We start from the raw sequence: 55,704 nt of genomic DNA on the forward strand, positions 1-55,704 counted from the left end.
CACCGCGGCCGCCTCCGTCCTGGACCGCCGCCGCACCTACGCCCTGCTGCACCTTGCAGGAACCCCGCTACAGGTCCTGGACAGCGCCCGGAACCGGGAGACCCTCATCCCGGTCACGGTGCTGGCCGGCGGGGCCGTCGCGGCCGGGCTGCTGTGCGGGGGCTCGATGATGCTGGCCGGCGGCGACTCGTCGTTCGACGCCCGCGGCCTGACCGTTCTCGCGGTGTGCTGCGCCGCCGGAGTGGGCGGGATCCTGGCGGCGGGCGCGCTGAGCCGCCCCCTGCTGCGCTCGGTCACCCGGCAGGCAGGAGCACGCGACGAGTAGACGCCGTGGGAGCGGGCCCTCACCTCGCTTGACATCGACGACCCTACGGCGTCTTGATTCACGTCATCCCGGCATCACCGTCGGGCGACGGGACCTCGCCACGGCCGCGACGGCCGATCGGCAGCGGGTCGCCATCGCGCGGGCGCTCCCGCTGCGGCCAGAGCTGCTGATGGACGAGCCGGTGTCGGCCCACGGCGTGTCCATCCAGGGCGCTGCTGAGTGCCTCGCCCGGTCGTGCCACGGCGGACCTCGACGACGACGCTCTCCCCGAAGCCGTCGCGGGCGAGACCCCCCGCCCCTCCGGACGGTTGGCTGCTCCTACCGCACCCGCTGCCCCAAGCGCGTGACATCTTCGCCACCGAGAGACCCGAGATGGAACCAGCACGCACCCGAGCGCCTGCCACTTCTCCGGTTGTCAGAATCTTGTTCTCCATCATTGCGACGTTGGTTCTCATTTGGAGAGAGCGCCCCTATGCTGAACCCCGCCGTCGGCGACCCCACACACCCGCGGCAAGCGGCCGCCATTGCTTCATGGAAGCGAGGTTCTCCCTTATGCACCCGAGTACGAGACTTCCCACCCGGCGAGGATTGCTGGCCGGAGCGGCCGCTTCGCTGCTGGCCGTGACGTCTGTCCAGTCCGTCGCGGCTCAGGCGGCCGAACCCCCCGCCTCGCTCTCGCCGGCTGCGGTTTCGGTCGACTTCGGCTCGCGCGAGGGCCAACTGCCGCGCCCGGAACGGCTGAACAACTTCGGCAACGTGACGGCGTGGCCCGACCAGCGCGCCGGCGACGCGAAGTTCCTGAACAGGCAGGGCCTGCACGGCGACGTCTACCGCATCTGGCTCAGCAGCCCGAACGCGGCGGACGGCCTGGACGTGTTCAACCTGTGCGACCTGAAGACCCGGCGGTGCGACCTGTCCACACTGGACGCCTACCTCACCGAGGCGAGCACAGTGTCCGACTCGGTGCTGATCAACCTCAATCCGACGGACTTCGTCGAGGGCAAGCGGCCTCTGAAAGACCTCGAGCCGATGCTCGAACTGATCGTGCGGAGCGTCAAGGCGAAGTACCCGCGCGTCAAGTACGTGGAAGCCTTCAACGAGCCGGACTGGCAGTTCTACGGCAACCAGCGCAGGCAGGGAATCCCGCCGGACAGGACGACACTGCAGCCGGGTGACCTGTACCGCTTCTACGAGCCGTACTACGACGCGATCAACAAGGTCAACAAGGGCCTCAGGCGCGCGGACCGTATCGAGCTCGGCGGACCGGCGCTGTCGTGGCTGGACCCGAAGTGGATGAAGCCCTTCCTCGACGACTACACCGCCGACGAGAACCCGCACAAGCGTCTGGACTTCCTCGCCTACCACGCGTACCTCACCTGGGGTGACGACACGTACAAGTCACCGACGATGTACAAGGGCGACCTGAGGGTGGTGGCGTCACAGCGGGAGACCCTGCTGGGCTGGCTGAAGGAGCGTCGCATCCACCAGCGAATCCCGAGCTACGTCACCGAGACGGGCATCTACCCCGGTCCGGCCTACGACGATACCGACCCCAAGAAGGACTACGTCCGGCAGGCCGCCGGCATGGCCACCTACGCCTACTACTTCGCGAACCAGCCGGACACCTACATGTTCAACTGGTGCGTCCGGCACCGGGTCGAGGAGCGCAAGGACCAGCTCGTGACCCGCACCTCGAACGGTCCGATCAACGACACCTTCACTCCCTACGGCAACTCCATGCTGATGCAGTCCCGGATGAAGGACACCAGGGTGTCCGCCGGCGCGTCGGGCGCGCTCGAAGGGGACAACGGCGTCTACGCGATGGCGTCGAAGGACCGTACCGGCGCGTCTTTGATGGTCTGGAACTGGCAGCACGTGGGCGACCGCAGCTACCGGGCCACCATCGACATGTCCCGGATGCCGTCCGAGCTCAGGAACCGTCCCGTCCGCCAGCTCATGTACCGGATCGACCAGAACACCAGCAACTACTTCTTCGACCCGGCCAAGGCCGGCCTCCAGCTGGTCGACAAGAAGATCGTCAGGCCGGGCAGGACGCACACCGCGACCGTCGATCTCGCGCCAAACGCCATCTACCTGATCGTGCTGGAACGGGCCTGAGCCCGGTGGTGGCGCCCTGTGCCACCACCGGAGCGTGGCGCCCCGTTGCCTACGGTCACGGGGCGGCACCGCATCCGCAGCTCTCGCGGATCAAGTGCCACTGCCGGTCCGGATGTCCAGGGACCGGCGTCCTCCGGCACGCGCCCAGCGCTTCCCGGAGGGAGCCGCGGCTGACCCGCAACCGGCTCGCCGGCGTCCGTTCCGCCGGCAGCGCGCTGCCCGGTGGGAAGAGCCCGGACCGGATGTCGGCCAAGGATCTGCGCCACGGCCGAGGCGTACAGCATGGGCGGTCCGACGGCCTGGAACGCCCCTCCTGGTCGAACCCGAGCGTCGGCCTCCGGTTCCTCGGGGCTCGACCGACGGTCCCGGCACGGGGCACGCGGCTGGACCGATCGTGCGCATGAGCTACCGAGCATGCCGGGGGAGCGGCTACCCGGTCGGCTGCGGCGCGGCGTCACAGGGTCCCGGCGAAGGCCCGCAGTTCCCGCCGGACGTCGGGTCCCGTCGGTGTGTAGACGACCTCCTGGAAGCCGAGCTCACCAAGCCGCGTCAGCTTGCGGCCGATGCGGGCGGCATCGCCGACCATGGTCGCGGTGTCGATGTGTTCCAGCAGCAGCCGGTCACGGTCCGTCAGGTCGGTGACGTGCCCCTCGAAGGTGAGCAGGCGGTGTTCCCCGGCCTCGGCGACCTCCTCCAGCGCCTCCCGCCAGGCGCGCCCTCCGGGCTTGGCGTCGACCGCCTCGGCACCGCCGCGCGCGTAGGCGTCGTGCCAGTCGACGACCCGCCAGGGCCCGATGGCCTCCCGCACGCGTGCGCTGCCGGCGTCCTCGCCGTCGTCGAGGACCGTGCCGGACACGATGGTCGCCGTGGGGAGGCCGGGATGTGGCCTACCGATGATCCCGTCGGCCAGCCCTGTGGCCAGGGCGCTGCCCCGGGGGCCGAAGACGCTGAGCCACACCGGCACGTCCAGCGGGCGGGCCGCCGTCAACCCGGGGGCGTGCAGCATGCGCGCCGGCTCGCCGTCCAGCAAAACGGTGTCACCCGCCAGGAGCCCGCGCACGGCGCGGACGTACTCGGCGAAGGCGTCGAGCCGCATCGGCGGCTGCCCCAGGGCCAGTCGGGCCGTGAAGCCGGTGCCGAAACAGGCCCGGAAGCGGCCGGGCGCCAGCCGGGCGAGGGTGGCGATCCCGGACGCCATGGACATCACTGAGCGCTCGTCCGGCACGAGCACCGAGGTGGCCAGGCCGATGCGGGTCGTCCGGCGGGCCGCCAGGGCCAGGTGGACGAAGGGGTCCTCCCACAAGGGCGCGGAATCGTAGATCCACACCCGGGCGTAGCCGAGTTCCTCGGCGAGAACGGCCAGATCGGCGAAGTCGGGGCCGGGAGGGAGGCCGCACGACAACTCGGGGACACTCACCGGGCGCCCGCAGAGCCCGAAGCGAGGGCCGCAGGGACCCAACTCGTGTGCGCGGCATCCGAGTTGAATGGAGTTGTGTTATAACGCATATACCGCATAAGGCGAATGGCGCTCATAAAACGTATACCACCCATTCATTTTCATATGTATTGGAGATGTCCATGCCCAAGGGGTACGTGATCCTGACCGAGGCCATCCGCGACCAGGCCGGGATGAACGCCTACAGCCGGGCGGCCGCCCGGTCGATGGCCGAGGCGGGCGCCCGCGTGCTTGCCGTCGAAGGAGAGCCCGAGGTGCTGGAGGGTCAGTGGCACGGCGACCGGACGGTCGTCCTCGAGTTCGAGTCGGTCGAGGCGGCGCGGGAGTGGTACGAGTCGGCCGAGTACGCGAAGGCCAAGCCGCTGCGGCACGCGGCGGCGGAGACCAATGCCGTACTGGTCGCCGGGTTCGAGATGCCGCCACGGCCGGCCTGAGCCGCGTCAGTGGCAGGTGATGGCACGCTCGGGGCAGCTCATCGCCGCCGAGCGTGCCGCCTGCTCGAACTCCTGCGGCACGTCGGGCTGTTCGGTCACGGCGTAGCCGTCGTCGCTCAGGTCGAACACCTCGGGACTGACGGTGCAGCAGACGCCGTGACCGCGACAGCGGTCCTCATCGATGGTGATCTTCATCGCGTGTTCTCCTCGGCGGGTGTGAACTCCAGGTTGAGGTGGGTCAGGCCGCGCAGGATGTAGGTCGGCAGGTACTGGTAGCGGCGCGCGTGGGCCGGTCCGTGCACGCGCTCGGAGATCCGGATGACGCCGGTGCGGGCCAGGAGGCGCTCGATGCCGACCCGTGCCTCGGTGCGGGCGAGCGGTGCGCCGGGGCAGGTGTGGATGCCGCGGCCGAAGGCGATGTGGTGGCGGGCGTTCGGGCGGGCGGGGTCGAAGGTCGCCGGGTCCTCGAAGCGGCGCGGGTCGCGGTTCGCGGCGCCGTTGACCACCATCAGCGTGGTGCCCGCGGGGATCTCCACCCCGCCTACCGCGGCCGGGACGCGGGAGAGCCGGAAGTCACCCTTGACGGGGCTCTCCATCCGGAGCGTCTCCTCGACGAAGTTGGGGATGCGGTCCGGCTGCGTGCGCAACAGCGTCTGGATGTCGGGGCGTTCGGCGATCACCTTGAACGCGGAGCTGAGCAGGCGGACCGTGGTCTCCTGCCCGGCCGAGAACAGGTTGGCGGCCACCCGGACGGCGTCGGCGACCTCCGGCAGGGAGCCGTCGGGGAACGTGGCGGTGGCCAGGCCGGTCAGAACGTCCTCGCGCGGCTCCCGGCGCCGATCCTCGATGTAGTCCGAGAACCGCCCGTACAGGAACTCCAGTGGCGAGTGGGCGAGGGCGTCCTCGCCGGTGCTGCCGATGCCGCCCCCGTCCCGCGGCCGGCGTTGGAGGTTGTCGAGGAACTCCTCCCGGTCCTCCTCGGGCACGCCCAGCAGGTCCGCGATGACGAGCAGCGTGAACGGACCGGCGAACTCGCTGATGAACTCGCCCTCCGGCCGGGCCAGGAAGGTGTCGAGCATGCGGTCGGCGATCTCCCGTACGGCCGCTTCGTTCTCCTTGAGCCGCTTCGGGGTGATCAGCCGCATCAGCAGCCCGCGGTGCGCGGTGTGTACGGGCGGATCGAGAGTCGGCAGCTGATCGCTCATCGGCAGCTCGTCGCGGTGCCGCTCGATGAGCTCGCTGACGTCGTCACCCTCCAGCGGGACCGGGAAACCGGGGAAGGGACCCGTCACCGACAGGCAGGACGAGAAGGTCTGCGGGTCCTGGGCGATCTGGACCGCCTCGTCGTACCCGGTCACCATCATCACGCCGTGGTGGGGTTCCCGGGTGACCGGGCAGCGTGCGCGCAGGGCGTCGAAGTAGGGGTACGGGTCCGCCACGGTGCTGTCGTCCCGAAAGAAGTCGATCGCGTCGATGTCCTCGGGCGGCTCGTCGTGGGCCACTGGCCGGTCTCCTTCGTGAGCGAGGAACGTGATTATTCTTCTCGTGTGCGAGAATCTAGTTCTCACTACTGTGTATGGCTAGTGCCCACCTGAGTCGGCGTGACCGTTCGCGATCTCGTCGGCCAGACCCCAGCGCCGGGCCTCCGCCGCGCTGAGCGCGGCACCGGTCAAGGCCAGGTAGGCGGTCCGTTCGCGGCCGATGCGCGTCGGCAGGCTCGCTGTGCCGCCCGCCCCGGGGATCAGACCCATGCCGATCTCGGGCAGCCGGATCACCGTGTCCGGCGCAGCTGTCACCCGGCCGGCGAAGGCAGCCAGTTCGATGCCCGCGCCGACACAGGCGCCGTGCAGATGCGCGGTCACCTCGGCCCCGCACCGCTGGAGCAGGGCGGCGGGGCTGCGGTGCAGGCGCACCTGGTGGGCCCGCGCCGGGTCGGTCGAGGAGCCGAACTCGGCGAGGTCGCCGCCGCTGCAGAAGGAGGGGCCGCTGCCGCGCAGGTCGACGCGGGTGACCGTCGGGTCGGACACGGCGACCTCCAGGGCCTCGCACAGGGCGTCCCGCGTGGCGGTGTCGAAGGCGTTGTGGATCCGGGGGCGGTTCAGTGTGATGGTCAGCCGGTCGCCGTCGCGGTCGAGGAGGACCGGCTCGGTGGACGGACGGGCGGCATGCGGGCGCTTCCCGGCGAGCCAGGACCGGAAGGCGGCCCCTGCCTGGAGGGTGGAGTAGGCGAGGGACTCCATGACCAGCCGGTCGGGCGGCGGCAGGCTGGGGCCCATGCGGAGCACCTGCACGAGGGTCAGGCAGGCGTCGGGGCGGGCGGTGACGATGTCCCGGAGCCGCCGCGCGGTTGCGTACGGATCGGCGCACCCGACCCAGGGCCGGGGCGGATCGGGCGATGCGGTGAGCAGCAGGTCGAACTCCCCGGCCGTTTCCGCGGGTTCTGCCGCCACGGCGACGCGCACACAGGAGGTTTCCCGTGAGGGGTGGGAGGCCGGGCCGTCGAGGTCGACCAGGAGGAAGGGTGGCTCCATGACGCCCGCAGTGTAACCTTGCTTCACCCCTGACGAGAAGGGTGTTTGCGTGATGAAGAATGTCGCTCTCGCCCGCTGGATGGCAACCGTGGAGGGCAGACTCGGGTCCCTGACCGCCGTCGCCGACGACTTCGCCACCCTGACGGGCGTACCCGTCGACCTCGCCGGTGCGCTCTTCGAGCGGGCCGAGCTCGCCGGATTCCGCCTCCCGGCCAGGGTTTCGGCAGGCGGCTCCTGCCAGCTCCTCGCCACCGCCGACGGCTGGGCCGCGGTCAATCTGGCCCGCCCCGACGACCATGCCGCCCTCCCGGCCCTCCTCGCGCTCCTCGGCGCACCCCGCGCCGGGTTGCGGACCGCCGCGCGCCGGACCGGCGCGACCGAACTGGTGCGATCAGCCCAGATGCTGGGCATGGCCGCCGCGGCACTCGGATCCGAGCGCGGCGACCGCGCGCCGGTGCGCGCCGAACGGCACGGGCAGTCCCGCCCGCGCGACCTCACCGGTCTGAAGGTCGTCGACCTGTCCGCGCTGTGGGCGGGCCCTCTGTGTGCACGGCTGCTGGGTCTGGCCGGCGCCCGGGTCGTGAAGGTGGAGAGCACCACCCGGCCGGACGGGGCCCGCTTCGGCCACCCGGACTTCTACCGACGCCTGCATGAGGGACACGCGAGCCTGGTGCTGGACTTCGCCTCCGGCGCACTCGCCGGGGCGCTCGCGGACGCCGACGTGGTCGTGGAGGCGTCCCGGCCGCGGGCGTTGCGGCGGCTCGGGGCGCACGCGGAGGAGTTCCTCACCGCCCGACCCGGCCGAGTGTGGGTGAGCATCACCGGGTACGGCCGCGACGACGACCGGATCGCCTTCGGCGACGACGCGGCCATCGCCGGCGGACTGGCGGGCAGCGACCGGCACGGCGATCCGGTGTTCCTCGGCGACGCGCTCGCCGATCCCGTCACCGGCCTGTACGCCGCCCACGCCGTCGCCCGCTCGCTGGCCCGGGGTGGCGGGGAACTGCTGTGCGTGTCCATGGCGGCCTGCGCCGCGGCACAGGCCGAGACACCGGCGGCGACATGCTGATCAGAGACGTGGAGGTCGAGGGGCGGGGGCGGGTGGACGTCCGTGTCGAGAGCGGCCGGGTCGCCGGGATCGGGCGCCGACTGGCCGGGGACGCGCAGGTCGAGGGACGTGGCGCGGCGCTGCTGCCCGGGCTCCACGACCACCACGTCCATCTCACGGCGCTGGCCGCGGAGGCGGCCTCGGTGCGGGTGGGGCCTGCCGAGGTGCACGGACGCGACGAACTCGCCGAGTGCTTGCGGGCCGGGGCGCCGGGGGAGTGGGTTCGGGCCGTCGGCTACCACGAGAGCGTCGCGGGAGAGCTGGACCGGTGGACACTGGACGCCCTCGTCCCCGACCGGCCGGTCCGGGTGCAGCACCGCGGCGGCGCCATGTGGTTCCTGAACAGCGCGGCGCTGCGGGCGGCCGGGCTGAAGAGCGCCGACGGGTGCCTGTGGCGTGAGGACGGACGTCTGCGTGCCCTCCTCCCGCCCGTGCCGCTCGACCTGGCCGGCGTCGGGCGCCGCGCCGCCGCCCTCGGCGTCACCGGGTTCACCAACGCCGACCCGCACCCCGCCGACGGTCTCGCACAGACGCTGTCCGTCCTGCCCCAACGGCTCGTCGTCATGGGCGTCGACCCGCCGGTGAAGCTGATGCTCGACGACCCGACCCTGCCCACCCCCGCAGATCTGGCCGCCACGGTGGCCGCGATACGGCCCCGGCCGGTCGCCGTGCACTGCGTCACCCGCGTGCAGTTGCTCGTCACACTCCTCGCCCTGGAGGAGGCGGGCCCGGCCGAGGGCGACCGGATCGAGCACGGGTCCGTGATCCCGGTGGAGGTCCTCCCACGCCTTCGCCGGCTCGGCGTGACCGTGGTGACGCAGCCGCACTTCCCGGTCGAGCGGGCCCGGGCCTACGCCGCCGAGGTGCACCCCGACGACCGGCCGCACCTCTACCGCTGCCGGAGCCTCGCCGAAGCGGGGGTCCCGGTCGCCGCCGGAACCGACGCGCCGTACGGCACCCACGACCCCTGGGCCGTCATGCGGGCCGCCGTCGCACGCGACGCGGCAGAGCGCCTCACCCCGCGCGCGGCACTGGGACTGTTCCTGGGCGGCCCGCACCGGCCGGAACGCCCCCGACGGGTGACGGTCGGCTCGCCGGCCGACCTGTGCCTGCTCCACGTGCCCCTGCGGGAGGCGCTCGACGCGCTGACCGCCGACGCGGTACGGGCCGCCTACGTTCAGGGCCGGTCGATCACGGAGCCCGCGCCGGACAACGAAGGAGCGCGGTGAACGAGACACCCGACGAGGACTTCCGCAAGCCGTACGCGGACGTGGACGAATGGCGTGACACCCCGGTGCGCCACCGCTATGTCCACGGTGGCTTCGCCGACCACGGCACCCGGTTCTCGATCTACTTCCCGCCCGATGACGGTCGTCGTCGGCACGGACGGCTCCACCCCTGGCCGCAACCGCTGACGGCACTGCTGTGGAGGGCCTTTACAGCAGTGCCCGCGGGGCGGCGCCCTCGCCCCGCCGCTTCAGACGCTGTACCCGCCGTCGACCCCCAGCGCCTGCCCCGTGACGAACCGGGCCCGGTCCGAGGCGAGGAACGCGACCGCCTCCGCGATGTCCTGGGCCTGTCCGAACCGGCGCAGGGGGATGTTGCGGCGGGTGACGGCGAGGGCGTCCTCGTCGAGTTCGCCCGTGTCGATCAGCCGGCCCGCGATGCCGTCCGTGAGCATGCCCGGGGCGACGCAGTTGACTCGGACGCCGTAGCGGCCCTCCTCGGCGGCCAGGGCACGGGCGACGGCCTCGACCGCCCCTTTGGCGCCCGAGGAGAGCCCGTCGCGGACGGGGTAGCGGCGCGTGGCGACGGTGGTGACGGCGACGATGCTGCCGCTGCTCTCCCGCAGCAGCGGCAGCGCGGGATGGACGAGGTTGAAGAACGCCACCGCGTCGGCCTCCAGCTGGGCGCGGTACCGGCTGGGCGTGACCTTGCTCAGGTGGGTCATGGGCACGTGCGGCCCGGCCGCGTACACCAGCGTGTGCACACCGCCGCATCCGCGCACCACCCGGGCCGTCTCCGCCTCGTCGGTCAGGTCCAAACGGACGGCGGTGACCTGGCGGCCGTGGTCCTTGATCTCCCGGACGAGATTCTCCGCGGCTTCCTGGGAGGAGCGGTAGGTGAACACGACGTCGCTGCCGCGTTCGGCCAGCGTCCTCACGATCGCGGCGCCGATGCCACCGGTACCACCGGCCACGAAGGCCGTGCCCGGCCTGGCGGAGAAGTCCTCCATGGACATGTGTCACAACCCCAGGGACTTGGCGATGATGACCTTCATGACCTCGCTCGTCCCGGCGTAGATACGGGTGATGCGGGCGTCCGCGTACAGCCGGGCTATCGGGTACTCCAGCATGTAGCCGTAACCGCCGAAGAGTTGAAGACACCGGTCGACTGCGCGAGCCTGCATCTCGGTGCAGAACAGTTTGACCCTCGCGGCGTCCGCGCCGGACAGCCGCCCGTCGACCAGCTCCAGCACGGCCCGGTCGAGCACGGCCTGCGCGGCCTCGATCTCCGCGTCGACGGCGGCGAGTTCGAACTTGGTGTTCTGGAACGACGCGACCGGCGTCCCGAACACGTTGCGTTCCCTGACGTACGCGATCGTCGTGTCGAGCGCGGCCCGCGCCTGCGCGACCGAACCGACGGAGACGGTCATCCGCTCCTGGGGGAGGTTGTGCCCGAGGTAGGCGAAGGCCCTGCCCTCCTCGCCCAGCCGGTTGGCGACGGGCACCCGGACCTCGTCGAAGGCGAGCTCCACGGTGTCCTGGACCTTGATGCCCATCTTGTCCAGCACCCTGCCGCGCGTGAAGCCCGGCATGCCGTCCTCCACGACCAGCAGCGTGAGCCCCGCCCGGCGGTCGTCCGGGTCGGTCGTCGTGCGCGCCACCACGATCACCAGGTCGGCGAGCAGCCCTCCGGTGATGAAGGTCTTGGCCCCGCTCACCACGTAGTGGTCGCCGTCGCGCACGGCGGTCGTACGGATTCCCGCGAGGTCGGAGCCGGTGCCGGGCTCGGTCATCGCGATCGCGGTCAGCAGCCGGCCGGAGGCCAGCCCGGGGAACCAGCGCCGGCGTTGTTCCTCGTTCGCGTAGGTGAGGAAGTACGGCAGCACGACGTCGAGTTGGGTGCGGACCGTGCCCAGCGTGACCAGGGCGCGGGCGGCCTCCTCCTGGAGGACGACGTTGTAGCGGTAGTCGGGCTGCCCGCCTCCGCCGTACTCCTCCGGGACGGCCACGCCCAGCAGCCCGAGCGAGCCGAGCCGTTCGAAGAACGACCGGGGCAGCCGCCCGGCCTTCTCCCACTCGGCGTAGTGCGGAACCACCTCCCTGGCCACGACGTCCCGGACCAGCTCCCGGAACGCCTCGTGGTCGGCGGTGAAGACATCGCGGCGCACGTCAACGCCCCCCGTCAGCCAACGAGTTCGACGAGTGTGGCGTTCGCGGTCCCGCCGCCCTCGCACATGGTCTGGAGTCCGTAGCGGATGCCGCGGTCACGCATGTGGTGAATCATGCGGGTCATCAGGACGGCTCCCGAGGCACCGAGCGGATGGCCGAGCGCGATGCCGCCGCCGAGCGGGTTGACCAGCTCCGGGTCGGCACCCGTCTCGGCGAGCCAGGCGAGCGGAACGGGCGCGAAGGCCTCGTTCACCTCGAAGACCCCGACCTCCGACAGCGCCACCCCGGCCTTCCCCAGCACCTTCTCGGTGGCCGGGATCGGCCCGGTCAGCATCAGCACCGGGTCCGAGCCGACCACCGCGCCCGCCCGGTGGCGCACGAGCGGCGTCAGTCCCAACTCCCGTGCTCTGTCCGGGGTGGTGACCAACAGCGCCGCCGCACCGTCGGAGATCTGGGAGGAGTTGCCGGCGTGGATCACGCCGTCGTCCTCCAGGAAGGACGGCTTGAGCTTCGCAAGCGTCTCCACACTGGTGCCCCGGCGAACGCCCTCGTCGGCGGTCACCTCCACCACCGGCACGATCTGCTCCTCGAAGACCCCGCTGTCCTGCGCGGCGGCGGCCCGCTCGTGCGACAGCGCCGCGTACGCGTCGAGCCGGGCCCGGGTGAAGCCCCACTTCTGTGCGATCTTCTCCGCCGAGATGCCCTGGTTGAAGGAGAAGTCCTGGTACCGGCCGAGGACTTGAGGGCCGTACGGCATTCCGCTCGCCCTGGCCGAGCCCAGCGGGACCCGGCTCATGACCTCCACCCCGCCCGCCACGACCACGTCCTGCTGCCCGGACAGCACCGCCTGCACGGCGAACTCCAGCGCCTGCTGGCTCGATCCGCAGGCCCGGTTGACCGTCGTCCCGGGGATGCTCTCGGGCCAGCCCGCGGCCAGCACCGCGTAGCGGCCGATGTTGCTCGACTGGTCGCCGATCTGGGAGACGCACCCCCAGATCACGTCGTCGACGGCCTTCGGATCGACCCCGGCCCGCTCGACGAGCGCGTTCAGCACCGCAGCGGACAGGTCGGCCGGGTGGATGCCGGCCAGCCCGCCGTTGCGCTTTCCCACCGCGGTGCGGACCGCTGCCGCGATCACCGCTTCTCGTATCACGTGTCGTCCTCCGGTCGGCTCGGCACGGCCCAGCGGCCCGTGAAGAGTGGTTCGCGTCGCGCGGCGAACGCGGCGTACGCCTCGCGGACGTCCGCGCCCGCGAAGTTCACCGCCTGTGCCTTCGCCTCGTTCGCCAGGGCGTCCCGCAAGGTGCGGTCGGTGCCCTCGTTCAGCAGGGCCTTGGTCTGGGCGTGGGCCACCGGCGGACCGGCCACCAGCCGGGCGGTCAGGTCGTCGACGAAGGTGTCCACCTCGTCGGTGTCCGTCACCCAGGTCACCAGGCCCAGCGCCTTCGCCTCCTCGGCGTCGATCGTCTCCGCGAGCAGCGCGAGCCGCTTGGCCTGCTGCAACCCGACGAGTCTCGGCAGCAGCCAGGAGCCGCCGCAGTCCGGGGACAGCCCGCGTCGGGCGAAGATCTGCGAGAAGCGCGCCTGGGGCGTGGCGACCACCAGATCGCAGCCGAGCGCCAGGTTCCAGCCCGCTCCCACCGCCGCCCCCGTCACCTTGGCGACCGTGGGCACGGGCAGTTCGTGCAGCAGCAGCGTCACCTCGGTCAGGGGCCGCATCCGGTACAGCGGGTGGGTGCTGCTGACCCGCTCGGGAATGTCCGCTCCGGAGCAGAACGCGCCGCCCGCACCGGTCAGGACCAGCGCCCGGACGGACCGGTCGCCGCCCGCCGCCGCGAGGGCTTCACGCAGGGCCTCCCACAGCTCTGCGTCGATGGCGTTCCTGCGGTGCGGCCGGTTCAGGGTCAGTGTCCGCACGCCGCCGGCGTCGCTCGTCAGCAGCACGCTCACCGGACCGCCCCCCGCGCCCGCAGGGCGGCGATCTCCGGCTGTGTGTAGCCGAGTTCGGCCAGCAGGGCGTCCGTGTGTTCACCGAGCCCGGGGACCGCGCCCATCGGCGGGTCGAACCCGGCGATCACGGGCGGCGGCAGCAGCGCGGGCACCGGCCCCGACGGTGTGCCGACCTTCCGCCAGCGGTCGCGGGCGGCCAGATGGGGATGGTCGAGAACATCGGTGACCGTGTTGTAGCGGGAGTTGCCGATCCCGGCCGCGTCGGCCCGCTCCTGGACGTGACCCAGGTCGTATCGCGCGCACCAGTCGCCGATCGCGGCGTCGAGAACCTCGCGGTGCTCCACCCGTCCGGCGTTCGTGCGGAACCGCTCGTCGTCCGCCAGGTCCGGCCGGCCGAGCAACTCCCTCGCCAGCCGCCGCCATTCGCGGTCGTTCGTGGTGCCGAGCACGACCGTCTGCCCGTCGGCCGTGCGGTAGGCGCCGTAGGGGGACACGGCGGGCGAACTCATGCCGAGCGGCTGCTGCTCGACCCCCGAGTGGCGGGTGTAGGTCAGCGGGTAGCCCATCAGTTCGGCCATGGTGTCGAACAGGCTCACCGCCACCTGCCCCGGCCGCCGGGCGTACAGCAGCGCCAGCACCGACAGCGCCGCGTACAGCCCACTGCACACGTCCGCGACCGGAGGGCCCGGCTTGGCGGGAGCACCCTCCCGGCCGGTCACCGAGCAGGCCCCCGACTCCGCCTGGACCAGCAGGTCGTAGGCGCGTTTGTGGGAGAGGGGCCCGCCGGGGCCGTACCCGTCGATCTCCACGGCGATCAGCTCCGGGTGGCGTACCTCCAGGTCGGCGGGGGAGAGGCCCAGCTTGGCCGTGGTGCCGGGGGTCAGGTTGGAGACCAGGACGTCGGCGCGCTCCAGCAGCCGGTGCAGGACCGCCTGTCCGGCTTCCGACTTCAGGTCCAGGGCCACCGACTCCTTGCCCCGGTTGGCCCACACGAAGTGCGCCGCGAGTCCGCCCACCACGTCGTCGTAGTGGCGGGCGAAGTCGCCGCCCGCCGGATTCTCCACCTTGATGACCCGGGCACCGAAGTCGCCGAGCGTGCGCGTGCACATGGGGGCCGACACGGCCTGCTCCAGCGCCACCACCGTGATCCCCACCAGGGGGCCGCTATCCGTCACCGGGTCAGCTCCCCAGCCGTGCGCGCAGCTCGTGCTTGAGCACCTTCTGGCTGGCATTGCGCGGCAGGTGGCCCACGAAGCGCACCTGGCGGGGGACCTTGAAGTTGGCCATGTGGTCCCGGGCCCAGGCGATCACGTCCTCCGCCGTGACGTCCGCGCCCGGCCTCGGCACGACGAAGGCGCAGCCGACCTCGCCGAGCCGCTCGTCCGCAACCCCGATCACCGCCGCCTGCGCTATCGGCTCGTAGCCGAGGAGCAGCTTCTCGATCTCGGCCGGGTAGGCGTTGAAGCCGCCGACGATGAACATCTCCTTCTTCCGGTCGACGATCGCCAGGTTGCCGTCCGGGTCCAGGCGGCCGATGTCGCCGGTGTGCAGCCAGCCGTCGCGGTCGATCGTCTCGGCGGTGGCCGCAGGGTCGTCCCAGTAGCCGCGCGTGACGTTGTAGCCGCGAACCAGGACCTCCCCCTCCTCGCCCTCCGGCACCTCCTGCCCGGTGTCATCGGCGATCCGGACCTCGACGTCCGGGATCGGACGCCCGGTGGTGCGGGCCACCGTCTCCTCGCTGTCCCCGACCCTGGTCGTGGTGACCAGCGCCGTCGACTCCGTGAGGCCGTAGGCGCTCAGTACGATGTCGAAGGAGAGGTCCCTCTTCATCGCCCGGATCAGCGACTCGGGGATGGTCGTGCCGCCCGTCATCGACACCCGCAGGGACGACAGGTCGTACGAGGACCGCTGCGGATGGTTCAGCAGGTCGTGGAAGATGGTCGGCGGGCCGAGGACGATGCTCACCCGCTCTCCTTGAACGATTTCGAGGGCGCGCCCCGCGTCGAAGACGGCCATGGGGATCACGGTCACCCCGTGCATCAGCGAGGCGAGCCAGCCCGCCTTGTAGCCGAAGCAGTGGAAGAACGGCGGGATGACCAGGAAGCTGTCGGAGGCGTCGAAGGTGTACTCAGTGGACATCCAGCCGTACGCCCGCAGTGTCTGCCCGTGGGTGAGGATCACGCCCTTGGGGTGGCCGGTTGTGCCGGAGGTGAACATCACGTCGGAGACGTGATCCGGAGTGAGCCGGTCGATGGACTCGCGGGCGGCCGCCTCGGGACACTCCTCGCCGTGCGCGAGGAACTGACTCCAGTACAGGCCCTCCGCTCCGCCCGGCATCGACACCGTGGTGCGCAGCGCGGGCAGTTCGGGGTCGGTTCGTCTCAGCTCGGCGATGTAGTCGGTGCCGAGGAACGACGCGGCGGCGAACAGCGCCTTCGCGCCGGACTTCCGCAGGATGTAGGAGATCTCGGTCGACTTGAAACGGGTGTTGAGCGGTACGACGACACCTCCCGCGCCCTGGATGCCGAGAGCCGTCACGATCCACTCGACCGAGTTCGGTGCGCACAGGCCGACCCGGTCACCCGGCCCGATACCGAGTGCCAGCGCCGATCGCACCGCGTGGATCATCCGGGCCTCCAGTTCCCGGAAGGTGAGGCGCAGTTCGCCGTCGACGAGGGCCGGGGCGTCGCCGAACCGCTGGGCGGCGACTCTCACCACGTTCGGGATACTGAGGAATTCCAGGTCGTGTCGCATGACGAGGGCTCCGATCAGGCACGAGGGCCGACGGGCAGGCCCAGCAGCCGCTTGGCGATGATGATCCGCTGGATCTGGGACGTGCCGCCGTACACGGACGCGGCCCTCGAGTAGAAGTAGTCGCCCAGGACCTCGCCGCCCTCCCCGTGCAGTTCCTCGGGGAAGACCTTCAACGCCGTCTCGTACAGGCGCTGTTCGGCGCGGGTCATGAGCAGCTTGTCCACGGAGGACTCCGGTCCCGCGCTCTGCCCGGCGAGGCGCTCGGCGGTGCGGCGCCGCGCGTGGGCGACAAGGACCTGGTAGTCGACGGCACAGCGCCCGATGTCCGACAGCAACCCGTCCGGGAGCGTGCCGCGTCGCTCGTGCGCGGCGCGGCGCAGCCGTTCGATCAGCAGCCCGTACTTCGACAGGTGACCGGTGTCCAGCGCGTTGCGCTCGTACGCCACCGTAGTCATCGCCAGAGGCCAGCCGTCGCCCTCGGCGCCGATCCGTTCGGACTCCTCCAGGCGCACGTCGTCGAGGAACAGTTCGCAGAACTCGTCGTCGCCGTTCGCCGCACGCAGCGGCCGTACGGTCACGCCGGGGCGGTCCAGAGGCAGCACGAAGGCCGAGATGGAGGCGTGGGCCGGAGCGGCGCGATCCGTGCGGGCCAGGAGCAGGCAGAGGCCGGAGTACTGGGCGTAACTCGTCCAGAGCTTCTGGCCGTTGACGATGTAGTGGCCCTCCGGGCGGCGCTCGGCGTAGGTGCTCATGCCGGCCAGGTCCGAGCCGGCGCCGGGCTCGCTGAAGCCCTGGCACCACACGTCGTCACCGGAGAGCATGCGCGGCAGCAGCCGGCGACGCTGCTCCTCGGAGCCGAACCGCAGCAGGGCGTGGGCGAGATAGCCGATGCGGGGGACACCGGGCGCACCCCGCACCCCCAGTTCGTCGCTGACCGTGACCTGGTGCAGCGCGGTCAGACCCCGGCCGCCGTACCGCTCCGGGACGTCGAGGCCGACCCAGCCGCCGGAGTGCAGTTGGCGGTGCCAGCGGTGCAGGAACACGGGGAGCGGCTCGTCGGCGGGCCGTTCGGGCAGCGGGTGGCCGGCCAGCCAGGCGCGGAAGTCGTGGCGCAGGCGTTCCAGGTCCTCAGGGTCGCCGAAGTCCAGGGGAGTGTCCGTCATCGCGTCGCCTCCGGTGCGGCCAGGACGGTCAGCAGGTCGGCCGTGGTCGCGAGCACGGCCGCTCCGACGAGGACCCGGCGCAGGTACAGGTGGGCCACGTGCTCCCAGGTCTGGGCGATCCCGCCGAACACCTGCATCCCGGCGTACACGGCATCCACGGCCGAGGAGTTGACCTCCGCCTTGGCCACGCGGGCCGCGGTCAGCGCACGGCCCGACGTTTCGCTGTCCAGGCACCACGCGGCGTAGCGGGTGGCGCTGGTGCAGGCCTCCACGAGGACGGTGGCGTCGGCGAGCTGGTGCTGCACGGCCTGGAAGGAGCCGATCGGCTGTCCGTACTGGTGGCGTTCGCGGGCGTAGTCCACGCTCTGCTCGACGAACGAACGGGCCGCCCCCACGAGTTCGCTCGCCACCACGACCAGGGCGTACGCCTGCCAGCACTGGTGCGCGCCCGGGGTGAGCCGTCCGACGGGCCGGCCCTCGGCCGAGGCCCGCCGCACACCGCGCAGCAGGTCCGCGGTCGGTGCCGGGGCCCCCAACTCGTGCTCGGTCACGCGGCCTTCGGCATGCACGAGGAGCGCCGTGTCCGCGCCGTCGCAGTCCCAGGCGACGAGGCCGACCGCATCGCGGTCCGGGAAGCGCAGGTCGCCGGCGAGGGCGACGGTGGGGCGGTCGCCGTGGACGGGCTCGGCCCGCTCGCCGAGGTCGAGGAGACGCAGCAGCTCGGGGGCGAGCAGCGCCGTGCCGAGCAGGGACGTGGTCAGGGGCTGCCGGCCGTGCTCCTCGGCGAGCAGGGCGCACTCCTGCACGGTGGCGGCCGGCGGGGAGGTGCGGCGGAGGCCGGACAGGCCGAGCTCGTCCAAGGCCCGCTGTCCGTCCGTGCGAGTCTGCGCCTTGACGTCGTCGGCCGAGCCGCTGCGGAAGCGGGTCGCGAACGCCCGCAGCATGTCGCGAACCAGCGTGAACTCGTCGCGTTCCACGCTCAGCCCTCCTCGGCGGCGCTGGGACGGCGGCTCGCCCGGGCGGCGAGGTCGCTCACGATGCGGATGTGGTCGGGGCTGGTCATGGTGGAGCGCTCGGCCAGCAGCGCCGCCTCCATGCCACCTCGCGAGACCTGCTCGACCACCGCCGCGAGCGCCGCCTTGGTGGCGCGCAGCGCCTCCGGGGGCTGCGCGGCGAGCCGGTGGGCTAGTGCCAGGGCCTCGCCCATGAGATCGGGGCCCGGGACGGTCCGGTTGGCCAGGCCGAGTTCGACGGCGGTGCCGGCCGGGATGCGGTCCCCGGTGAACAGGTACTCCTTCACGCGCAGCAGGCTCGTCAGCAGCGGCCAGAGGGTCACTCCGCCGTCGCCCGCCACCAGGCCCACCGAGATGTGCGGGTCCGCGAGGTAGGCGTCCTCGGCCATGAGCACGAGGTCGCACCCCAGCGCGAGAGAGCAACCCAGGCCCACCGCGGGGCCGTTGACGGCCGCGACGACGGGCAGCGGGAAGCGGATCATGTCCGTCTGGATGGTCCGGTCGAGCCGGATGGACCGCTCGCGCAGCTCCGGGTCGTCGTGATGGCGCAGCAGATGGTCGAAGTCGCCGCCCGCGCTGAAGGCCCGGCCCGCCCCGGTGAGGACGACCGCTCGCGCTCCGGCGTCCTCCGCGAGCTCGCGCCAGATCTGGGACAGCCGGAAGTGGAGCTCCGCCGAGACGCCGTTGAGGCGGTCGGGGCGGTTCAGCGTGACGATGCGGACGTCTCCGTCGGCGGCCACGGTCAGGACGGGGCTCACGTCGGTCATACCGCTGATGCTATTAAAGGTCAGGCCGAAGATGTCAATAGCGTTGCGCTAAATGGAGAATCCCATTCTCACCTTGTGATGTGGCGGATCAGTCTTCGGGCTCGGTCAGTTCGACGCGTTCCCGGCCATCCACCTCGGCGGCGGCCCGTGCGAACCCGCACACATGGCGGCTCATCCGCCGCCGGGCCGCCGCCGCGTCACCCGACCGGATGGCCTCGGTGATCTTCGTGTGTGCCTGGGCGGTGACCTCGCGGATACGGGTGTCCATGAACCGTTCCAGGTTCGTGGCGGCGTAGATCGACTCCGAGAGCGCGCTGAGGAACCCGATGAGCAGTTCGTTGCCGCTCGCCCGCGCCACCGCGTTGTGCCAACGGACGTTGGCCCGCAGGAAACGGCGGATGTCGTCACCGGCGTCGACCAGCTCGGCATGGGCGGCGTCCAGGTCGGCCAGATCCTGCTCGGTGCGCCGGCCGGCCGCGAGCGCGGCGCACGCGGGCTCGATCGCCTCACGGGTCTCGTGCAGGGCCTCCAGCCGGATCTGCTGGCCGCGGATGACCAACTGCACGGTGTTCGCCAGGGATTCGCGGCCCGGCCGGTGCACGAAGGCCCCTCCTCCGCGTCCCGGCCGGATCTCCACCAGCCGCTCGACCTCCAGGATGCGCAACGCCTCCCGCACGGTCGCCCGGCTCAGTCCCGTCTGCTCCACCAGTTGTCGTTCCGGCGGCAGGGGTGTGCCCACCGGGAACTCCCCGGACAGGATGCGCTCACGCACCTCGGACGCCAGCACGTCCGAGGCCTTGGGGACGGTGAGTGTGTCGAAGCGCGGGGTGGGGGGCGTGGAGTGAGCGCTGGGCACGGGTTCAGGCCTCTCGTCGTACATCCGTTTCGGCCGGACCATTCAACACCGCACCCGGCGGTCCGTCAGATGACCAGTCCGCCGTCCACCGGCAGCACCTGCCCGGTGATGAAGGAGGCCGCGTCGGAGGCGAGGAAGACGAACGCGCCCGCGACCTCCTCCGGCTCCGCCCAGCGGCCCAGCGGGATCCGGGCGAGCATCCGCTCCGCGAACTTCGGGTCGGTGCGGATGGTCTCGGTCATCGGCGTCGCCGCCAGTGGTGCGAGCGCGTTCACCAGGATGTTCTTCCGGGCCAGCTCACGAGCCAGTGATTTGGTGAGTCCGATGATGCCCGCCTTGGCCGCCGAGTAGTTCACCTGGCCCAGGGTGCCGGTCAGGCCGGCCGACGACGTCACGTTGATGATCCGGCCGGTCCCGTTCGTCGGCAGGAACGGCAGCGCGGCCTGGGCGCAGTGGAACGCTCCCAGCACATGGATGTCGAGGAGCCGTCGGAACGACTCCTCGTCGAGCTTGTCGAACATCGCGGGCGCGGTGACGCCCGCGTTGTTGACGAGGATGTGCAGTGTTCCGCCGGTAGGCGCGGCGGCCCGGGACGCCGCGGCGTCGGCTGCCGCCCGGTCCCCCACATCCAGGGCGGCGCCCTCGGCACGCAGTCCCTGGGCGGTCAGTTTCCCTGCCACGGCCGTGGCCGCCGCCTCGTCGACGTCGGTGACGAGCACCGCGGCCCCGGCCCGGGCGAGCGCCCCGGCCACCGCCGCGCCGATGCCGCCGGCCGCCCCGGTCACCAGCGCCGAACGCCCGGTGAGATCGAACAGTCCCGTTCCCTCGGTCATGACCGGCTCCTCAGTAGCTTCTCGGCAGGCCCAGGGTGTGGGACCCCAGGTAGTTCAGGACCATCTCCTGGCTGACCGGCGCGATCCGCATCAGCCGTGCCTCACGGAAGAAGCGGGCCACGGGATACTCCTCGGAGTAGCCCATCCCGCCGTGTGTCTGAAGGGCCCGGTCGGCGGCCGTGAACCCGGCGTCCGCGCACAGGTACTTGGCGGTGTTGGCCTCCCGCCCGCACGGCCGGCCCTGGTCGTACAGCCAGGTCGCCTTGCGCAGCACGAGTTCCGCCGCGTCGAGGTGGGCGAGGGCGTCGGCCAGCGGGAACTGGATGCCCTGGTTCATGCCGATGGGCCGCCCGAACACCTCCCGCTCGCGTCCGTAGCGCACAGCCCGGTCCAGGGCCACCCGGCCGATGCCGAGGGCCTCGGCGGCGATCAGCATCCGCTCCGGGTTGAGGCCGTCGAGGAGGTAGCGGAACCCCTGGCCCTCCTCGCCGACCCGGTCCTCGACCGGAACCCGCAGGTCGTCGATGAACACCTCGTTCGAGGAGACGGCGTTGCGGCCCATCTTCGGGATCGGGCGGATGTCCACCCGGTCGCGGTCCAGATCGGTCAGGAACAGCGTCATGCCGTCGGTCGGCTTCTCGACCTCGTCACGCCTGGCCGTGCGCGTCAGCAGAAGGATCTTCTCCGACTCCAGGGCCTTGGAGATCCACACCTTGCGTCCGCTGACGACGTAGTGGTCGCCGACCCGGCGGGCGTACGTGGTGATGCTCGTCGTGTCGAGCCCGGCGCCCGGTTCCGTCACCCCGAAGCACACGTGCAGGTCGCCGCTTGCGATGCGCGGCAGGGTGCGGCGCTTCAGCTCGTCGGAGCCGTGCACGACCACCGGATGCATGCCGAAGATCGACATGTGGATCGCGCTGGCGGCGTTCATGCCCCCGCCGGAGCGCGCGACCTCCTCCAGCAGCAGTGTCGCCTCGGTGATGCCGAGCCCGTGGCCGCCGTACTCCTCCGGGATCGTGATGCCGAGCCAGCCGCCATCGGCGACGGCTGCGTAGAACTCCTCGGGGAACGCGTGGTCCCGGTCCTTCTCCATCCAGTACCGGTCGTCGAAGTCACGCAGGAGACCGGCCACGGCCTTGCGGATCGTCTCCTGGTCCTCGGTCAGCTCGAAGTCCACAGCGGGGGACCTCTCTGTCGGGAGGCTGGTGAGAGTTGCGAACCATATCAAAGGTCAGACCGATAGCGGCAAGGTTCTGCGGTCCCTCGCCAATGTGCGGCCGGACTGACCGCCCCCGGGAGGGGGTCAGGTTCTGGTCCACACGTGCGGACATCGTTCGAATGTCCAATGACTGCTTCAAAGAGCCGCCACGAGGGTCCAGCCGGGGCCGACCAGGCTCACATTCGCCACCGTCGCGGCCGACTTCGGCCCGACCTTGCCCGCGACCGTGGTGCCCGCCGCCGCGGCGGCCGACGCACCGGGCGCATGCTCGCCGTCGGCGTGCCCGAACCTGGCGAAGCTGGACAGCGCGGCGGACGTCGAGGTGGCCGGGCCGAAGGTCTACCGCTCGATGTCACGCCGGGTCTGGCGGTGCTGTCCGACGGGGCGACGCCGGCGGGGCCGGGCGAAGAGACGCCGGCGCTGCTGGGGAGGGCCGCGGGTGGGATGCAGTGGTGCCGGTCGAGTCCCCGGGCGCCTGAACCTCGGGCACGGCCTGACTGCCGGGCGGCCCTGCGGCACGGGAACTGCCTGAGAGAAGGGGCCGAGGGCCGGGCGACTCCCGCCCTCGGTCGTCACCCCGAGCGGCGGACCGTCAGCCGCGCCTGGGCGGACTGGCTGCCGCGCCCGTCTTCCTGGCCGCGGTCGTGGCCGAGGCGGACTTCTTGGCGGACGCCTTCTTCTTCGTGCCGGTCCTCGCCGCGGTCTTCTTCACCGTCGGTGCAGTCGCCGGAGTGCCGCCGGACACCGGGCCGCCACTGATGCCGCCCAGACAGAACGCCCACACCTCCTCCACCGTGATCGGCGCGGGATGGGCGCCGACCCGGGCGGAGGGGGCCTGGGCCGTGAACATCGCCGTCTGCATGATCAGGGAGGCGGTGCGCCGCGGCTTCGGAGCCACGGCCTGGCCGGTCTCGACGGCCTCTTCCACCATCTCGGTGAAGAAGTCGAGCAGCGGCAGGTGGGCGCTGGCCACCTGTTCCGGGTGGCTGACCAGCAGCTGGACGGCGAAGTCGGTGAAGAGCGGGGACTGCCGGCCCTCGCGGGGCGTGGAGGCGTCGTAGAGGAAATCGACCGCGAGCTTCAGACGCTCCAACGGATCCTGCCCCGCAGCGACCTGCTCCCGGATGGCGGCAGCGGACTTCGACAGCGCGTCCTCGAACAGGGCTAGCAGCAGCTCGTGCTTGCCGTCGAAGTGCTGGTAGAAGCTGCGCAGCGACTGGCGGGAGCGCTCCACGACCTCCTGCACGGTGAAGTCGGTGGTGCCCTTGTCGGCGATGAGCTCCTGGGCGGCGTCCAAGAAGCGCTGCACGCGCTGCTCGGCGCGCAGCTTCGCCGCCCGGGTGGAGCGCTCGACGGCGCGCTGCCGCCACGCGGGCTCGGGGGTCTCGACGGATTCTGCGGGGACGGCACTCATGGAAGAACGGTACTCCACGCAGGCGGAAAGATGAGCCCTACGCCCTACCGAATCGCGCTCTGCCAAAGGCAAGAGTCTTACTCCCTCCTAGTGAGAATGATATTCTCGATTCTGATCCGGGCCCGCGCCCGGTGTGCAGCCACCGGTACGGCGGAGGGGGCCGGGCGTGGAGTTCGAACTCGACGAGGAGCAGCAGCTGCTGCGGCGCACGGTGCGCGAGACAGTCGCCAAGGTGCGGAGCAGGCCCGCCGGCCGGCAGTGGGACACGTACCTACGACTGGGCTGGCTGGAGGCGCCCCCGCTCGAGCTCGCCCTGATCCTCGAAGAACTGGGATACGCCGCCGACCCCACTCCGTTTCTGGCCACCGCCACCTGGTTCGCACCGCTGACCGGCCGGCTCCCCGAGGGCAGCGGCACAGCCGTGTTCGACGGCGTCGGGCGCTACGTCCTGGACGCCGACCGGGCCGATGAGGTCGCGCTTCTCACACGCCGGGGCGTCATCGTCGTCCGGGGAGCGGAGCTGGCCGCCGAACGGGTCCCCGTGCTCGATCCGCAGCTGCACGCCGCACACGTCGGTGCCGAGGACCTCGCAGCCGCTGTGCCCGATCTCGCCCTGGTGGGACTCGCCGCCACCTGCGTGGGTGCCTGTCGGCGCGTCCTCGATCTCGTCCTGGACCATGTGAAGCAGCGGGTGCAGTTCGGCCGGCCGCTCGGCTCCTTCCAGGCCGTCAAGCACAAGGCGGCCGACATGCACGTGGCGATCGAACGCGCCCGCGCCCTCACCCACTTCAGCGCCCTGACCATCGCCGAGGACGACCCGCGACGCGCCGACGCCGCGCACATGGCCAAGGCCGCGGCCGGCGAGTGCCAGCGCCTGGTTTTCCGGCACGGGCTGCAACTGTCCGGCGCCATGGGCTTCACCTGGGAGAACGAACTGCAGTACCACCTCAAACGTGCCCAGGCCTGCGACTTGCTCCTCGGTACCGCGTCCGTTCACAGGAAGGCGCTGCTCGCGTGATGAAGCTGGCCGACGACCCCGAGGTGGAGGAGTTCCGCGCTCAGTTCGCCGCCTTCCTCGACGCCCACCTGCCCAAGGAGGCCGAGGCCCGCGAACGCGCCGGCTCCAGCGCCCACGTCCCCGCATGGGCCCGCCGCTGGCAGCGCACCCTATTCGACGCGGGCTGGCTGCTCCCAGGCCAGCCGCCCGAGTACGGCGGCCGCAACGCCGGCCTGCCCCAGCAACTCGCCCACCTGGAGGAGCTGGCCCGCCGCCGGATCTACCACAGCTTCAACCCCCAGGGTCTCGGCATCATCGCCGCCTCACTGCTCACCTTCGGCACCGAGGAGCAGAAGCGCCGCTGGGCCGTGCCGATCCTGCGCGCCGAGATCACCGCCGCGCTCGGCATGAGCGAACCCGAGGCCGGATCCGACCTCGCCGCCCTGCGCACCCGTGCCGTGGCGGACCGGGACGCGTTCGTGGTCAACGGCCAGAAGATCTGGACCTCCGGCGCCCACGACGCCGACGTCCTGCTCACCTTCGTCCGCACCGACCCGGACGCGCCCAAGCACCAGGGCATCAGCGCCCTGCTGATCCCGACCGGCGCCGAGGGCGTCGTCCGCCGCCCGTTCGGATCGATCGCCGCCGAGGACGACCTCGACTTCAACGAGGTGTTCCTCACCGACGTCCGGGTGCCCCGCGGGAACCTCATCGGGAACGTGGGTGAGGGCTGGCGGGTGGCGAACGGCTCCCTCGGCCACGAGCGCACCCTATTGTGGCTGTCGTACGCCGAACGCCTGGAGGACCTCCTGCGCGACGCGGCCGACGCGGGCGCCGGCCAGGAGTGGTACGCCACCCTCCGCATGGACCTGACGGCGCTGCGGCTCCTCGGGTACCGCCAGCTCGGCCCGGACCGCGACCCGGCGGAGATCTCGGTGCTCAAGCTGCTCGGCTCCGAGGCCGTCCAGTCCGCCTCCCTGCACGCGCTGGAGGCCCACGGCGCCGAGGGACTCGAGCATCCCAGACGCACGGGCCCGTACCACCACATGCACCACGAGCACTTCATCTCCAGTTGGTTCGAGCGGTACGCGCGCAGCTTCGCCGGCACCATCGCCGGCGGCACCAGCGAGATCCAGCGCAACATCATCGCCGAGCGCATCCTCGGCCTGCCGCGATAGAAGCCCGCCGCGACAGAACCCCGCCGCGACAGAAGAGGGACAGAGGACACCCGCCATGGACCAGATCCTGTACGAGGCCGAGAACGGCATCGCCACGATCACCCTCAACCGCCCCGAGGCAGCCAACGCCCAGACCATGGCGCTCCTCGACGACCTCGACGCGGCCTACACCCGGGCCGCGCGGGACGCGCATGTACGGGTCGTCGTGCTCAGGGCGAACGGCCGGCACTTCTCGGCCGGGCACGACCTGAAGGACCGCTGGCCCGGCCCCGGCGAGATCACCCTGGAGTGGATCTACGACACCGAGACCCGCCACTATCTGGAGTACTCGCTGAAGTGGCGCAACATCCCCAAGCCGACCATCGCGGCCGTCCAGGGCAAGTGCATCGCCGCCGGGCTGATGCTCTGCTGGCCGTGCGACCTGATCGTGGCCGCCGAGAACGCCGAATTCTCCGACCCGGTCGTGCACATGGGCATCGGCGGCGTCGAGTACCACGGCCACACCTGGGAGCTGGGCCCGCGCAAGGCCAAGGAGATCCTGTTCACCGGCCGGCCGCTGACCGCCCGCGAGGCCGAGCAGGTCGGCATGGTGAACAAGGTGGTGCCGCTCGACGAACTGGACAGCGGCACCTACGAGTTGGCCGACCGGATCGCCGCGATGCCCCCGTTCGGCCTGCGCCAGGCCAAGCGTGCCGTCAACCAGACCCTCGACGTCCAGGGCTTCCACACCGCTCTCCAGGCCGTCTTCGACATCCACCAGACCGGGCACGGCAACGCGCTCAGCGTGGACGGCTTCCCGATCCTGACCCGCCTCGACGAGATGAAGCAGCATCTGAAGCAGGGCTGAGCCCCGGGGCGGCCCCGGCTCAGCCGAGCACCGCGGTGAACGGGGGAAGATCCGCCGTGGTCCGTAGTCCCGGGGCCGCCGCGCAGACGGCGGGAACGGCGTTGACGGCCCGGTGGGCGGTGTAGCCGGGGGAGACCGCGGCCAGCCGCTCCAGCGGCACCGGGAACCTCATGGCCACGTCGAGGGGCGTGTCGCCGTCGACCGTCAGATGCCACCCGGTGGGACGCAGGTCCCAGGCCGGGGCGAGGTCGTCGGTGCAGTACCAGGTCGCGTTGAACTCCAGGAGCGTGCGGCCGTCGCGCCGGCCGGACACCGTCATCCGCTGCGCCGCCACGGTCCCGGCGCGCAGGACACCGGCGGCGACGCGGGTCGTGCGGGCCGCCGTGGCGAACCTCCCATGAGCCTCCACCGCGTCCAGGGGCAGTCCCAGGGCGTCGGCCACCAGGCGCAGCGAGGGTCCGAAACTGCCCTCGACGTGTACCAGGCGGCGTTCGTCGAACACAGTGGCAGGAGCCCGGCCGAAACCCATGATGTCGAACAGCAGTTCCGGCGAGTCCCGCCGGGACAGATCGGCGTACTCGTGGACGGTCAGGTTCTCCAGCCGCCGCTGCACCGAGGCCAGCACGAGCGGTACGGCCTCGGTGATGAAGCCGGGGCTGCTGCCGGTGTCGTGGAGCGAGGTGCCACCCTGCTCGCAGGCCGCCTCGACCCTGCACCGGACGGCGGGGTCCAGGCCGGCCGAGTGGTGGAACCCGCCGGTCGTGGCCACGACGTTCGCGCCGGACGCGAGCAGAGCGCACAGCTCGTCCAGGTCGGCCGTGCGCGGCATGTACAGCACGCAGTCGGCCCCTAGGGCGAGGACGTCGTCGAGACGGTCGGTGGTAGTGACGCCCGTGGGGCCACTCCCGCACAGCTCGCCGGCGTCACGGCCGGCCTTGCCGGGGGAGTGGACGTGAACTCCCGCCAGCACCATGTGCGGATGGTCGACAACGGCGCGCAGCGATCGCGTGCCTATGGTCCCCGTGGCCCACTGGACGACGCGAAGCGGCCGGCCGGGGTGTACGGAATGCGGCATGTCCATCCCCCCGCTACGCGGCCGGTCCGCGGTCGCTCATGCCCCCGTCGTCCATCCCCGGATCGGGTTCCACCTCGAAGGTGTTGTAGGCCAGGGCCTGCATCCGGTACGCGCCGACCGTGAACACGAAGTCCATCAGCTGCCGTTCGTCCATGTGCTTCGCCAGCTCCTCGTACACGTCGTCGGACAGGTAGGAGGTCGTCTCGAGTTCGTCCACCGCCCGGTTCAGCAAAGTGCCGGCGCCCTGGCGGACCTCATCCAGCTCCTCCTCGGTGACGCCGGCCTCGCGTGCGATCAGCACGTGGTGGGCCCACTCGTAGCGGCACCGGTGACGCCAGGCGACCCTGAGGATCGTCAGCTCGCGCGTCCTGGCGGGCAGTGTGCTGCGGTACAGCAGGTGGGTGCTGAAGGTCAGGAACGCCTTGGCCAGCTGCGGGTGGTTCAGCAGCAGGCCGAGGGCGTTGGACGGCGGGACGGTGCGCCCGCCCGTCAGTGGACGCAGCACCTCGCCGTCCCACTCCTCATACGGGACGGGGCGCAGTCTCGTCATGTGTTGCGGCCCCCGTTCACACCGATGATCTGCCCGGTGATGTAACCGGCCTCCTCGCTGACCAGGAAGGAGCAGGTCGCGGCGATGTCCTCGGGGCGGCCGACCCGGCGGACCGGCGTGCGCGCGATGTGGTCCTCGATGGTGCCGCCGAGCCGCTGCTCCCGCTCGGCGGTGCGCAGCATGGGGGTATCGATGAAGCCGGGCGGGATCGCGTTCACCGTGATGCCCTTCGGCCCGAGTTCGAGGGCCAGGGACTTGGTGAGTCCGTTCACGGCGGACTTGGCCGCCACGTAGTGCGCCATGAACGGCTGGCCGGAGTGGGTGCTGGAGGAGGAGATGTTGACGATCCGGCCCCAGCCGGCGTGCACCATGTCCGGCAGGGCCGACTGCACGCAGTGGAAGACGCCGTTGAGGTTGATGTCGACCACGCGCTGCCAGTCGGCGAAGGGCAGGTCCGCGAAACGGGTGAAGCCGTCTTTGCCGGCCGCGTTGACGAGGACGCCCACGGGGCCGAAGCGCTCGCGTACCGCGTCCATCGCCTTGTCGACCTGGGCGCGGTCGGCGACGTCCACGATCAGGCCGAAGCCCTCCTCGGCAGGGGAGAGGTCGAGGACGGACACGTTCAGGCCGTCCTCGATGAGCCGCTGTGCGATCGCCCGGCCGATGCCGGAGGCCCCGCCGGTCACGACGGCCGTCGGTGCCTGCGCGGCGCTCATGCGAACGCCTCGTCGCCGACGACGGTCGTGCGGTGCAGCAGCCGCTCGGAGTTCTCGTCATAGGGCAGGGCCCGGTGCAGGATGCCGGTGTTGTCCCAGACCACCAGGTCACCGACGGCCCAGTCGTGGGTGTGGCGGAAGCGCTCCTGCGTGGTCCAGTCGAGCAGTTCCTCCAGCAGGGCGCGGCTGTCGCCGGGGTCCATGCCGACGACGTGGTCGGCGGTGGCGCCGGTGACCAGGGAGCGGCGGCCGTCGCGGCGCCGCCACACCAGGGACACCTCGTGCGTGGGCTGGGTGCGCCAGGCGGTCAGCTCCTGCTCGCCGGGGTCGGGGTCCACCAGCCGCTGGGCGGCCTCGAAGCTGTGCACCACCCGCAGCGACGCGTAGCGCTCCCGGTCCTTCTCCGGCAGGGCCTCGTACGCCGCGTAGGTACTGGCGAAGTCGGTGCCGCCGCCGGTCATGGCGACCTCGCGGGCGGTGAGCGTGGTCGCCATGACCGGCACGTCGTCGGTGGTGCCGTCGAGGTGCCAGAAGAACGCGCCCTTGAGGTACTTGGCGGTCCTGCTCTTCTCCGGATTGATGGAGATCGGGAAGATCTCCTGGCCGTTCAGTGCCACCACCTCGCCCAGACGGCGGCTGAACGCCAGCTGCCGCTCGTCGTCGAGGTGCAGCCCGCGCACCAGCAGGACGCCCCGCCACTTGAGGGCCTCCGCGCAGCGGTGGACGAAGGAGTCGTCGAGCGGGTCGGTGACCCCGGTGAACTCGACCCCGAGCGTCGGGCTCAAGGCTTTCGATTCGATCATGGGAACATCCCTTCCGAATACGAGAATCCTATTCTCGCATAGGTAGGGGCGGAAACCCCTGTGCGTGCGGGGGTGTTGGGCGGTTTGCCGACCGGTGTGAGCATTAGATTCTCGTGTCTGAATCCTTGCTTCGCACAAAGGGAGAATGTAGTTTCCGAGCTACCGAACGAGGAGGCTGGGATGCGGTTCAAGGACAAGGTGATCATCGTCACCGGGGCCGGCCAGGGCATCGGCGAGGGGTACGCCCGGGCGCTGGCGGCCGAGGGTGCGCGCGTGGTGGTCGCGGAGCTGAACGAGGAGCAGGGGCAGCGGGTCGCCAAGGAGATCGGCGACGCCCTGTTCGTGCGGACCGACGTGGCCGACCCCGCTTCCGCCGAAGCACTCGGCGACACCGTGATGCGCGAGTTCGGGCGGATCGACCACCTGGTCAACAACGCGGCGATCTTCCACGGCATGCGCCGCGAGGGCATCGTCACCGTCGACTACGACTACCTCGACCGGTTCCTGAAGGTCAACCTGCTCGGCGCGCTGCACGTCACCCGCGCCGCCCTGCCACACCTCAAGGAGGGCGCGGCCGTCGTCAACCAGTCCTCCACCGCGGCCTGGCAGGCCACCGGCTTCTACGGGCTCGCCAAGGCCGGCATCAACCACCTCACCGCCTCCCTCGCAGCCGAACTCGGCCCGCGCGGCATCCGCGTCAACGCGATCGCGCCGGGCCCGACGGACACCGAGGCGGCCCGCAGCATCATCCCCGAGGAGTACCGCACGGCCATGGTGCAGTCCTTCGCCCTCAAACGCATGGGCACGCCCACCGACCAGGCGGGCGCCCTGAAGTTCCTGCTCTCCGACGAGGCCGCCTGGGTCACCGGACAGGTCATCGCCGTCGACGGCGGATCGGTGGTGCGGCTGTGAGCGGTCTCGTCGTCAAGTCCCAGCTGATCGACGGCAAGCTCGTCGCCGCGGACAGCACCTTCCCCTCGTACAACCCCGCCAACGGCGACCTGCTCGGCCACGCTCCGGACGCCACGAAGGCCGACGCCGGGGCCGCGATCGCCGCCGCCCGCCGCGCCTTCGACACCACCGACTGGGCCACGGACACCGAACTGCGACTGCGCTGCCTGCGCCAGCTGCACACCGCACTCGACGACCACCGCGAGGAGCTGCGCGAGCTCACCATCGCCGAGGTCGGAGCACCCCGCCAGCTCACCCACGGCCCCCAACTCGACGAACCCATCGGCCTTGTGACGTACTACGCCGACCTCCTGGAGACCTACGAGTTCACCGAGGACCTCGGGGAGAAGGAAAGCCGCGGCCGGCGCCACCACCGCTGGGTGGAGAAGGAGGCGGCGGGGGTCGTCGCCGCCATCCTGCCCTACAACTTCCCCAACCAGCTCGCTCTGGCCAAGCTGGCCCCCGCGCTCGCGGCGGGCTGCACGGTCGTCCTCAAAGGCGCCCCGCAGACCCCCCTGACCACCCTCGCGCTCGGCGAACTCATCGCGGAGCACACCGACATCCCGCCCGGTGTCGTCAACATCCTCAGCTCCTCGCGCGCCGAGACCGGTGAAGTGCTCACCACCCACCCCGACGTGGATCTCGTCACCTTCACCGGCGCCACCACCACCGGGCGGGCCATCATGGCCGCCGCGGCCGACACCGTGAAACGGGTCTTCCTCGAACTCGGCGGCAAGTCCGCCATGATCGTCCTGGACGACGCGGACTACACCAAGGCCGCCATGTTCGCCGCCTTCACCATCTGCTCCCACTCCGGCCAGGGCTGCGCTCTCACCTCCCGCCTCCTCGTCCCGCGGGCCGACCACGACCGGATCGTGCAGCTCGTCGCGGCCGGCATGGAGCGCGTAATCGTCGGCGACCCGAGGGCTCCGGAGACCGCCATGGGCCCGCTCATCAGCGAGGAACAACGCGACAAGGTCGATGCCATGGTGCGGCGCGCCGTCGAGGCCGGGGCGAGACTGGTCCGCGGCGGCAAGCGCGTAGACCCCGGCTGGTTCTACGAACCCACCCTCCTCGCCGGCGTCGACCCCGACAGCGAGATCGCTCAGGACGAGGTCTTCGGACCCGTCCTCGCGGTCATCCCCTACGACGACGAGGACGACGCCGTCCGCATCGCCAACCACTCGAAGTACGGCCTGTCCGGCGCCGTGCACAGCGCCGACGACGAGCGCGCCATCCGCCTCGCCCGCCGCATCCGCACCGGCACCTTCTCGATCAACGGCGGCAACTACTTCTCCGCCGACGTGCCGTTCGGCGGATTCAAACAGTCCGGCATCGGCCGGGAGAGCGGACGCGCCGGGTTCGAGGAGTTTCTGGAGGAGAAGGCCTTCGGCCGCGTCGTGCCCCCCGAGGAGGTGGCATGAAGCCGCTCGAAGGCATCCGCGTCCTCGAAGTCGCCATGTACGGCTTCGTGCCCTCGGCCGGGGCCGTGCTCGCCGACTGGGGCGCCGACGTCGTCAAGATCGAGCACGCCGTCACCGGCGACCCGCAGCGCGGGCTGCGCCAGACCGGCTCGTTCCGGGTGGAGGGCGACCCCAACCCCAACGTCGCCCACGCCAACCGCGGCAAGCGCTCCCTGGGCCTGGACATGTCCCGACCCGAGGGCCGCGAGGTGCTCTACGAACTGGTCAAGGACTCCGACGTCTTCCTCACCAGCCTCATGCCCGGCGCCCGCGCCCGCCTCGGCATCGACGTCGACGACATCCGCGCCGTCAACCCGCGCATCGTCTACGCCCGCGGCACCGCCCTCGGCCCGCGCGGCCCCGAGGCGGACAAGGGCGGCTACGACATGACTGCCTTCTGGGCGCGCGCGGGCACCGCCGCCAGCATCACCCCGCCCGGCAGCGACGGCCTGATCAGCCCGCCCGGACCCGCCTACGGCGACACCGTTTCCGGCACCAACCTCGCCGGTGGCGTCGCCGCCGCCCTGCTGCGCCGGGAGCGTACCGGCGAGGCCCCCGTCGTGGACGTCTCCCTCCTTGGCAGCGGCCTGTGGGCGCTCGGCCACACCATCGCCGTCTCCGTCCACCTGGACCGCCCCTGGGAGGGGGTGACGCCCAGTGCCCACGGCTCACCCACCAACCCGCTCTCCGGGCTCTACCGCACCGCCGACCACCGGTTCATCGCCTTCGTCATGCTCCAGCCGGCCAAGTTCTGGCCCGACGTGTGCCGCTGCATCGGCCGGCCGGAACTCGCCGACGACCCCCGCTTCGCCACCGCCGAGGCCATCGCCGAGCACACGAAGGAGGCGGTGAAGATCCTCCGCGAGGTGATCGCGAGCCGCACCCTGACCGAGTGGTCCAAGGACCTCGCCGCGCTCGACGGACCCTGGGCACCCGTCCAGGACACCCTCCAGGCCGCCGCCGACCAGCAGGTCCGCGCCAACGGCTACATCGGGCAGGCCGGCGAGCTCGAACTGGTCACCAGTCCCGTCCAGTTCGACGTCGAGGACACCCGCCTCCAAGCCGCCCCGGAGTTCGCCGCCCAGACCGAGGAGATCCTCGCCGAGCTCGGCTACGACTGGGACCGCATCCTCGCCCTCAAGGCGAGCGGCGCGATCACCTGACCGTCGGGCCGGGGCGCCCGGCCCACGCCACCCCCGCACTCCCTCACCTCCCTCGGACGACGGCGTCCGAGCTCCCCGAGGAGGCACCATGCGCAGGATGCTGATCGGCGCGGCCACCGTGGTCGCGCTGCTGCTGGCCGGCTGCTCCACCCGGTCGGGTGACGGCCCCGACACCGACTCCGCACCGCGGTCGAGCCCCGCCGCCGAGAGGAGCTCCGACTTCGGCACGCTGAAGGACCTTTGCGGCCCCGGCACCGCCAAGACCTCCTCCGTCCAGGGCGTCACTGACGACGAGATCCAGGTCGGCGTCATGTCCGACATCGGCTTCACCAAACGGTCCGAGTTCGTGGACGCCGCGAAGGTGTTCACGTCCTGGTGCAACGACGCGGGTGGCATCAACGGCCGCGACCTCGTCCCCGTCACCCGCGACGCGAAGCTGATGGAGGTCCGCCAGCGGGTGCTGGAGGCCTGCAAGGCAGACTTCGCGCTCGTGGGCGGCGGCTCGGCACTGGACAGCCTCGGTGTCAAGGACCGGCTGAAGTGCCTGCTGCCCAACTTCCCCGCCCAGTCCAGCCAGATCGGCGCCATCGGCTCCGACCTCCAGGTCCTCGCCTCCGGGCCCACCGCCGGGTACTTCCAGTACGCCGGCTACTACTCCTGGCTGCTGAAGGACACGTACCCGGACTCGGCTGGGAAGGTCGGTGTGATCGCGGGCGACTCTCCGGTCACCAAGGTCATGGCCGCCCAGTTCAAGGAAGCCGTCGCCGGTCTCGGCGGCACGGTCTCCTACAGCGACCTGTACCCGGCGGCCGGAGTCTCCGACTGGACGCCCTACGCCCAGTCGATCAAGAAGGACGGCGTCAAGGGGCTCGTCTTCCTGGGCGACTTCGCGAGCCTGGCCAAACTGGAGCAGGCCCTCACCGGCATCGGGTACACCCTCGACTGGATCGACGCCAACAGCAACGCCTACGGCCCCGCCTTCCCGCAACTGGCCGGCGCCGCCCTGGGCAAGCAGCACAACTACGCCGAACTCCTCGGCACCGCCCCGCTGGAGAGCGCCGGGGACAACCCGGCCGTCCAGCAGGTGATCGACCTGTTCGAGAAGTACGCCCCCGGCAAGCAGGTCACCTACCCGGCCCTGCGCGCCTTCTCCGCCTGGCTGCTGTTCGCCACCGCCGCCCGCGACTGCGCCGAGCTCACCCGCAAGTGCCTGTACGAGAACGCGATGAAGAACACCGCCTTCACCGCCGGTGGCCTGCAGGCCCCCTTCGACCTCACCTCGAAGGAGCCGCCCAAGTGCTACGTCATCGTCGAGGCGACCGCCAAGGGCTGGCAGGCGGCCGACTTCCAACCCGACCACGGCGCCTACCGCTGTGACGCCCCCACCTACAAGTACAAGGGCGACTACGGCAAACCGGCCACCCTCGCCGACGTCGGCAAGTCCCTGGCCGACCTGACCTGACATGAACCGGAGGTGAGCGACGTGAAGGTACGCGTCGACCCCGAGCGCTGCCAGGGGCACACCCTGTGCGCCATGCGCGCCCCCAAGGTCTTCGAACTCAGTGAGATCGACGGACACTCCTCGCCGGTCGCCGAGGACGTCCCCGGAGACCAGGAGGACGCCGTGGTCGAGGCCGTCCGCTCCTGCCCCGAACGCGCGATCGGCGTGTTCTGAGCCGTACCCGGCGGACCGAGAGGAAGCACAGCCCATGACCGCACCGGACACCACCGGCGACGAGGCCCGCAAACAGCCCCGCGTCCACTTCGACCGGCACGCACCGGAGTACCGCGACCAGTTCGAGGAGCAGACCCGGGCGTTCCACTCGGGCTGCCCGCTCGCCTGGACCGACACCTACGACGGCCACTGGGTGGCCGCCGGCAACCGTGAGCTGCTCGCCTTCGCCCGGGCCGGTGAGAAGCTGTCCAACGACCACGACGTGCACGGCGAGCGCCGCGGCTACCGCGGGATCAGCATCCCGGCTCCGCCCCGCGGCAGGGGCTTGCGCGGGGGTTTCCTGGAGATGGACCCGCCCGAGCAGCGCGCCTACCGCACCGCCCTCAACCCCTACCTCTCGCCGGCGGCCGTCCAGCGATGGATCCCGTTCATCGACGACGTGGCCCGGGCCTGTATCGACGAACGCATCGAGACCGGCCGGATCGACTTCGTCGACGACCTCGCCAACATCGTCCCGGCCGTCCTCACGCTCGCCATGATGGGCATCCCGCTGAAGAAGTGGGAGCTGTACAACGAACCCGCCCACGCCGGCGTCTACACCCCGCCCGACTCGCCGGAGATGGCACGGGTGGTGGCGGCTCACATGGCGATGATCAGGGACATCGCAGCCACGCTGCAGGAGGTCCGCGCTCACCCCCGCCCGGGCCTCGTCGACGCTCTCGTCCACCTGGAGATCGACGGCGCGGCCCCGCGTGAGGAGGACCTGGTCGGCGCGCTGGCCCTGCTCATCGGCGGCGGCTTCGACACCACCACCGCCCTGACCGCGCATGCCCTGGAATGGCTTTCCCAGCACCCCGGTGAACGGGCTCGGCTGAGCGGGGAGCGGGACACCCTGCTGGACACCGCCACCGAAGAGTTCCTGCGCTACTTCACCCCCGCGCCCGGCGACGGCCGTACCGTCGCCGAGGACTGCGAGATCGCGGGCGCCGAGTTCAAGGAGGGCGACCGGTTGTGGCTGTCCTGGGCGATGGCCAACCGGGACCCGAAGGTCTTCACCGACCCCGACCAGGTGGACCTCACCCGCAGCGGCAACCGCCACACCGCCTTCGGTCTGGGCATCCACCGCTGCATCGGCTCCAACGTCGCGCGGACCGTCTTCAAGCGGATGCTGCTCCAGGTCCTCGACCGGATGCCCGACTTCGTGTGCGACCCCGAGGGCACGGTCCACTACGAGACCATCGGCGTCATCCAGGGGATGCGCCACCTCCCGGCGACCTTCACGCCGGGCAACCGCCTCGGACCCGGACTGGTGGAAACCCTGGAGAACCTTCAACAGGCCTGCGACGAGCAGGGACTGGCCGAGCCGGTCACGGTCCGCAGGGCGGAGGCGAAAATCCGTTGAGCGAGACCGGGGACAACGTCCGTCCACAGCCGGAAATCCGCCAGGAGACCGAGTTCTTCTGGACGTCCGGCCGGGACGGACGGCTCCGCTTCCAGACCTGCACCGCGTGCCGGGCACTGATCCACCCGCCGCAGCCCGTCTGCCGCCACTGCCGGGGACACGAGACCGAGGTCGGGGAAGCCTCGGGCTTCGCCACCCTGATCGGCTTCACCGTCAACCACCGTTTCCCGTTCCCCGGCCTGCCCTCCCCGTTCGTCGTCGCCCAGGTGGCGATCGAGGAGGACCCGCGCGTCAGGCTGACCACCAACGTCGTCGGCTGCGCGCCGGAGGACCTGCGGATCGGCATGCGCATGGAGGTGGTGTTCGAGCAGGCCGGCGAGGCATGGCTCCCCCTGTTCCGGCCGTGCGCCGAGCAGCCCCCGCCCGAACCCCTGCCTGAGGACCCCCCGGTCACCACGCATCTGCGCCCGGCGCTGACCGGAGTCCGGTTCGAGGACCGCGCGGTCATCAGCGGCACCGGCGCCTCACGCATCGGCCGCCGTCTGATGGTCCCGCCCCTCGACCTCACCGTCGAGGCCTGCGAGAAGGCCGTCGCCGACGCGGGTCTCACCCTCGACGACATCGACGGTCTGTGCACCTACCCCGGCGGCGGCGCCTATGGCGGCTTCGCCGAAGGCGGTGTGACCGCGCTGGAGTCCGCGCTCGGGATCCGCCCGGTGTGGCACAACGGCGCGGGGGAGACCCCCGGCCCGGGCGGTTCGGTGATCGCCGCGATGCTCGCGGTCGCGGGCGGCCTGGCCCGGCACGTGCTGTGCTTCCGCACGGTGTGGGAGGCGACGTACGGCGCACTCGCCCGGCAGGGCAGGATCTCCGTGCCCCGACGGGCGGACGCGGAAGGCTGGTTCAAGCCCTTCGGTGCCGTCTCGCCCGCGGTCATGCTCGCGATGAACGCCCAGCGGCACATGCACCGCTACGGCACCACTCGGGAGACCCTCGGCTGGATCGCCCTCAACCAGCGCGCCAACGCGTCCCGCCACCCGGACGCGATCTACCGCGACCCGCTCACCATGGACGACTACCTCACCGCGCGCACCGTCACCACCCCCTTCGGCCTCTACGACTGCGACGTCCCCTGCGACGCCTCCGTCGCCGTCGTCGTCTCCGCCGCCGAGACCGCCTCCGACCTCCCCGGGCCACCGGTGCGCGTCGAGGCCGTCGGCACGCAGATCGTCGAACGCCCCGAATGGGATCAGTCCACCCTCACGCACGAACCCCAGGTGCTCGGCCAGGCAGCCCACCTGTGGACGCGCACGGACCTGCGTCCCGCCGACGTGGATTTGGCACTGCTCTACGACGGCTTCACCTTCAACTGCCTGTCCTGGATCGAGGCGCTCGGCTTCTGCGGCATCGGCGAGGCCCGCGACTTCCTGGACGGAGGCAAGAACATCGCCCCGGACGGCCCGCTTCCCTTGAACCCCCACGGCGGTCAGCTCTCCCACGGCCGCACCCACGGCATGGGCCTGCTCCACGAGGCCGTGCTCCAGCTGCGCGGCCAGGCGGGGCAGCGGCAGGTCGCGGGCGCGCGCACCGCGGTGGTCTCCAGCGGCGGGCTCACCCCCAGCGGCGTACTCCTGCTCAGGACGGACGCATGACTTCCAGGACTGCGGCATGACCTCACTCGAACCCGAACTCACCACCGCCGTACGCCGGCAGGTCGTCGACGTGCACGGCGTCCCCGCCTCCGCACTGGTGGCCGAGGTGCCGCGACCGCAGGCCGTGATCGTGGCCCTGCACGGCGGCGCCACCACCTCGGCCTACTTCGACCACCCCGGGCACCCGAGGCTCTCCCTCCTGCGCACCGCCGCCGCGGCCGGCTTCACCGTCCTCGCCCCGGACCGCCCCGGTTACGGCAGTTCCGCCGGGCACGAGGACCACCTGCGCACATCCGGCCGGCGCACCGACTTCGCGTACGAGGCCGTTGAGGCGCTGCTGAAGGACCGTGAACGCGGCGTGGGCGTGTTCCTGTGGGCGCACTCGGCGGGCTCCGAACTCGCGCTGCGCATGGCAAGCGACCCGCGGGTCGGGGAACTGCTCGGCGTGGAGCTGGCCGGAATGGGCCGGGTGCACCACCCCCGGGCCGTGCGGGCGATGGAAGAGTGGCGGAGCGACCCGACCCGCACCCGGCCCAGCCTGCGCCAGGCGCTGTGGTACCCGCCGCAGGCCTATCCGCCCGACGTACACGGCGGACAGCGCATCGGCGCGGCCTCGCCCACCTACGAGGGACACCGGGAGGGCTGGCAAGAGGACCTGACCCGGCTGGCGGCGCGTGTCGCGGTGCCGGTCCACATCACCCTCGCCGAACACGAGCAGGTGTGGATCAACGGGCAGGAGGGCCTGTCGGACCTCGCCTCGCTGTTCACCGGCTCACCTCGCGTGGTGCTCCACGAACAGGCGGGGGCGGGCCACAACACCAGCGTCGGGCGGACCGCCCTCGCATACCACCTGCACGTCCTGGCCTTCGTCGAGGAGTGCGCGCTCGGCGTGCCCGCGCTACCCGCGGAACGGGGACGGCGCGATGGGTGAGGCCTTCGACGCCGCGCTGCTGGTGGTCCGGCTCGTACTGGGCGCGGTCATGGTGGCGCACGGCTGGAACCACTGGCGGGGCGGGGGCGGCATCACCGGCACCGCGCGCTGGTTCGCCGGCCTGGGGCTGACCCGGCCGCGCCTGCAGGCGTGGCTCAGTGTGGTCACCGAGATCGGCGCGGGCGCCCTCCTGGTGCTCGGACTGCTCACGCCGCTGGCCTGCGCGGCGGTGCTGTCGGTCATGCTGGTCGCCGGGCTGCTCGCCCACCGGCCGCACGGGTTCTTCGTCTTCAAGGAAGGCTGGGAGTACGTCCTCGTCCTGGGCGTGCTCTCCCTCGCGCTCGGCGCCTGGGGTCCGGGGGAGTACGCGGTGGACACGGCGGCCGGCACCGCGGTCACGGGGTGGGCGGGCGCCGGTGTCGTACTGGGACTGGGCGTGGTGGCGACCGCCGGACTGCTCGCTGCGTTCTGGCGCCCCCGGAGGACTGCATGAGCAGGCCTTCGCTGCGCGTGGGATTCATCGGACTGGGCAGTCAGGGCGCGCCCATGGCACGCCGCATCATCGCCGCCGGACACGAGACGACCATGTGGGCCCGCAGACCCGCCACGCTGATTCCGTTCGTGGACAGTGGTGCCAAGATGGTCTCCTCGCCCGCCGAACTGGCCATGACCAGCGACCTGGTGTGCCTGTGCGTCGTCGATGACGCCGATGTCGAGCAGGTGGTCACCGGACCGGACGGGGTTCTCGCCGGGCTGCGCCGGGGCGGAGTGATCGCCGTCCATTCGACGGTGCACCCCGACACCTGCCGCCGCCTGGAGACGTCGGCCCGCACGTGCGGCGTCTTTCTCGTGGACGCGCCGGTCAGCGGGGGCGGCCGGGCGGCCGACCAGGGCTCCCTGGTCGTCATGGCGGGCGGGGACCCGCAGGTCTTCGCCTACTGCCGCCCGGTGTTCGCCACCTACGGCGACCCCGTCGTCCACCTCGGCCCGACCGGCTCCGGCCAGTTGGCGAAGATCCTCAACAACCTGCTGTTCACGGCCCATCTGGGGCTCGCCGCGGATGTACTTGGGCTGGGGGCCACCCTCGGTCTCGGTCGAGCGGCGCTGAGCCGGGTGCTGCCACGCGGCAGCGCGGCCAGCTTCGCGCTGGAGCGGGTCGCCGATGCCGGCGGCGGCCTGGACCGCATCGCTTCCCACGCGGGGAGCCTGCTCGCCAAGGACGTGCGCCTCTTCGCCGAGATCGCGGACAGAGCCGACGTGCGCGAGGGGGCGGTACTCCGGGGGGCGGCCCTGGCCGCTCTCGCCGCGATGGGACGGTGAGGGGGAGGAGGCGAACGCACTCTCGCCCCCGGGCCGCGCCCGTGCGTACTGTGTGCGAGCACCGTGCGTACTGTGTGCGAGCACCTCTCCACCGCAGGAAGGGGCAGGACATGGTGTCTGACCGGCGTGAGCAGATTCTGGAGGCCGCGCTGGAGGTCATGGCCGCCCACGGCTTCAAGGGCACCTCGATCGACGCGGTGGCCGATCGGGCCGGCCTTACTCGGCAGGGCGTCCTGCACTACTTCCCCAGCAAGAAGCGGTTGCTGCTGGAGATCCTCAGTTTCCGCGAGGAGCTCGCCCGGGAAAACCTGGCGGGACGGCGGGTCGGCGAGGACTGGGCCGGTGACTTCGCCGAGACCGTAGCCTTCGAACAGAGCCGTCCGTCGCTCGCCACCGTGTACAGCGTGGTGCTGGCCGAGGCGGTCACAGGCCAGGAACCCGCGGCCGGCTTCGTCCGGAAGCGGTGCCGCTCCGTGCAGGACCACCTGGTCGCGAGCCTGATCGAACGGTACGGGGAGCGCGTGCCCAGCGGGCTGAGCGCGCCGACCGCCGCGGCTGCCGTGCTGGCGCTGATCGAAGGCGTCCACCAGCTCTGGCTCGTGGACCCGGAGGCGGAGCGCTATCCGCAGATCGTCCGGGAGGCCATGGCGGTGCTCCTCGGCACCGGCACGACTGCCACGGAGGGTCAGTCCCCTGCGACGAAGGGGTAGATGCGGGTGAAGTCGGCGTCGGGTTCCGCGGCGGCGAACGCCTCCCACACCGATCCCGTCACCGTCCCCATGGTCCGGGCGCCGCTCAGCCGCCGTACCTCTTCCAGGTACAGCCGCACGTCCTTGACCATCAGCGCGTTGCTGAACCCCGAGGCGTAGCGGCCGGTGAGCACCTCGCTGGGGAACTTGTCCGCACTGGCTCCGCTGCGTCCGCTGGAGGCGTTGAGCACCTCCAGCATGACGGCCGGGTCCAGCCCGGCGGCCCGTCCGAAGGCTACGGCCTCGCTGGTCGCCACGAGCGCGGTCGCAGAGAGGAAGTTGTTGGCCAGTTTCAGCGCCTGCGCCTGCCCGGGCCGTTCACCGACTCTGCGCCGCCGGTCGCTGAGACCGGCCAGGACCGGCTCCACCCGGGCGCAGTTCTCGTCCGTCCCGGCGTACATGACCATCAGGGTGCGCCGGCGCGCCCCGGCCACCCCTCCCGACACGGGCGCATCCACGTACGCCAGCCCCATCGCGGACAGCACGCGGGCCGCCGCCACCCCCACTGTGGACGTGTCCACGACGTGAGTGACCTTCCGGTCCCGGGCGGCACCGAGGTCCCGCACCACCTCCTGGCAGACCTCTCCGTCCGGCAGGCTGAGCACCACGGTCGCCGCTGCCCGCGCCACGTCCGCCGGGCCCGGCGCCCAACGGGCCCCCAGCGGGGTCCGAGCAGGACCGGCGGCGTCATACGCCACCACCTCGAACCCGGCCCGGACCAGGTTCGACGCCAGCACGCCGCCCATGGCGCCCAGTCCGACGCAGCCGACCACGGCCGGGCGGCCCGTCACTCCCCCTCCCGTGCGCCACCGTAGGCGGCGATCTGGAACAGCAGCTCGTCGACCTCGGAGTCGGTGACATCGGCGCCCGCCCACGCGCCCCACGTCCCGGACACCGGGTGGTCGTGGAACTCGGTGGGTACGGGATCGCCCGGAGGCAGACGTGTGCCGTCGTCGCCCGGGATCTCCGCGCGAGCCGCGGCCGCGGCTCGCCGCCATTCGCCGTCGTACATCCGCGCTCTCCTTCTCCGCCCCGGCGCTGGGCCGGGCCTGACCGTGATGAGCTGAGCCGTCTTCGGGCCCTCGCCAGGAACGCGAGGGAGGCTGGGCGTGGACGCGGCCGTCCAGGACCGTCGTCGTTGCGGCCGTCCGGGATGACATCACCGTATCGACCCGCCGGAATGGCATCAACATATGCGACAGTAGTCATTAGGCAGATTCGGAAATGCTATTCTCTAATTTAGAGACTGTTGTTATCGTTGCCGGGTCACCCTGAGTGGAGGTTCCGACCCATGGCGCACTTCCCCAAGCCCTCCGAGGGCAGTTGGACCGAGCACTTCAAGATCGACACCGGTCCCGTCTCCTACGCGGACTCGATCTCGCCGGAGTTCTACGAGCTGGAACGGGACGCCATCTTCCGCCGGACCTGGCTGAACGTCGGGCGCGTAGAGCAACTCCCGCGCAAGGGAAGCTACTTCACCAAGGAGCTGGACGCCGCCCGGGCGTCCGTCGTCGTGGTCCGCGGCACGGACGGCGAGGTGCGCGCCTTCCACAACGTCTGCCGCCACCGCGGCAACAAGCTCGTGTGGGACGACTACCCGCGCGAGGAGACCAAGGGCACCTGCCGGGCCTTCACCTGCAAGTACCACGCCTGGCGCTACGACCTGGAGGGCAAGCTCACCTTCGTCCAGCAGGAGTCGGAGTTCTTCGGCATCGACACGTCGAAGTACGGGCTGATGCAGGTTCGGACGGAGGTGTGGGAGGGGTTCATCTTCGTCAACCTCGACCCGGAGAACACCACGCCCCTCAAGACCTACCTCGGCAAGTTCGCCCAGGGCATCGACGGCTACCCGTTCCACAAACTGACCCAGGTGCACAAGTACCGCGCCGAGATCGGCAGCAACTGGAAGCTGTTCATCGACGCGTTCGCCGAGTTCTACCACGCGCCGATCCTCCATGCCGGCCAGTACGAGACCGGCGAGGCCGCCAAGATCAAGAAGTACGGCTACGAGGCGCTGTCGTACGACATAGACGGCCCGCACAGCATGGTCTCCTCGTGGGGCGGTATCGCGCCCCCCAAGGAGAAGGCCATGGTCAAGCCCATCGAACGAGTGCTGCGCAGCGGCCTGTTCGGGCCGTGGGACGCCCCCGACATCGGCATGACGACCGAGGAGCTGCCGCCGGCGATCAACCCGACGCGCAACGAGGTCTGGGGCATGGACTCGTTCGTATTCTTCCCGAACTTCATGCTGCTGATCTGGCGGCCCAACTGGGTGCTGACGTACCACTACTGGCCGACGTCGTACAACACCCACATCTTCGAGGGGACCTGCTACTTCGTTCCGCCGGAGAACGGCTTCCAGCGGCTCCAGCAGGAACTCGCCGCCGTGACCTTCAAGGAGTACGGCCTCCAGGACGGCAACACCCTGGAAGCGACCCAGACGATGCTGGAGTCGCGGACGGTGGACCAGTTCCCGCTCTGCGACCAGGAGGTCCTGCTCCGCCATCTGCACAACACCACGCAGAGCTACGTGCGCGAGTACCAGCAGCGCAACGCCGCGGCGCCCACCTCCTGAGACGCCCTCCGCCCGAAGACGCCCGCCGAACAGACACGGAGACCTTAGACATGGGCAACGTCTTTCCCCCCGACTTCGCCGCGCTGGAGCCGTTCGCGGACTGGGCGGTCCGCGGCGAGCGGGCCCGCTACGCCAAACGCGTCACCAGCACCATGGAGGAGCTTCAGGCCTTCTACGACGTGGCGTATCCACTCCTCCAGCAGAACACCGAGTATGTGGAGAACCTCCGCCTCGACGGGATCAGCGACGAGGACAAGCACCTGCTGTGGGCGTTCTGCGCACTGGTGACCGTCGCCTTCCCGGTGGAGGCGTGGGGCCAGCCGAGGGTCCCGGACAGCGGCCCCTCCAGCATCGACGCCGTCATCGAACCCGCCGTGTGATGGCCGCCCGGGAACGCGGGGCGGCCGGCAGGGAGAAGGCGCCGCAGCCGCCCGTGCTGCTGCGGGCGGCACGCCTGCTGGACGTCGACAAGGGTGAGATCGTCGAGCCGGGTCAGGTACTGGTGGTGGGCGAGCACATCGCCGAGGTCCAGCCCACCCGGCTGCCCGAGGGCACGGTGGTCCGCGACCTCGGGGACGTCACCCTGCTGCCGGGCCTGATGGACATGGAGGTCAACCTCTTCCTCGGCGGTCCGGACCACCGCAGCCCGCTGATCCCGGTCCAGGAGGACCCGGCCGTACGGACCCTGCGGGCCGCCGCCAACGCCCGCCGCACCCTGAGCCGCGGCTACACCACCGTGCGCAACCTCGGCCTGTTCGTCCAGACCGGGGGAGTGCTGCTGGACGTCGCGCTGAAGAAGGCGATCGACCTGGGCTGGGTCGAGGGCCCGAGGGTGGTGCCCGCCGGGCACGCGATCGCCCCGACCGGCGGGCACCTGGATCCGACCATGTTCCAGGCATTCGCGCCGGGCGTGCTCCCGCTCACCGTGGAGGAGGGCATCGCCAACGGGGTGGCGGAGGTGCGCAAGGCGGTGCGCCACCAGATCAAGTACGGGGCACGGGTCATCAAGGTGTGCGCCTCCAACGGCGTCATGTCGCACACCGGCCCCGCCGGTGCGCAGCAATACTCCGACGAGGAACTGTGCGCCATCGTCGACGAGGCACACCGCGCGGGGCTGAAGGTCGCCGCGCACTGCATGGGCGACTCGGCGATCCGGGCCGCCCTGGAGGCCGGCATCGACTGCATCGAGCACGGCTTCCTGGCCAGTGACGCCACCCTCGACCTGATGATCGAGCGCGGCACCTTCCTGGTGGCCACCACCTCGCTCACCGAGGGCATGGACACCGCGCACGCGGACCCGGCGCTCCGGGCGAAGGCCGCCGACGTCTTCCCACGCGCCCGCGAGTCCACCGCCCGCGCGATCCGGCGCGGGGTCAAGGTCGCCCTCGGCACCGACGCCCCCGCCATTCCGCACGGCAAGGGCGTCATGGAACTCCTCGCCCTCGCCGACCGGGGCATGCGACCGGTCGACGCCCTGCGCGCCGCGACCACCGTCGCCGCCGAACTGATCGACGCCGACGACCGGGGCCGAATCGCCCCCGGACTCCTCGCCGACATCATCGCCGTGCCCGGCGACCCGCTCACCGACCTGTCCGTCACCGGGAAGGTGTGCTTCGTCATGAAGGGTGGCCGGGTGTACGGAGACGACACAGCGGGATCCTGACCCCGCCGAAACCACCGGCCGGCTCCGCACGGGAAGCCGAGGAGGGGACCGCGCGGCACCGTCGAGACCTCGCGCGCCCACAAAGGACCGTGATGTACGACTACGTTGCGGCGGGCGACGTAGCGGGAGGTGGTGCGCCGGCCGAACGGCTACCGAGCCAATCAGGTCCGCGTGCTGCTCGTCGAGGCGGGCGGCGCCGACCGGCGCCCGTACCTGCGGACCACGCGCTGGAGGGGCGGGCCCGAGAAGTACGCGGCGCTGATGCAGCACCTGCGCGAGAACGACTACCCCACCTGAGAGCGCGTCAGGCAGGTCCGGCACTGGCGTGCGTTCACATCCGTCCATGCAATGGAGGCGAATTCTGTGGCCCGAAGACTGAACCTGTTATCGACCGCGGTCCTCACATGTGGCGCCCTGTTGGGTGTCAGCACACCGGCCGGCGCGGCCGAACCCGCCCCGGAGGTCATCCCGATCGACCTGCTGCTGGCCGGCTCCTATACCGACGCGGCCCGCGAGGCGATCGCGATCTGGAACACAGCCGTCCCGACGATCAAGCTCGTCGAGCAGGACACTCCGGCGGCGCTGCGGGTCATGGAGTACAAGACGGCCAGGGGTGTCCAATCCCACGTCAACATCAAGGGCGCGGGACGCGGCTGGGTGTACCTGGAGGTCGGGGACGCCCAGTTGTACAAGCCTTCCCGCATCGTCGTCCACGAACTGGGTCACATTCTGTCGCTTCCCGACCTGGGCCCGGGCAGCCCCTGCTCCAAGGTGATGTCGGGCGCCTGGGGAGGAGCGGACTGCGTCAACGATCGGCCAGACGCGAGTGAGAAGACCGCTGTCAGGAACTTCTTCGCCGCCAACGACGTCGGCGACCGGGTCCCGTGGTGGGGGTCAGGACTCGCTGCACGATAGGGGTGGTTGTCGCCGGGCCGCCTACCACGGCCCGGCTCTCCCTCGCCGGCGTCGGGGCTGGAGACCGTTCACCTCCCTGACGGTTCCGGTTCCACGGGCCTCGTCATACCGGACAGGTGCTGCGTGCCGTCGGCGTGGCGGTACGACTGGACCGTCCGCACGTCGGTGCCGGGCTGCGCGAACCCCGCTGCCTGGTCGTGCGGTTCCGTCCCGACGCTCCGTCCGGCGCCCACCGAAACCTGGCCACCCGGCCTCCCAGGTCCGTACCGCGCGCGGCTGCTTACCCTCCGGACCCGCCGGCCGGCCCGGCCTACGACGCGATGGCCTTCCTGAAGTCGCGCGCTGATCTGGAACGGCCCGACACCGTGGCCCTGCTGGTCCCTCGCCGCCCTCCCCGGCCCACCTCCGAGGGGTCACCGGCCATCATCTCGCCCGCTCGGCGCTCGGCAGCGGCTATTGCGGCTTCCCTGCCGTCAGCGCGTGCTCGACGGGCCGCGAAGGCGTTGGGCGCCGCGGAGTTCATCCGCGACGTGGCACGACGGCCCCGTCCGGGCACCAGGCCCGCAGGAACTGCGCCGTCGCCTCCAGCTGCCGTAGGCCCTGCGCGGCGGAGTCCTCGTGGATCCGCATGTCCACCGGGACGCCGGAGTGAGCCGCCCGGGTCGCGAAGGACAGCGTGTCGTCGAGCAGCACCTCCGTGCCGGCCGCGTGCAGTTGCAGCGGCGGCAGGCCGTGGAGATTGCCGTGCAGCGGACTGAGCAGCGGATGGTCGCGCGGGGTCGTCCCCGCGTACGCGGCCGCCCGGACCGGCAGCGCTTCCGCGTCCACGGTGCGGTCGGCGGCTGCGTTGAGCAGCAGGCTGGGCGAGTCCAGCGTGAAGTCCAGTACCGGTGAGGAGAGCACCGCGCAGGTCGGCAGCGTCGCGCCCGCGTCGCGCAGCCGCAGCAGCAGGCCGGCGGCGAGGGCCCCGCCGAGCCGTTTGCCCGCCACCGTCGCCGGACCGCCGGCGTGGCAGTGCTCCCAAGCCGCCCACACGTCCTCCAAGGCTTGCGGGAAGCGAGGCCGGTAGCGGGCGCAGACGACCGCGTACCCGGTGAGCCGGGCCAGTTCCCGGGCGGTCGGCAGTGCGTCCTGCGGAGTGCCCGCGAGCCGCGGATCGCCATGCAGATACAGCACCGTCTGTGCCACGGCCCTGCCCTCGGGGCGGACCTCCGGCCCGAACGGCCCCTCGTCGACGCGTACTTCACTTACCACGGGACATCACCTTCTCCGCTGCTTCCCAGTGCTCCTCGGACACCCATAGCCGGGCGAATGCCTCGGCGGCCTCGCGTACGGGACGGGTCCGGGTGGTGAGGTTCTTGATCTCGCGGGCCTGCGGGGTGGCGAGGGAGTGGGCCACCTCCCGCCAGCGGTCGGCGAACTGCGTGCGGGGCAGGACCAGATCGACCAGCCCCAGCCGCTCGGCCTCGGCAGCCTCCAGGACCCGCCCGGTGCCGGCCAGCAGCAGTGCCCGCCCGGGCCCCACCAGCCGCGCCAGCCGCTCGGCACCGCCCCATGCGGGCACGATGGCGAGCTTGGTCTGGTTGAACCCGATCCGGATGTCGTCGGCGGCGACGCGGACGTCGGCAGCCACCGCGACCTCGGCGCCGCCGCCCAGCGCGTGCCCGTTGAGCGCTGCCACCACCGGTCCGGGGAACGCGGCGATCCGGTCGCACAGCGCCCGCATCCGCAGCGCCATGTCCGAAGCCTCGCCCTCGGTGCGGAGCCGAGCGAGTTCCTTCAGGTCGCCGCCGGAGACGAACGCCTTCTCGCCCGATCCGGTCACCGCCAGGGCCCGCGCGCCCTCAGCCGCTTCCAGCGCCTTTTCCAGCTCGCCCATGGTGTGCGGGTCGATGGCGTTGCGGGCGTGCGGACGATCGATGGTGACGACCGCCAGGCCGTCCTCCAGCTCCAGCTCAACCATGTGCGGCCTTCCGGTCGTCGGGCGGATGCGGATGCTGCCGGGTCAGTCCTCGTACACGACGGTCACGTCGGGGGTCGTCGGCTCGGCCTGGCAGGTGAGCACATGGCCCTCGGCGACCTCGTCGGCGGCCAGGGCGTTGTTCACCCGCATCTTGGCCTCGCCGTCGGTCAGCCGGGCCATGCAGGTGGCGCAGTCCCCGGACTCGCAGGAGAACGGCGGCGTGAAGCCGGCCCGGCGGGCGCTCTGCAGCAGCGTCTCGCCGGGCCGTTGCGGCACGGTACGACGCTCACCGCGCAGGTCGACGGTGACGGTCCCGGCGACGGGCTCCGGCGCCCCGGCGAACGCCTCCTCGGCCGCCTCCACGGGTGCCGTCGGGGTGAACCGCTCGACCAGGATCCGCTCGGGAGCGATCCGGTGGGCGGTGAGGGTCCGCTCGACCAGCGCCATGAACGGCTCCGGCCCGCAGACGTAGAAATCCGCCCCCTCGTCGGCCAGGGCCCGTATCTCCCCGGGGGTGACCAGCCCGTCCCGGTCGTCGAAGTGATGGCGCAGGTCCAGTCGGCCGGGGTGGCGCGCCGCGAGGGCGTCCAGCGCCTTGCGGAAGATGGCCGCCCCGGCGCTCTGATGTGCGGTCAGCAGTCCGACGTCACGGCCAGTCGTCGCCAGCGTGCTCTTGACCAGCGAGAACACCGGAGTGATGCCGCTGCCGCCGGCGTACGCGACGAGAGGCCGGTCGCCGGCGTCCCCGCGCAGGCAGAACGAACCGCCGGGCAGGGTGGCCTCCAGCGAGTCGCCGGGCCTCAGCCGCTCGTGCATCCAGCCGGAGACCAGCCCGCCCGGCACGCGCTTGACCGTGACACACACCTCCCCGTCTGTGTCGGGCGAGGACGACATCGAGTAGCTGCGCAGTGTCCCGCACACCTTGAAGGTCAGGAACTGCCCGGCCCGGTAGGGGAAGCGCGCGTCGAGGGCGAAGGTGCGGGTGTCCGGTGTCTCGTCGACGACCCGGGTGATCCGCACCGGATGGAAGCCATGGTCCCGTGCCATGTATGGAACTTACCTTCTCACTATGGGAGAGTGCAATTCTCCATACGAGGGAGGAGTATCTGTCATGACGGCGATTCCCCCCGGCGCCCTGCGGTCAATCCCGCCCGGACTCGCGGCGCGCTACGAGGCCGAGGGCTGGTGGACCAGGGAGACCCTGGGCGACCTGCTGGCGGCCGGGTTGGGCAAGTCCGGGGACGTGGAGTTCCGCGTGCACTCCGAGGTGCGGCCCTGGAAGGGCACGTTCGCCGACGTGGAGCGTACGGCGCGGCGGCTGGCCGCAGGTCTGCGGGCGCGTGGCGTGGGCCCGGGTGACGTGGTGGTCATGCAGCTGCCCAACTGGATGGAGGCGGCGGCCGTGTTCTGGGCCTCGGCCTTCCTCGGTGCCGTCGTCGTCCCGGTGGTCCACTTCTACGGGCCCAAGGAGGTCCGCTACATCGTCGACGCCACCCGCCCGAAGGCCCTCTTCGCCGCCGAGCGCTTCGGGCGGACGGAGTTCCGACCGGACCTGTGTGCCGAGGTGCCGGTCGTCGGCGTCGTCGGGCGGGACTTCGACGAGCTGCTCGCCGACGAGCCGCTGGCCGGTGTCCTGTCGGTGGACCCGGGCACCCCCGCACTCATCGCCTTCACCTCCGGCACCACCCGGGACCCCAAGGGCGTCATCCACAGCCACCGCACCCTCGGCTATGAAACCCGGCAGCTGGCCGCGAGCTATCCCCCAGACCGAGGGCGGCAGTTCACGGTCGCGCCGGTCGGCCACTTCATCGGCATGATCAACGCGTTTCTCATCCCGGTCCTCGACGGCACCCCGGTCAACCTCGGCGACTCCTGGGACCCGGCCCGGGCGCTCGCCCTCATGCGGGACCAGGGGCTCACCGTCGGCGGCGGTGCGACGTACTACATGACCAGTCTGCTCGACCACCCCGACTGCACCGAGGAGCACGTCGCGCGGCTGAAGTACGCCGGACTGGGGGGCGCCTCCATCGCCTCCGCCGTGACGACCCGGCTGGAGTCCCTCGGCGTCACCGTCTTCCGGGCCTACGGCTCCACCGAGCACCCTTCGGTGACCTGCACCCCGTACGACGGCCCCGCCGCCAAACGCCTGCACACCGACGGCCTCGCGTTGCCCGGTGCGGAGGTCCGGCTCGCCGAGGACGGTGAGATCCTCACCCGCGGCCCCGACCTCTGCCTCGGCTACACCGACCCCGAGCTCACCGCCGCCGCCTTCGACGCCGACGGCTGGTACCGCACCGGCGACATAGGCGTGCTCGACGCCGACGGCTGGCTGACCGTCACCGACCGCAAGGCCGACGTCATCATCCGGGGCGGGGAGAACATCAGCGCCCTGGAGGTCGAGGAGGTCCTGCTGGGGCTGGACGGTGTGGCGGAGGCGGCCGTGGTGGCCGTGCCGGACCCGCGTCTGGGGGAGCGGGCCGCCGCCGTCCTGCGCATGCTGCCCGGCTGGTCGGCGCCGAGTCTCGCCGAGGTGCGCCTGCACTTCGGCCGGGTGGGCCTGGCGCGGCAGAAGTGGCCCGAGGTGGTCCACAAGGTCGAGGACTTCCCGCGCACCCCGAGCGGCAAGGTGAAGAAGTTCGTCCTTCGCAAGCACATTGCCACTCCCTCGATGCGAGAATACGATTCTCGTAAACGGTGAAGGAGAATCTCATGCCCTCTCGTGAACTCGCGTATCCGCTGTTCGACGCGGACAACCACCTCTACGAGACGCAGGAAGCGCTCACCAAGTACCTCCCCGAGGAGTACCGGGGCGCCATCCAGTACGTGAACGTCGGCGGCCGTACCAAGATCGCGATACGCGGGCAGATCAGCGAGTACATCCCGAACCCGACCTTCGAGGTCGTCGCCCGCCCCGGAGCCATGGAGGAGTACTTCAGGGTCGGCAACCCCGACGGCAAGACCCGCCGGGAGATCTTCGGCGAGCCCATGCGGTCCATCCCGGCCTTCCATGAACCGGCGCCGCGCCTGCGGTTGATGGACGAGCTCGGTATCCAGCGCAGCCTGATGTTCCCGACGCTGGCGAGCCTCATCGAGGAGCGGATGAAGGACGACCCGGAGCTGATCCACGTCGTCATCCACTCCCTCAACCAGTGGCTGCACGACACCTGGGGCTTCACCTACAAGGACCGCATCTTCACCGTTCCAGTCATCACGCTGCCGATCATCGAAAAGGCGATCGAGGAGCTGAACTGGGTCGTGGAGCGCGGCGCCCGCGCCATCCTCATCCGCCCCGCACCGGTCCCCGGCTTCGGCGGCACCCGGTCCTTCGCGCTGCCCGAGTTCGACCCGTTCTGGAAGCGGGTGGTGGAGACCGGCGTGCTGGTCGCCCTCCACTCCTCCGACAGCGGTTACTCGAACTACGCCAACGACTGGGAGGGCCGGCGACGCGAGTTTCTGCCCTTCAAGCCCAACGCCTTCCGGCAGATCAACGAGTGGCGGCCGATCGAGGACGCCGTCTCCTCGCTGATCTGCCACGGTGCGCTGTCCCGTTTCCCCGAGCTGAAGGTCGCCGTCATCGAGAACGGCGCCTCGTGGGTGGAACCGCTGCTCAGCCGGCTCGCGGACGTCCACAAGAAGATGCCCCACGAGTTCCGGGAGAACCCGGTGGATGTCTTCCAGCGGCACATCCACATCAGCCCGTTCTGGGAGGAGGACATGGCCGCGCTCGGAAACCTCATCGGTATCGAGCGCGTCCTGTTCGGGTCCGACTACCCCCACCCCGAGGGCCTCGCCGACCCCGTCACCTACGTCGACCACCTCCCGAAGCTGTCCGAGGAGGACAAGGCCAAGGTCATGGGCGGCAATCTGGCCCGGCTGATCGACGCATGACCACCGCCCGCACCATCCCCGAACTGGTGCTGAGCACGGCCGACCGGTTCGGCGACGCCGAGGCCGTCGTGGACGGCGAACTGCGCCTCACCTTCCGCGACCTGGCCGACCGGGTCCGCCGCACCGCCGGGGCGTTCGCTTCGGCGGGCATCGGCCCGGGCGACCGGGTGGCCCTGTGGGCGCCCAACTCGGCCGAGTGGATCGTCGCCGCCTTCGGACTGCTCACGGCCGGCGGGGTGCTGGTGCCGGTGAACACCCGCTTCCTCGACGAGGAGGCCCACGACATCGTCGTACGCAGCGGCGCCAAGGCGCTGCTCGTCCAGAACGGTTTCCTGGACCGGGAGTTCACCGGCCCGCCCGGCGTTCCGGTCATCGACCTGAAGACCTCCGGTTTCCTCGCCTCAGGCGTTCCGCTGGACCCCAAGGCCGACGAGGACGACCTGGCGGACATCGTCTTCACCTCCGGTACCACAGGGCGGCCCAAGGGCGTGATGACGACGCACGGCCAGACCCTGCGCCTGTACACCGAGTGGTGCGACCTCGCCCAGCTCCGGCAGGGCGACCGGTACCTGATCGTCAACCCGTTCTTCCACATCTTCGGCTACAAGGCGGGCCTGGTCGCGTCGATGATCCGGGGCGCGACCGTCCTCCCGGTGGCCGTCTTCGACGTGGACCGGGTGCTGGACCTCGTGGAGAAGGAGCGGGTGACCGTCCTGCCGGGACCGCCGACCCTGTACCGCGCCCTGCTGGAGGCCGGCGCGGGCCGCGACCTGTCCTCCCTGCGGGTCGCGGTGACCGGTGCGGCGGACATCCCGGGGGAGCTGGTCCGGCGCATCACCACCGAACTGCCGTTCACGCACCTCATGACCGGCTACGGCCTCACCGAGGCCGGCACCGTCACCGCGTCCCGGCCCGGCGACCCCTACGAGGCCGTCGCCACGACCGTGGGCAAACCGTGCGAGGGCTTCGAGGTGCGCGTCGCCGAGGACGAGGAGGTGCTCGTGCGCGGCTACTCCGTCATGCGCGGCTACCTCGACGACCCCGAGGCCACCGCCGAGGCCGTGGACGCCGATGGCTGGCTGCACACCGGCGACCTCGGCGCACTGGACGCCGAGGGCCGGCTGCGGATCGTCGGCCGCAAGAAGGACATGTTCGTCGTCGGCGGCTTCAACGCCTACCCCGCCGAGATCGAGGGCTTTCTGCTGAAGCACCCGGCGGTCGCCCAGGCCGCCGTCATCGGCGTGCCCGACGAGCGGCTCGGCCAGGTCGGCAAGGCCTTCGTCGTCCCGCGCACCGAATTCGCCGGGATCACGGAGGCCGAGCTGATCGCCTGGGCGCGCGAGCGGATGGCCGGCTTCAAGGTGCCGCGCCACGTCGAGTTCCGCACGGAATTGCCGCTGAACGCCACCGGAAAGGTGATGAAGGACCAACTGACATGACCCAGGACTTCCGCACTCCCTCCGGCATCCCACTCAACCCGGTGTACGGCCCCGCGGACCTCCGCGCCGACCCCCCCGACCCGGGCACGTTCCCCTTCACGCGCGGCAACTACCCCACCGGCTACCGGGGCCGCACCTGGACCCTGCGCCAGTACTCCGGCTTCGGCACCGCCGAGGAGTCCAACCGCCGCTACCGCTACCTCCTCGACCAGGGCGGCACGGGCCTGTCGGTGGCGCTCGACCTGCCCACCCAGTGCGGCTACGACTCCGACGACCCGGAGTACGCCGACGAGGTCGGCCGGGTCGGGGTCGCGCTGGACACCCTCGCCGACGCCGAGATCCTCTTCGACACCCTTCCGCTGGACCGGATCAGCACCAGCTTCACCATCAACGGCACGGCGGCGATCCTGCTCGCCTTCTACGTCGCCGCGGCCGAGAAGCGCGGCATCCCCCGTGCGAAGCTCACCGGCACCATCCAGAACGACATCCTCAAGGAATACGCCTCGCGCGGTACCTGGATCTGGCCCCCGGAACCCTCGCTGAGGCTCATAGCGGACACGATCGAGTTCTGCGCCGCGCAGGTGCCCCGCTTCAACGCGATCTCCGTCGCGGGGGCGCACTTCCGCGACGCGGGCGCCAACGCCGTACAGGAGATGGCGTTCACCCTCGCCGACGGGGTCACGTACTGCGAGACTGTCCTGGAACGCGGCCGGATGACCATCGACCAGTTCGCCCCGCAGGTCTCCTTCTTCTTCTACACGCACGGCGACTTCTTCGAGGAGGTCGCCAAGTACCGTGCGGGGCGCAGGCGCTGGGCGACCATCGTGCGCGAGCGGTTCGGCGCGACCACCGACAAGGCGTGCATGTTCCGCTTCGGCGTCGTGGCCGGTGGCGCCTCCCTCTACGCCCCGCAGGCCCGCAACAACACCGTGCGCGTCGCTTACGAGGCGCTCGCGTCGGTGCTGGGTGGGGTGCAGTCGATGTTCACCGCGGCCTGGGACGAGCCGTTCGCCCTGCCGAGTGAGGAGTCCACGACGCTCGCCCTGCGCACCCAGCAGGTGCTCGCGCACGAGACGGGCGTGACGAAGGTCGCCGACCCGCTGGGGGGTTCGTACTTCGTGGAGGCCCTCACCGACGCCACCGAGGAGCGGATCGTCGAGATCATGGCGGACCTGGAGGCGCACGGCGGCATGGTGCGCTGCATCGAGGACGGCTACCTCCAGGGGCTCATCGCCGACGAGGCGTGGCGGCTGCACCAGGAGACCGCCTCCGGCGAGCGGCCCGTCGTGGGCGTCAACCGGTTCGCCGTGGACGAGCCCCCGCCCGACCTCGCCACCTACGAACTTGACGCCGAGGGCCGCGAACGCCAGCTCAAACGGCTCGCGCGGATCAAGTCCGAGCGCAGCGCCGCCGAGGTGCGTGCCCGTCTCGACGATCTGCGGCGCGCCGCCGAAGGAGACACGAACCTGATGGATCCGCTCGTCGCGTGCGCGGGCGCCTACTGCACGGTCGGCGAGATGGCCGACGCTCTGCGCGCGGTGTGGGGCGAGTTCCGGCAGCCGGTGGTGTTCTGATGACCACACCTGTGCGCGTTCTCGTCGCCAAGCCCGGGCTCGACGGACATGACCGTGGCGCCAAACTGGTCGCCCGCGGGCTCCGCGACGCCGGCTTCGAGGTGGTGTTCACCGGCATCCGGCACCGCGTGGCCGACATCGCCGCCACCGCCGTGCAGGAGGACGTCGCCCTGGTCGGCCTGTCCATCCTCTCCGGCGCCCATCTCACCCTCACCCGCCGCACCGTCCAGGCGCTGCGCGCCGCCGGCGGCGACGACATCCCCGTCGTGGTCGGCGGCACCATCCCGGCCTCGGACGTGGCGCGGCTGCGGGAGGCCGGAGCCGCCGGGGTGTACCCCACGGGCACCCCGCTCGACGCGATCGTCGCGGACATCCGCGTCCTGACAGCCCCGGAGGACTAGACCATGCGAGTCGGAGTGATGAGCGGCCCCGAACGGGGCGACGCCGCGCACAAGGCGGCCCGCATGGTCGACGACGCCCGCTGGGCCGAGGAGGCCGGCTTCGACACCGTGTGGGTGCCACAGGTACCGACCGACTTCGACGCCCTGACCGCCGTCGCCCTCATGGGCCAGGCCACCGAGCGCGTCGAACTGGGCACGGCCGTCGTCCCGGTCCACGCCCAGCACCCCATCGCGCTGGCCCGTCAGGCCGTGTCCGCGCAGGCTGCGGCGGGCGGACGGCTCACGCTCGGCGTCGGTGCCTCCCACCACTGGATCGTCCGCGACATGCTGGGCCTGCCGTACGAGAAGCCCGCGGCGTACACCCGCGCCTATCTGGAGGTGCTCAACTCGGCGCTGTCCGGGGGTGGTTCGGTGGACATCGAGAACGACTTCTTCCGCGTCCACAACCCGCTCACCATCGCCCCGGTCGCCCCCCTGC

At 71.2% G+C, this 55,704-nt stretch carries 56 protein-coding genes and 2 pseudogenes (1 of these 58 only partly in view); 31 read left to right on the forward strand and 27 right to left on the reverse strand.

Annotated features, from left to right (window positions below; all coding sequences use genetic code 11):
- From ABZT02_RS35645 to ABZT02_RS35655, 3 genes and pseudogenes are all read left to right on the forward strand, one after another.
- Positions 1 to 325: pseudogene (locus tag ABZT02_RS35645) on the forward strand (ABC transporter permease); the annotation flags it as partial.
- 115 nt (positions 326 to 440) lie between these two features.
- Positions 441 to 533: pseudogene (locus tag ABZT02_RS35650) on the forward strand (ABC transporter ATP-binding protein); the annotation flags it as partial.
- A 413-nt stretch (positions 534 to 946) separates the two neighbouring features.
- Positions 947 to 2,443 carry a hypothetical protein gene (locus ABZT02_RS35655; protein ID WP_356025176.1) on the forward strand — a complete coding sequence of 499 codons (1,497 nt, stop codon included), beginning with the start codon at positions 947 to 949 and terminating at the stop codon, positions 2,441 to 2,443.
- Between the two features lie 55 nt (positions 2,444 to 2,498).
- Here ABZT02_RS35655 and ABZT02_RS35660 read toward each other — a convergent pair whose 3' ends face one another.
- Positions 2,499 to 2,822 carry a GntR family transcriptional regulator gene (locus tag ABZT02_RS35660; protein ID WP_356025177.1) on the reverse strand — a complete coding sequence of 108 codons (324 nt, stop codon included), beginning with the start codon at positions 2,820 to 2,822 and terminating at the stop codon, positions 2,499 to 2,501.
- A 75-nt stretch (positions 2,823 to 2,897) separates the two neighbouring features.
- On the reverse strand, positions 2,898 to 3,860 hold the full coding sequence (locus ABZT02_RS35665) for an LLM class flavin-dependent oxidoreductase (protein ID WP_356025179.1): 963 nt from the start codon (positions 3,858 to 3,860) through the stop codon (positions 2,898 to 2,900).
- Between the two features lie 161 nt (positions 3,861 to 4,021).
- Here ABZT02_RS35665 and ABZT02_RS35670 point away from each other — a divergent pair, with 161 nt between their 5' ends.
- Positions 4,022 to 4,333, forward strand: coding sequence for a DUF1330 domain-containing protein (locus ABZT02_RS35670; protein ID WP_306954136.1), 312 nt, complete (start codon positions 4,022 to 4,024; stop codon positions 4,331 to 4,333).
- Between the two features lie 6 nt (positions 4,334 to 4,339).
- Here the strand turns inward: ABZT02_RS35670 and ABZT02_RS35675 are convergent, their stop codons facing one another.
- The 3 genes from ABZT02_RS35675 to ABZT02_RS35685 all read right to left on the reverse strand — a co-directional run bounded on the left by ABZT02_RS35675 (position 4,340) and on the right by ABZT02_RS35685 (position 6,864).
- Complete coding sequence (locus ABZT02_RS35675; RefSeq protein ID WP_048580216.1) at positions 4,340 to 4,528, reverse strand: ferredoxin; 189 nt, start codon at positions 4,526 to 4,528, stop codon at positions 4,340 to 4,342.
- Positions 4,525 to 5,835, reverse strand: a complete 1,311-nt coding sequence (locus ABZT02_RS35680) for a cytochrome P450 (protein WP_356025182.1) — start codon at positions 5,833 to 5,835, stop codon at positions 4,525 to 4,527. The genes ABZT02_RS35675 and ABZT02_RS35680 overlap by 4 nt, the downstream gene beginning before the upstream one ends.
- 78 nt (positions 5,836 to 5,913) lie before the next feature.
- Positions 5,914 to 6,864: an enoyl-CoA hydratase/isomerase family protein gene (locus ABZT02_RS35685; protein ID WP_356025184.1), complete on the reverse strand. Its 951-nt coding sequence runs from the start codon at positions 6,862 to 6,864 to the stop codon at positions 5,914 to 5,916.
- A gap of 52 nt (positions 6,865 to 6,916) precedes the next feature.
- On the opposite strand from ABZT02_RS35685, the gene ABZT02_RS35690 reads away from it, so the two are divergent.
- Entirely contained in the window at positions 6,917 to 7,933 is a 1,017-nt protein-coding gene (locus ABZT02_RS35690) for a CoA transferase (RefSeq protein WP_356025186.1), read from the forward strand.
- Positions 7,927 to 9,201: an amidohydrolase family protein gene (locus ABZT02_RS35695; RefSeq protein ID WP_356025188.1), complete on the forward strand. Its 1,275-nt coding sequence runs from the start codon at positions 7,927 to 7,929 to the stop codon at positions 9,199 to 9,201. The genes ABZT02_RS35690 and ABZT02_RS35695 overlap by 7 nt, the downstream gene beginning before the upstream one ends.
- A 248-nt stretch (positions 9,202 to 9,449) precedes the next feature.
- On the opposite strand, the gene ABZT02_RS35700 is transcribed toward ABZT02_RS35695, so the two are convergent.
- The 13 genes from ABZT02_RS35700 to ABZT02_RS35760 all read right to left on the reverse strand — a co-directional run bounded on the left by ABZT02_RS35700 (position 9,450) and on the right by ABZT02_RS35760 (position 23,336).
- Positions 9,450 to 10,208 carry an SDR family oxidoreductase gene (locus tag ABZT02_RS35700; protein ID WP_356025401.1) on the reverse strand — a complete coding sequence of 253 codons (759 nt, stop codon included), beginning with the start codon at positions 10,206 to 10,208 and terminating at the stop codon, positions 9,450 to 9,452.
- A 9-nt stretch (positions 10,209 to 10,217) separates the two neighbouring features.
- On the reverse strand, positions 10,218 to 11,366 hold the full coding sequence (locus tag ABZT02_RS35705) for an acyl-CoA dehydrogenase family protein (protein ID WP_356025190.1): 1,149 nt from the start codon (positions 11,364 to 11,366) through the stop codon (positions 10,218 to 10,220).
- Between the two features lie 14 nt (positions 11,367 to 11,380).
- Positions 11,381 to 12,517: a thiolase family protein gene (locus tag ABZT02_RS35710; RefSeq protein ID WP_356025403.1), complete on the reverse strand. Its 1,137-nt coding sequence runs from the start codon at positions 12,515 to 12,517 to the stop codon at positions 11,381 to 11,383.
- The gene (locus ABZT02_RS35715) at positions 12,517 to 13,317 is read right to left on the reverse strand and encodes an enoyl-CoA hydratase-related protein (RefSeq protein WP_356025192.1); all 801 of its coding nucleotides are present in this window, start codon (positions 13,315 to 13,317) and stop codon (positions 12,517 to 12,519) included. Before ABZT02_RS35715 ends, ABZT02_RS35710 begins: the two co-directional genes overlap by 1 nt.
- On the reverse strand, positions 13,314 to 14,492 hold the full coding sequence (locus tag ABZT02_RS35720) for a CaiB/BaiF CoA-transferase family protein (protein WP_356025194.1): 1,179 nt from the start codon (positions 14,490 to 14,492) through the stop codon (positions 13,314 to 13,316). Before ABZT02_RS35720 ends, ABZT02_RS35715 begins: the two co-directional genes overlap by 4 nt.
- A gap of 4 nt (positions 14,493 to 14,496) precedes the next feature.
- Entirely contained in the window at positions 14,497 to 16,071 is a 1,575-nt protein-coding gene (locus tag ABZT02_RS35725) for a FadD3 family acyl-CoA ligase (RefSeq protein WP_356025196.1), read from the reverse strand.
- A 14-nt stretch (positions 16,072 to 16,085) separates the two neighbouring features.
- A complete protein-coding gene (locus tag ABZT02_RS35730) occupies positions 16,086 to 17,234 on the reverse strand; it encodes an acyl-CoA dehydrogenase family protein (RefSeq protein WP_356025198.1) in 1,149 nt (382 codons plus the stop codon).
- Entirely contained in the window at positions 17,231 to 18,211 is a 981-nt protein-coding gene (locus ABZT02_RS35735) for an acyl-CoA dehydrogenase family protein (protein WP_356025200.1), read from the reverse strand. Before ABZT02_RS35735 ends, ABZT02_RS35730 begins: the two co-directional genes overlap by 4 nt.
- 2 nt (positions 18,212 to 18,213) lie before the next feature.
- Positions 18,214 to 19,014, reverse strand: coding sequence for an enoyl-CoA hydratase/isomerase family protein (locus ABZT02_RS35740; RefSeq protein WP_356025202.1), 801 nt, complete (start codon positions 19,012 to 19,014; stop codon positions 18,214 to 18,216).
- Between the two features lie 88 nt (positions 19,015 to 19,102).
- Positions 19,103 to 19,870 carry a FadR/GntR family transcriptional regulator gene (locus ABZT02_RS35745; RefSeq protein WP_356025204.1) on the reverse strand — a complete coding sequence of 256 codons (768 nt, stop codon included), beginning with the start codon at positions 19,868 to 19,870 and terminating at the stop codon, positions 19,103 to 19,105.
- A 65-nt stretch (positions 19,871 to 19,935) separates the two neighbouring features.
- Positions 19,936 to 20,703, reverse strand: coding sequence for an SDR family NAD(P)-dependent oxidoreductase (locus ABZT02_RS35750; RefSeq protein WP_356025206.1), 768 nt, complete (start codon positions 20,701 to 20,703; stop codon positions 19,936 to 19,938).
- 10 nt (positions 20,704 to 20,713) lie between these two features.
- Complete coding sequence (locus tag ABZT02_RS35755) at positions 20,714 to 21,880, reverse strand: acyl-CoA dehydrogenase family protein (RefSeq protein WP_356025208.1); 1,167 nt, start codon at positions 21,878 to 21,880, stop codon at positions 20,714 to 20,716.
- Between the two features lie 634 nt (positions 21,881 to 22,514).
- Complete coding sequence (locus ABZT02_RS35760) at positions 22,515 to 23,336, reverse strand: TetR/AcrR family transcriptional regulator (protein ID WP_356025210.1); 822 nt, start codon at positions 23,334 to 23,336, stop codon at positions 22,515 to 22,517.
- 166 nt (positions 23,337 to 23,502) lie between these two features.
- Here ABZT02_RS35760 and ABZT02_RS35765 point away from each other — a divergent pair, with 166 nt between their 5' ends.
- From ABZT02_RS35765 to ABZT02_RS35775, 3 genes are read left to right on the forward strand one after another with little or no spacing between them, the layout of a single operon-like run.
- The gene (locus ABZT02_RS35765; RefSeq protein WP_356025212.1) at positions 23,503 to 24,354 is read left to right on the forward strand and encodes an acyl-CoA dehydrogenase family protein; all 852 of its coding nucleotides are present in this window, start codon (positions 23,503 to 23,505) and stop codon (positions 24,352 to 24,354) included.
- Positions 24,354 to 25,511, forward strand: a complete 1,158-nt coding sequence (locus ABZT02_RS35770) for an acyl-CoA dehydrogenase family protein (protein WP_356025405.1) — start codon at positions 24,354 to 24,356, stop codon at positions 25,509 to 25,511. Before ABZT02_RS35765 ends, ABZT02_RS35770 begins: the two co-directional genes overlap by 1 nt.
- Positions 25,512 to 25,566: 55 nt before the next feature.
- Positions 25,567 to 26,358, forward strand: coding sequence for an enoyl-CoA hydratase (locus ABZT02_RS35775; protein ID WP_356025214.1), 792 nt, complete (start codon positions 25,567 to 25,569; stop codon positions 26,356 to 26,358).
- A 19-nt stretch (positions 26,359 to 26,377) separates the two neighbouring features.
- Here ABZT02_RS35775 and ABZT02_RS35780 read toward each other — a convergent pair whose 3' ends face one another.
- Genes ABZT02_RS35780 through ABZT02_RS35795 form a run of 4 tightly spaced genes read right to left on the reverse strand, consistent with a single transcriptional unit; the run spans position 26,378 to position 29,502 of the window.
- Positions 26,378 to 27,439 carry a dihydrodipicolinate reductase gene (locus ABZT02_RS35780; RefSeq protein WP_356025216.1) on the reverse strand — a complete coding sequence of 354 codons (1,062 nt, stop codon included), beginning with the start codon at positions 27,437 to 27,439 and terminating at the stop codon, positions 26,378 to 26,380.
- 7 nt (positions 27,440 to 27,446) lie between these two features.
- Positions 27,447 to 27,983, reverse strand: coding sequence for a carboxymuconolactone decarboxylase family protein (locus tag ABZT02_RS35785; RefSeq protein ID WP_356025218.1), 537 nt, complete (start codon positions 27,981 to 27,983; stop codon positions 27,447 to 27,449).
- Positions 27,980 to 28,699, reverse strand: coding sequence for an SDR family NAD(P)-dependent oxidoreductase (locus ABZT02_RS35790; protein WP_356025220.1), 720 nt, complete (start codon positions 28,697 to 28,699; stop codon positions 27,980 to 27,982). Before ABZT02_RS35790 ends, ABZT02_RS35785 begins: the two co-directional genes overlap by 4 nt.
- On the reverse strand, positions 28,696 to 29,502 hold the full coding sequence (locus tag ABZT02_RS35795; protein WP_356025222.1) for a TauD/TfdA family dioxygenase: 807 nt from the start codon (positions 29,500 to 29,502) through the stop codon (positions 28,696 to 28,698). The genes ABZT02_RS35790 and ABZT02_RS35795 overlap by 4 nt, the downstream gene beginning before the upstream one ends.
- 180 nt (positions 29,503 to 29,682) lie before the next feature.
- On the opposite strand from ABZT02_RS35795, the gene ABZT02_RS35800 reads away from it, so the two are divergent.
- From ABZT02_RS35800 to ABZT02_RS35850, 11 genes are all read left to right on the forward strand, one after another.
- Complete coding sequence (locus ABZT02_RS35800) at positions 29,683 to 30,414, forward strand: SDR family oxidoreductase (protein ID WP_356025224.1); 732 nt, start codon at positions 29,683 to 29,685, stop codon at positions 30,412 to 30,414.
- Positions 30,411 to 31,877, forward strand: coding sequence for an aldehyde dehydrogenase family protein (locus tag ABZT02_RS35805; RefSeq protein WP_356025226.1), 1,467 nt, complete (start codon positions 30,411 to 30,413; stop codon positions 31,875 to 31,877). Before ABZT02_RS35800 ends, ABZT02_RS35805 begins: the two co-directional genes overlap by 4 nt.
- Positions 31,874 to 33,079, forward strand: a complete 1,206-nt coding sequence (locus tag ABZT02_RS35810; RefSeq protein ID WP_356025228.1) for a CoA transferase — start codon at positions 31,874 to 31,876, stop codon at positions 33,077 to 33,079. The genes ABZT02_RS35805 and ABZT02_RS35810 overlap by 4 nt, the downstream gene beginning before the upstream one ends.
- Before the next feature lie 88 nt (positions 33,080 to 33,167).
- Positions 33,168 to 34,541 carry an ABC transporter substrate-binding protein gene (locus ABZT02_RS35815; RefSeq protein WP_356025230.1) on the forward strand — a complete coding sequence of 458 codons (1,374 nt, stop codon included), beginning with the start codon at positions 33,168 to 33,170 and terminating at the stop codon, positions 34,539 to 34,541.
- Positions 34,542 to 34,553: 12 nt separating this feature from the next.
- A complete protein-coding gene (locus ABZT02_RS35820; protein WP_234311998.1) occupies positions 34,554 to 34,754 on the forward strand; it encodes a ferredoxin in 201 nt (66 codons plus the stop codon).
- 34 nt (positions 34,755 to 34,788) lie between these two features.
- Positions 34,789 to 36,156: a cytochrome P450 gene (locus tag ABZT02_RS35825; RefSeq protein WP_356025233.1), complete on the forward strand. Its 1,368-nt coding sequence runs from the start codon at positions 34,789 to 34,791 to the stop codon at positions 36,154 to 36,156.
- Entirely contained in the window at positions 36,153 to 37,808 is a 1,656-nt protein-coding gene (locus ABZT02_RS35830) for an OB-fold domain-containing protein (protein ID WP_356025235.1), read from the forward strand. Before ABZT02_RS35825 ends, ABZT02_RS35830 begins: the two co-directional genes overlap by 4 nt.
- 16 nt (positions 37,809 to 37,824) lie before the next feature.
- Complete coding sequence (locus ABZT02_RS35835) at positions 37,825 to 38,739, forward strand: alpha/beta fold hydrolase (RefSeq protein WP_356025237.1); 915 nt, start codon at positions 37,825 to 37,827, stop codon at positions 38,737 to 38,739.
- Positions 38,732 to 39,232, forward strand: a complete 501-nt coding sequence (locus ABZT02_RS35840; RefSeq protein WP_356025239.1) for a DoxX family protein — start codon at positions 38,732 to 38,734, stop codon at positions 39,230 to 39,232. The genes ABZT02_RS35835 and ABZT02_RS35840 overlap by 8 nt, the downstream gene beginning before the upstream one ends.
- Positions 39,229 to 40,059, forward strand: coding sequence for an NAD(P)-dependent oxidoreductase (locus ABZT02_RS35845; RefSeq protein ID WP_356025241.1), 831 nt, complete (start codon positions 39,229 to 39,231; stop codon positions 40,057 to 40,059). The genes ABZT02_RS35840 and ABZT02_RS35845 overlap by 4 nt, the downstream gene beginning before the upstream one ends.
- Positions 40,060 to 40,169: 110 nt before the next feature.
- The gene (locus ABZT02_RS35850) at positions 40,170 to 40,769 is read left to right on the forward strand and encodes a TetR/AcrR family transcriptional regulator (RefSeq protein ID WP_356025243.1); all 600 of its coding nucleotides are present in this window, start codon (positions 40,170 to 40,172) and stop codon (positions 40,767 to 40,769) included.
- Here ABZT02_RS35850 and ABZT02_RS35855 read toward each other — a convergent pair.
- Entirely contained in the window at positions 40,745 to 41,599 is an 855-nt protein-coding gene (locus tag ABZT02_RS35855) for an NAD(P)-dependent oxidoreductase (RefSeq protein ID WP_356025245.1), read from the reverse strand. The two genes, ABZT02_RS35850 and ABZT02_RS35855, sit on opposite strands and share 25 nt — an antisense overlap.
- A complete protein-coding gene (locus ABZT02_RS35860) occupies positions 41,596 to 41,820 on the reverse strand; it encodes a hypothetical protein (RefSeq protein WP_356025247.1) in 225 nt (74 codons plus the stop codon). Before ABZT02_RS35860 ends, ABZT02_RS35855 begins: the two co-directional genes overlap by 4 nt.
- A 279-nt stretch (positions 41,821 to 42,099) precedes the next feature.
- Here ABZT02_RS35860 and ABZT02_RS35865 point away from each other — a divergent pair, with 279 nt between their 5' ends.
- The 5 genes from ABZT02_RS35865 to ABZT02_RS35885 all read left to right on the forward strand — a co-directional run bounded on the left by ABZT02_RS35865 (position 42,100) and on the right by ABZT02_RS35885 (position 45,961).
- A complete protein-coding gene (locus ABZT02_RS35865) occupies positions 42,100 to 43,383 on the forward strand; it encodes an aromatic ring-hydroxylating dioxygenase subunit alpha (protein WP_356025249.1) in 1,284 nt (427 codons plus the stop codon).
- Between the two features lie 50 nt (positions 43,384 to 43,433).
- Positions 43,434 to 43,763 (forward strand): hypothetical protein, encoded by a 330-nt coding sequence (locus tag ABZT02_RS35870; RefSeq protein ID WP_356025251.1) that lies wholly within the window; start codon positions 43,434 to 43,436, stop codon positions 43,761 to 43,763.
- Positions 43,763 to 45,046 (forward strand): amidohydrolase family protein, encoded by a 1,284-nt coding sequence (locus ABZT02_RS35875; RefSeq protein WP_356025253.1) that lies wholly within the window; start codon positions 43,763 to 43,765, stop codon positions 45,044 to 45,046. The genes ABZT02_RS35870 and ABZT02_RS35875 overlap by 1 nt, the downstream gene beginning before the upstream one ends.
- A 132-nt stretch (positions 45,047 to 45,178) precedes the next feature.
- The gene (locus ABZT02_RS35880) at positions 45,179 to 45,343 is read left to right on the forward strand and encodes a hypothetical protein (RefSeq protein ID WP_356025255.1); all 165 of its coding nucleotides are present in this window, start codon (positions 45,179 to 45,181) and stop codon (positions 45,341 to 45,343) included.
- 120 nt (positions 45,344 to 45,463) lie between these two features.
- A complete protein-coding gene (locus ABZT02_RS35885) occupies positions 45,464 to 45,961 on the forward strand; it encodes a snapalysin family zinc-dependent metalloprotease (RefSeq protein ID WP_356025257.1) in 498 nt (165 codons plus the stop codon).
- A gap of 519 nt (positions 45,962 to 46,480) precedes the next feature.
- Here the strand turns inward: ABZT02_RS35885 and ABZT02_RS35890 are convergent.
- Genes ABZT02_RS35890 through ABZT02_RS35900 form a run of 3 tightly spaced genes read right to left on the reverse strand, consistent with a single transcriptional unit; the run spans position 46,481 to position 48,971 of the window.
- The gene (locus ABZT02_RS35890) at positions 46,481 to 47,215 is read right to left on the reverse strand and encodes an alpha/beta hydrolase fold domain-containing protein (protein ID WP_356025259.1); all 735 of its coding nucleotides are present in this window, start codon (positions 47,213 to 47,215) and stop codon (positions 46,481 to 46,483) included.
- Entirely contained in the window at positions 47,205 to 47,924 is a 720-nt protein-coding gene (locus ABZT02_RS35895) for an enoyl-CoA hydratase/isomerase family protein (RefSeq protein WP_356025261.1), read from the reverse strand. Before ABZT02_RS35895 ends, ABZT02_RS35890 begins: the two co-directional genes overlap by 11 nt.
- Before the next feature lie 42 nt (positions 47,925 to 47,966).
- The gene (locus ABZT02_RS35900; protein WP_356025263.1) at positions 47,967 to 48,971 is read right to left on the reverse strand and encodes a ferredoxin--NADP reductase; all 1,005 of its coding nucleotides are present in this window, start codon (positions 48,969 to 48,971) and stop codon (positions 47,967 to 47,969) included.
- Positions 48,972 to 49,035: 64 nt separating this feature from the next.
- On the opposite strand from ABZT02_RS35900, the gene ABZT02_RS35905 reads away from it, so the two are divergent.
- The 6 genes in view from ABZT02_RS35905 to ABZT02_RS35930 are tightly spaced (at most 11 nt apart) and all read left to right on the forward strand, a layout consistent with a single transcriptional unit that may run on beyond the window.
- Positions 49,036 to 50,622 carry an AMP-binding protein gene (locus ABZT02_RS35905; RefSeq protein ID WP_356025265.1) on the forward strand — a complete coding sequence of 529 codons (1,587 nt, stop codon included), beginning with the start codon at positions 49,036 to 49,038 and terminating at the stop codon, positions 50,620 to 50,622.
- An 11-nt stretch (positions 50,623 to 50,633) separates the two neighbouring features.
- Positions 50,634 to 51,812, forward strand: a complete 1,179-nt coding sequence (locus tag ABZT02_RS35910; RefSeq protein WP_356025267.1) for an amidohydrolase family protein — start codon at positions 50,634 to 50,636, stop codon at positions 51,810 to 51,812.
- Positions 51,809 to 53,251 (forward strand): FadD3 family acyl-CoA ligase, encoded by a 1,443-nt coding sequence (locus ABZT02_RS35915; protein WP_356025269.1) that lies wholly within the window; start codon positions 51,809 to 51,811, stop codon positions 53,249 to 53,251. Before ABZT02_RS35910 ends, ABZT02_RS35915 begins: the two co-directional genes overlap by 4 nt.
- The gene (locus ABZT02_RS35920) at positions 53,248 to 54,825 is read left to right on the forward strand and encodes a methylmalonyl-CoA mutase family protein (RefSeq protein WP_356025271.1); all 1,578 of its coding nucleotides are present in this window, start codon (positions 53,248 to 53,250) and stop codon (positions 54,823 to 54,825) included. The genes ABZT02_RS35915 and ABZT02_RS35920 overlap by 4 nt, the downstream gene beginning before the upstream one ends.
- On the forward strand, positions 54,825 to 55,226 hold the full coding sequence (locus tag ABZT02_RS35925; RefSeq protein ID WP_356025273.1) for a cobalamin B12-binding domain-containing protein: 402 nt from the start codon (positions 54,825 to 54,827) through the stop codon (positions 55,224 to 55,226). Before ABZT02_RS35920 ends, ABZT02_RS35925 begins: the two co-directional genes overlap by 1 nt.
- A gap of 3 nt (positions 55,227 to 55,229) precedes the next feature.
- Positions 55,230 to 55,704 carry the beginning of an LLM class F420-dependent oxidoreductase gene (locus ABZT02_RS35930; protein WP_356025275.1) on the forward strand. It continues 482 nt past the right edge of the window, so 475 of the gene's 957 nt are visible here — the first part of the coding sequence; its start codon is at positions 55,230 to 55,232; the stop codon falls past the right edge of the window.

This window comes from Streptomyces sp. NPDC005402 (genome assembly GCF_040606575.1).
GTDB lineage: Bacteria > Actinomycetota > Actinomycetes > Streptomycetales > Streptomycetaceae > Streptomyces.

Coding starts and splice junctions, on each gene's coding strand:
- ABZT02_RS35670 (WP_306954136.1), top strand. CDS start 4,022: ATGCCCAAGGGGTACGTGATCCTGACCGAGGCCATCCGCGACCAGGCC.
- ABZT02_RS35675 (WP_048580216.1), bottom strand. CDS start 4,528: ATGAAGATCACCATCGATGAGGACCGCTGTCGCGGTCACGGCGTCTGC.
- ABZT02_RS35685 (WP_356025184.1), bottom strand. CDS start 6,864: ATGGAGCCACCCTTCCTCCTGGTCGACCTCGACGGCCCGGCCTCCCAC.
- ABZT02_RS35690 (WP_356025186.1), top strand. CDS start 6,917: ATGAAGAATGTCGCTCTCGCCCGCTGGATGGCAACCGTGGAGGGCAGA.
- ABZT02_RS35695 (WP_356025188.1), top strand. CDS start 7,927: ATGCTGATCAGAGACGTGGAGGTCGAGGGGCGGGGGCGGGTGGACGTC.
- ABZT02_RS35700 (WP_356025401.1), bottom strand. CDS start 10,208: ATGGAGGACTTCTCCGCCAGGCCGGGCACGGCCTTCGTGGCCGGTGGT.
- ABZT02_RS35725 (WP_356025196.1), bottom strand. CDS start 16,071: ATGCGACACGACCTGGAATTCCTCAGTATCCCGAACGTGGTGAGAGTC.
- ABZT02_RS35730 (WP_356025198.1), bottom strand. CDS start 17,234: ATGACGGACACTCCCCTGGACTTCGGCGACCCTGAGGACCTGGAACGC.
- ABZT02_RS35740 (WP_356025202.1), bottom strand. CDS start 19,014: ATGACCGACGTGAGCCCCGTCCTGACCGTGGCCGCCGACGGAGACGTC.
- ABZT02_RS35750 (WP_356025206.1), bottom strand. CDS start 20,703: ATGACCGAGGGAACGGGACTGTTCGATCTCACCGGGCGTTCGGCGCTG.
- ABZT02_RS35760 (WP_356025210.1), bottom strand. CDS start 23,336: ATGAGTGCCGTCCCCGCAGAATCCGTCGAGACCCCCGAGCCCGCGTGG.
- ABZT02_RS35770 (WP_356025405.1), top strand. CDS start 24,354: ATGAAGCTGGCCGACGACCCCGAGGTGGAGGAGTTCCGCGCTCAGTTC.
- ABZT02_RS35775 (WP_356025214.1), top strand. CDS start 25,567: ATGGACCAGATCCTGTACGAGGCCGAGAACGGCATCGCCACGATCACC.
- ABZT02_RS35780 (WP_356025216.1), bottom strand. CDS start 27,439: ATGGACATGCCGCATTCCGTACACCCCGGCCGGCCGCTTCGCGTCGTC.
- ABZT02_RS35785 (WP_356025218.1), bottom strand. CDS start 27,983: ATGACGAGACTGCGCCCCGTCCCGTATGAGGAGTGGGACGGCGAGGTG.
- ABZT02_RS35790 (WP_356025220.1), bottom strand. CDS start 28,699: ATGAGCGCCGCGCAGGCACCGACGGCCGTCGTGACCGGCGGGGCCTCC.
- ABZT02_RS35795 (WP_356025222.1), bottom strand. CDS start 29,502: ATGATCGAATCGAAAGCCTTGAGCCCGACGCTCGGGGTCGAGTTCACC.
- ABZT02_RS35800 (WP_356025224.1), top strand. CDS start 29,683: ATGCGGTTCAAGGACAAGGTGATCATCGTCACCGGGGCCGGCCAGGGC.
- ABZT02_RS35810 (WP_356025228.1), top strand. CDS start 31,874: ATGAAGCCGCTCGAAGGCATCCGCGTCCTCGAAGTCGCCATGTACGGC.
- ABZT02_RS35815 (WP_356025230.1), top strand. CDS start 33,168: ATGCGCAGGATGCTGATCGGCGCGGCCACCGTGGTCGCGCTGCTGCTG.
- ABZT02_RS35825 (WP_356025233.1), top strand. CDS start 34,789: ATGACCGCACCGGACACCACCGGCGACGAGGCCCGCAAACAGCCCCGC.
- ABZT02_RS35835 (WP_356025237.1), top strand. CDS start 37,825: ATGACCTCACTCGAACCCGAACTCACCACCGCCGTACGCCGGCAGGTC.
- ABZT02_RS35840 (WP_356025239.1), top strand. CDS start 38,732: ATGGGTGAGGCCTTCGACGCCGCGCTGCTGGTGGTCCGGCTCGTACTG.
- ABZT02_RS35845 (WP_356025241.1), top strand. CDS start 39,229: ATGAGCAGGCCTTCGCTGCGCGTGGGATTCATCGGACTGGGCAGTCAG.
- ABZT02_RS35850 (WP_356025243.1), top strand. CDS start 40,170: ATGGTGTCTGACCGGCGTGAGCAGATTCTGGAGGCCGCGCTGGAGGTC.
- ABZT02_RS35860 (WP_356025247.1), bottom strand. CDS start 41,820: ATGTACGACGGCGAATGGCGGCGAGCCGCGGCCGCGGCTCGCGCGGAG.
- ABZT02_RS35865 (WP_356025249.1), top strand. CDS start 42,100: ATGGCGCACTTCCCCAAGCCCTCCGAGGGCAGTTGGACCGAGCACTTC.
- ABZT02_RS35870 (WP_356025251.1), top strand. CDS start 43,434: ATGGGCAACGTCTTTCCCCCCGACTTCGCCGCGCTGGAGCCGTTCGCG.
- ABZT02_RS35875 (WP_356025253.1), top strand. CDS start 43,763: ATGGCCGCCCGGGAACGCGGGGCGGCCGGCAGGGAGAAGGCGCCGCAG.
- ABZT02_RS35895 (WP_356025261.1), bottom strand. CDS start 47,924: ATGGTTGAGCTGGAGCTGGAGGACGGCCTGGCGGTCGTCACCATCGAT.
- ABZT02_RS35900 (WP_356025263.1), bottom strand. CDS start 48,971: ATGGCACGGGACCATGGCTTCCATCCGGTGCGGATCACCCGGGTCGTC.
- ABZT02_RS35905 (WP_356025265.1), top strand. CDS start 49,036: ATGACGGCGATTCCCCCCGGCGCCCTGCGGTCAATCCCGCCCGGACTC.
- ABZT02_RS35910 (WP_356025267.1), top strand. CDS start 50,634: ATGCCCTCTCGTGAACTCGCGTATCCGCTGTTCGACGCGGACAACCAC.
- ABZT02_RS35915 (WP_356025269.1), top strand. CDS start 51,809: ATGACCACCGCCCGCACCATCCCCGAACTGGTGCTGAGCACGGCCGAC.
- ABZT02_RS35920 (WP_356025271.1), top strand. CDS start 53,248: ATGACCCAGGACTTCCGCACTCCCTCCGGCATCCCACTCAACCCGGTG.
- ABZT02_RS35925 (WP_356025273.1), top strand. CDS start 54,825: ATGACCACACCTGTGCGCGTTCTCGTCGCCAAGCCCGGGCTCGACGGA.